This window comes from Candidatus Venteria ishoeyi (genome assembly GCF_030378065.1).
Lineage (GTDB): Bacteria > Pseudomonadota > Gammaproteobacteria > Beggiatoales > Beggiatoaceae > Venteria > Venteria ishoeyi.
This window is the reverse complement of sequence record NZ_JAUCGJ010000025.1, coordinates 1-57,671: the sequence shown is the minus strand read 5'-3', so window position 1 is coordinate 57,671 and position 57,671 is coordinate 1. Positions and strand designations below refer to the sequence as shown.

The 57,671-nt window shown below is 44.1% G+C and carries 47 protein-coding genes (1 of these 47 running past the window's edge); 28 read left to right on the top strand and 19 right to left on the bottom strand.

Going from position 1 to position 57,671, the window contains the following annotated elements; genetic code table 11:
* The 3 genes from QUF61_RS10195 to QUF61_RS10185 form a co-directional block, all read right to left on the bottom strand.
* Positions 1-3,028, bottom strand: the 5' portion of a protein-coding gene (locus QUF61_RS10195) for a glycosyltransferase (protein ID WP_289681544.1). Its footprint begins 212 nt before the window's first position; 3,028 of the gene's 3,240 nt are visible here — the first part of the coding sequence; it begins with the start codon at positions 3,026-3,028; its stop codon lies off the left edge, out of view.
* Positions 3,029-3,236: 208 nt separating this feature from the next.
* Complete coding sequence (gene lptF, locus QUF61_RS10190; protein ID WP_289681543.1) at positions 3,237-4,298, bottom strand: LPS export ABC transporter permease LptF; 1,062 nt, start codon at positions 4,296-4,298, stop codon at positions 3,237-3,239.
* A gap of 68 nt (positions 4,299-4,366) precedes the next feature.
* Positions 4,367-5,203 carry an N-acetylmuramoyl-L-alanine amidase gene (locus QUF61_RS10185; protein ID WP_289681542.1) on the bottom strand — a complete coding sequence of 279 codons (837 nt, stop codon included), beginning with the start codon at positions 5,201-5,203 and terminating at the stop codon, positions 4,367-4,369.
* A gap of 190 nt (positions 5,204-5,393) precedes the next feature.
* Between QUF61_RS10185 and QUF61_RS10180 the strand changes: the two genes are divergently transcribed.
* From QUF61_RS10180 to dcd, 4 genes are all read left to right on the top strand, one after another.
* Entirely contained in the window at positions 5,394-5,858 is a 465-nt protein-coding gene (locus QUF61_RS10180) for a hypothetical protein (RefSeq protein ID WP_146066872.1), read from the top strand.
* A 167-nt stretch (positions 5,859-6,025) separates the two neighbouring features.
* Entirely contained in the window at positions 6,026-6,718 is a 693-nt protein-coding gene (locus tag QUF61_RS10175; protein ID WP_103921982.1) for a transglycosylase SLT domain-containing protein, read from the top strand.
* Positions 6,719-6,799: 81 nt separating this feature from the next.
* Positions 6,800-8,116: a vWA domain-containing protein gene (locus tag QUF61_RS10170; RefSeq protein WP_289681540.1), complete on the top strand. Its 1,317-nt coding sequence runs from the start codon at positions 6,800-6,802 to the stop codon at positions 8,114-8,116.
* A gap of 343 nt (positions 8,117-8,459) precedes the next feature.
* Positions 8,460-9,026 carry a dCTP deaminase gene (gene dcd / locus QUF61_RS10165; protein ID WP_103921980.1) on the top strand — a complete coding sequence of 189 codons (567 nt, stop codon included), beginning with the start codon at positions 8,460-8,462 and terminating at the stop codon, positions 9,024-9,026.
* A gap of 140 nt (positions 9,027-9,166) precedes the next feature.
* On the opposite strand, the gene QUF61_RS10160 is transcribed toward dcd, so the two are convergent.
* From QUF61_RS10160 to tssB, 10 genes are all read right to left on the bottom strand, one after another.
* Positions 9,167-10,912, bottom strand: coding sequence for a peptidoglycan D,D-transpeptidase FtsI family protein (locus QUF61_RS10160; protein ID WP_289681539.1), 1,746 nt, complete (start codon positions 10,910-10,912; stop codon positions 9,167-9,169).
* A complete protein-coding gene (locus QUF61_RS10155; RefSeq protein ID WP_289681538.1) occupies positions 10,905-11,480 on the bottom strand; it encodes a class I SAM-dependent methyltransferase in 576 nt (191 codons plus the stop codon). The genes QUF61_RS10160 and QUF61_RS10155 overlap by 8 nt, the downstream gene beginning before the upstream one ends.
* Positions 11,481-11,577: 97 nt before the next feature.
* The gene (locus tag QUF61_RS10150) at positions 11,578-13,302 is read right to left on the bottom strand and encodes an SAM-dependent methyltransferase (RefSeq protein WP_289681537.1); all 1,725 of its coding nucleotides are present in this window, start codon (positions 13,300-13,302) and stop codon (positions 11,578-11,580) included.
* A 163-nt stretch (positions 13,303-13,465) separates the two neighbouring features.
* Entirely contained in the window at positions 13,466-13,924 is a 459-nt protein-coding gene (trmL, locus tag QUF61_RS10145; RefSeq protein WP_103921974.1) for a tRNA (uridine(34)/cytosine(34)/5-carboxymethylaminomethyluridine(34)-2'-O)-methyltransferase TrmL, read from the bottom strand.
* Positions 13,925-13,933: 9 nt separating this feature from the next.
* Positions 13,934-14,503 carry a plasmid pRiA4b ORF-3 family protein gene (locus QUF61_RS10140; protein ID WP_289681536.1) on the bottom strand — a complete coding sequence of 190 codons (570 nt, stop codon included), beginning with the start codon at positions 14,501-14,503 and terminating at the stop codon, positions 13,934-13,936.
* A gap of 114 nt (positions 14,504-14,617) precedes the next feature.
* On the bottom strand, positions 14,618-15,997 hold the full coding sequence (murD, locus tag QUF61_RS10135) for a UDP-N-acetylmuramoyl-L-alanine--D-glutamate ligase (RefSeq protein ID WP_289681535.1): 1,380 nt from the start codon (positions 15,995-15,997) through the stop codon (positions 14,618-14,620).
* On the bottom strand, positions 15,994-17,136 hold the full coding sequence (locus QUF61_RS10130; protein WP_289681534.1) for a sensor histidine kinase: 1,143 nt from the start codon (positions 17,134-17,136) through the stop codon (positions 15,994-15,996). The genes murD and QUF61_RS10130 overlap by 4 nt, the downstream gene beginning before the upstream one ends.
* Positions 17,137-17,222: 86 nt before the next feature.
* Complete coding sequence (locus QUF61_RS10125; RefSeq protein WP_103921970.1) at positions 17,223-17,774, bottom strand: Hcp family type VI secretion system effector; 552 nt, start codon at positions 17,772-17,774, stop codon at positions 17,223-17,225.
* 97 nt (positions 17,775-17,871) lie between these two features.
* On the bottom strand, positions 17,872-19,338 hold the full coding sequence (gene tssC / locus QUF61_RS10120) for a type VI secretion system contractile sheath large subunit (RefSeq protein WP_289681533.1): 1,467 nt from the start codon (positions 19,336-19,338) through the stop codon (positions 17,872-17,874).
* Between the two features lie 19 nt (positions 19,339-19,357).
* Positions 19,358-19,882, bottom strand: coding sequence for a type VI secretion system contractile sheath small subunit (tssB, locus tag QUF61_RS10115; RefSeq protein WP_103921968.1), 525 nt, complete (start codon positions 19,880-19,882; stop codon positions 19,358-19,360).
* 571 nt (positions 19,883-20,453) lie between these two features.
* On the opposite strand from tssB, the gene QUF61_RS10110 reads away from it, so the two are divergent.
* The 8 genes from QUF61_RS10110 (at position 20,454) to QUF61_RS10075 (ending at position 28,605) form a co-directional block, all read left to right on the top strand.
* Complete coding sequence (locus QUF61_RS10110; RefSeq protein WP_289681531.1) at positions 20,454-21,782, top strand: response regulator; 1,329 nt, start codon at positions 20,454-20,456, stop codon at positions 21,780-21,782.
* Positions 21,783-21,881: 99 nt separating this feature from the next.
* Positions 21,882-22,226 (top strand): DUF3467 domain-containing protein, encoded by a 345-nt coding sequence (locus QUF61_RS10105; RefSeq protein WP_103921966.1) that lies wholly within the window; start codon positions 21,882-21,884, stop codon positions 22,224-22,226.
* A gap of 329 nt (positions 22,227-22,555) precedes the next feature.
* Positions 22,556-24,379, top strand: coding sequence for an efflux RND transporter periplasmic adaptor subunit (locus QUF61_RS10100; protein ID WP_289681530.1), 1,824 nt, complete (start codon positions 22,556-22,558; stop codon positions 24,377-24,379).
* A gap of 118 nt (positions 24,380-24,497) precedes the next feature.
* Positions 24,498-24,695, top strand: a complete 198-nt coding sequence (locus QUF61_RS10095; protein WP_103921964.1) for a type II toxin-antitoxin system VapB family antitoxin — start codon at positions 24,498-24,500, stop codon at positions 24,693-24,695.
* Complete coding sequence (gene vapC / locus QUF61_RS10090; protein ID WP_289681529.1) at positions 24,692-25,093, top strand: type II toxin-antitoxin system VapC family toxin; 402 nt, start codon at positions 24,692-24,694, stop codon at positions 25,091-25,093. The genes QUF61_RS10095 and vapC overlap by 4 nt, the downstream gene beginning before the upstream one ends.
* On the top strand, positions 25,093-25,923 hold the full coding sequence (locus QUF61_RS10085; protein ID WP_289681528.1) for a DNA adenine methylase: 831 nt from the start codon (positions 25,093-25,095) through the stop codon (positions 25,921-25,923). Before vapC ends, QUF61_RS10085 begins: the two co-directional genes overlap by 1 nt.
* A 299-nt stretch (positions 25,924-26,222) precedes the next feature.
* Complete coding sequence (ychF, locus tag QUF61_RS10080) at positions 26,223-27,314, top strand: redox-regulated ATPase YchF (RefSeq protein WP_103921961.1); 1,092 nt, start codon at positions 26,223-26,225, stop codon at positions 27,312-27,314.
* Positions 27,315-27,330: 16 nt separating this feature from the next.
* Entirely contained in the window at positions 27,331-28,605 is a 1,275-nt protein-coding gene (locus QUF61_RS10075) for a PilN domain-containing protein (RefSeq protein ID WP_289681527.1), read from the top strand.
* 149 nt (positions 28,606-28,754) lie between these two features.
* Here QUF61_RS10075 and QUF61_RS10070 read toward each other — a convergent pair whose 3' ends face one another.
* Complete coding sequence (locus QUF61_RS10070; RefSeq protein WP_289681525.1) at positions 28,755-29,642, bottom strand: hypothetical protein; 888 nt, start codon at positions 29,640-29,642, stop codon at positions 28,755-28,757.
* A 223-nt stretch (positions 29,643-29,865) separates the two neighbouring features.
* On the opposite strand from QUF61_RS10070, the gene QUF61_RS10065 reads away from it, so the two are divergent.
* Positions 29,866-32,001: a TonB-dependent receptor plug domain-containing protein gene (locus tag QUF61_RS10065; protein WP_289681524.1), complete on the top strand. Its 2,136-nt coding sequence runs from the start codon at positions 29,866-29,868 to the stop codon at positions 31,999-32,001.
* Here QUF61_RS10065 and msrB read toward each other — a convergent pair.
* Positions 31,973-32,383 carry a peptide-methionine (R)-S-oxide reductase MsrB gene (gene msrB, locus QUF61_RS10060; protein ID WP_289681523.1) on the bottom strand — a complete coding sequence of 137 codons (411 nt, stop codon included), beginning with the start codon at positions 32,381-32,383 and terminating at the stop codon, positions 31,973-31,975. The two genes, QUF61_RS10065 and msrB, sit on opposite strands and share 29 nt — an antisense overlap.
* A 45-nt stretch (positions 32,384-32,428) precedes the next feature.
* Positions 32,429-34,204 carry an AAA family ATPase gene (locus QUF61_RS10055; protein WP_289681522.1) on the bottom strand — a complete coding sequence of 592 codons (1,776 nt, stop codon included), beginning with the start codon at positions 34,202-34,204 and terminating at the stop codon, positions 32,429-32,431.
* Between the two features lie 322 nt (positions 34,205-34,526).
* Between QUF61_RS10055 and metF the strand changes: the two genes are divergently transcribed.
* The 3 genes from metF to QUF61_RS10040 are packed head-to-tail and all read left to right on the top strand — an operon-like array spanning position 34,527 to position 37,202.
* Complete coding sequence (gene metF / locus QUF61_RS10050; RefSeq protein WP_289681521.1) at positions 34,527-35,375, top strand: methylenetetrahydrofolate reductase [NAD(P)H]; 849 nt, start codon at positions 34,527-34,529, stop codon at positions 35,373-35,375.
* An 8-nt stretch (positions 35,376-35,383) separates the two neighbouring features.
* Positions 35,384-36,793, top strand: coding sequence for a sigma-54-dependent transcriptional regulator (locus QUF61_RS10045; protein ID WP_103921954.1), 1,410 nt, complete (start codon positions 35,384-35,386; stop codon positions 36,791-36,793).
* A 16-nt stretch (positions 36,794-36,809) separates the two neighbouring features.
* Positions 36,810-37,202 (top strand): DUF1622 domain-containing protein, encoded by a 393-nt coding sequence (locus QUF61_RS10040; protein WP_289681520.1) that lies wholly within the window; start codon positions 36,810-36,812, stop codon positions 37,200-37,202.
* A 294-nt stretch (positions 37,203-37,496) separates the two neighbouring features.
* On the opposite strand, the gene QUF61_RS10035 is transcribed toward QUF61_RS10040, so the two are convergent.
* Complete coding sequence (locus tag QUF61_RS10035) at positions 37,497-37,703, bottom strand: cold-shock protein (protein ID WP_103921953.1); 207 nt, start codon at positions 37,701-37,703, stop codon at positions 37,497-37,499.
* A gap of 342 nt (positions 37,704-38,045) precedes the next feature.
* Complete coding sequence (locus tag QUF61_RS10030) at positions 38,046-39,884, bottom strand: polysaccharide biosynthesis protein (RefSeq protein WP_289681519.1); 1,839 nt, start codon at positions 39,882-39,884, stop codon at positions 38,046-38,048.
* A 245-nt stretch (positions 39,885-40,129) separates the two neighbouring features.
* Between QUF61_RS10030 and QUF61_RS10025 the strand changes: the two genes are divergently transcribed.
* The 11 genes from QUF61_RS10025 (at position 40,130) to QUF61_RS09975 (ending at position 56,872) form a co-directional block, all read left to right on the top strand.
* Positions 40,130-40,642, top strand: coding sequence for a DUF3011 domain-containing protein (locus QUF61_RS10025; RefSeq protein WP_103921952.1), 513 nt, complete (start codon positions 40,130-40,132; stop codon positions 40,640-40,642).
* Between the two features lie 12 nt (positions 40,643-40,654).
* Complete coding sequence (locus QUF61_RS10020) at positions 40,655-41,596, top strand: TAXI family TRAP transporter solute-binding subunit (protein ID WP_103921951.1); 942 nt, start codon at positions 40,655-40,657, stop codon at positions 41,594-41,596.
* A 164-nt stretch (positions 41,597-41,760) separates the two neighbouring features.
* The gene (locus QUF61_RS10015; RefSeq protein ID WP_103921950.1) at positions 41,761-43,197 is read left to right on the top strand and encodes a glutamate-cysteine ligase family protein; all 1,437 of its coding nucleotides are present in this window, start codon (positions 41,761-41,763) and stop codon (positions 43,195-43,197) included.
* On the top strand, positions 43,191-44,237 hold the full coding sequence (locus tag QUF61_RS10010) for a M14 family metallopeptidase (RefSeq protein WP_103921949.1): 1,047 nt from the start codon (positions 43,191-43,193) through the stop codon (positions 44,235-44,237). Before QUF61_RS10015 ends, QUF61_RS10010 begins: the two co-directional genes overlap by 7 nt.
* 330 nt (positions 44,238-44,567) lie before the next feature.
* Entirely contained in the window at positions 44,568-45,548 is a 981-nt protein-coding gene (gene galE / locus QUF61_RS10005; RefSeq protein ID WP_103921948.1) for a UDP-glucose 4-epimerase GalE, read from the top strand.
* 327 nt (positions 45,549-45,875) lie between these two features.
* The gene (locus tag QUF61_RS10000) at positions 45,876-46,487 is read left to right on the top strand and encodes a YfiR family protein (RefSeq protein WP_103921947.1); all 612 of its coding nucleotides are present in this window, start codon (positions 45,876-45,878) and stop codon (positions 46,485-46,487) included.
* Entirely contained in the window at positions 46,487-51,052 is a 4,566-nt protein-coding gene (locus QUF61_RS09995; RefSeq protein WP_289681518.1) for a sensor histidine kinase, YfiR-like protein-associated, read from the top strand. Before QUF61_RS10000 ends, QUF61_RS09995 begins: the two co-directional genes overlap by 1 nt.
* A gap of 138 nt (positions 51,053-51,190) precedes the next feature.
* On the top strand, positions 51,191-51,835 hold the full coding sequence (locus tag QUF61_RS09990; protein WP_289681517.1) for an MlaC/ttg2D family ABC transporter substrate-binding protein: 645 nt from the start codon (positions 51,191-51,193) through the stop codon (positions 51,833-51,835).
* A 485-nt stretch (positions 51,836-52,320) separates the two neighbouring features.
* The gene (locus QUF61_RS09985) at positions 52,321-53,211 is read left to right on the top strand and encodes a hypothetical protein (protein WP_289681516.1); all 891 of its coding nucleotides are present in this window, start codon (positions 52,321-52,323) and stop codon (positions 53,209-53,211) included.
* Between the two features lie 148 nt (positions 53,212-53,359).
* Entirely contained in the window at positions 53,360-54,193 is an 834-nt protein-coding gene (locus tag QUF61_RS09980; protein ID WP_289681515.1) for a hypothetical protein, read from the top strand.
* 522 nt (positions 54,194-54,715) lie between these two features.
* The gene (locus tag QUF61_RS09975; RefSeq protein WP_289681513.1) at positions 54,716-56,872 is read left to right on the top strand and encodes a TonB-dependent receptor plug domain-containing protein; all 2,157 of its coding nucleotides are present in this window, start codon (positions 54,716-54,718) and stop codon (positions 56,870-56,872) included.
* Here QUF61_RS09975 and QUF61_RS09970 read toward each other — a convergent pair.
* Positions 56,869-57,075, bottom strand: a complete 207-nt coding sequence (locus tag QUF61_RS09970) for a hypothetical protein (protein ID WP_289681511.1) — start codon at positions 57,073-57,075, stop codon at positions 56,869-56,871. The two genes, QUF61_RS09975 and QUF61_RS09970, sit on opposite strands and share 4 nt — an antisense overlap.
* Positions 57,076-57,305: 230 nt before the next feature.
* On the opposite strand from QUF61_RS09970, the gene QUF61_RS09965 reads away from it, so the two are divergent.
* Positions 57,306-57,497: a hypothetical protein gene (locus QUF61_RS09965; protein WP_289681509.1), complete on the top strand. Its 192-nt coding sequence runs from the start codon at positions 57,306-57,308 to the stop codon at positions 57,495-57,497.
* Positions 57,498-57,671 lie beyond the last annotated feature (174 nt).

Below are 57,671 nucleotides of genomic sequence, written 5' to 3'. Positions count from 1 at the left end.
GATAAAATAAGACTTGTGGTAATACCAGGTTGCGGTATCCAGCATCCATGACCTTAAAGTTAAAATCAACATCATTAAACGCGACTGCCAGGTTTTCATCAAAACCGTTAACCTCATCCCACAGGCTGCGTTTCACCATCAGACAGGCTGCGGTGACGCCGGTACAGTTAGCGACAAACCATAATCGCCCCATGTAACCGGGGTCTTGCAGGGTGCGAAATAGATGACTATGCCCTGCAACGCCGCCGACACCGGCAATAATGCCACCGTGTTGTACGGTATCATCTTCATACAACAGCTTACAGCCCACGCAGCCGACATCTTTGCGCTGCGCGTAACCGACCATTTCTTCCAGCCAGTTTGACGGTGAAATGATTTCGGTATCGTTGTTGAGCAATAAAATCATTTCTCCCTTGGCTTTTGCCACGCCTTGATTAACCAGATAGGAGAAGTTAAAGGTACCCGGTTCATGCAGTATGCGCAATTGTTGGCCCAGGCGCTTCTGGTGTTTGCGATACAGCTTAAAGGTGGCTTTTTCGGTACTGCCATTATCGACAATAATCACTTCCCAATGGGCATAACGATTATTACGGGTGATGGATTCCAGACAGGGCTGTAATAATTCACTTTTATCTTTATTGGGAATGATGATGCTGACCATAGGCTGTTGCGCTTCTGGCACGGGGTAGCGCACCATAATCAGGTTGGTGTGCGGCACAAATTCTGCCTGACCATTTTCATCTTCTCTATCCAGCGCTTCTTGTACCATGCGCAGACCCGCTTTAATGGCATAATTTTTCTGATTGATATTGCCTGCTGTGGAGGCATCATGTTTGCGCCAGTGATACAAAATTTTGGCAATATGTTGAATTTTTTCAGGATTCAGGTTTTCAGTAAAACGTAAGGCTAAATCCCAGTCCTGACTGCCTTCCACGCCCAGACGAAAGCCGCCGATGTCTCTGACCCGCTGTGTTTGATACACGCCAAGATGACCGATGACCATTTGCGCTTTCAGTATTTCCGGTGCCCAGTCCGGCTTAAAATACGGCTCATCATAACAGCCCTTATCCTCATCCCATTTGTCTTCATCGGAGTAGATGAGTTCTGCTTGCGGGTGGGTGTTTAAGGTCTTGGCAGCTTCCAGCAGCGCATCTGTCGTGAGCAAATCATCATGATCTAACAGTGCAACAAAATCCCCATTGGCAACTTCCAAAGCGGCATTGGTGGTGGCAGAAATATGTTCATTTTCCGCTTTACAAACCACTTTGATTTGCTCGGGATAATCGTTCTGATAAGTTTGTAATATTTCGCAGATTTCAGGATTGGTTGAAGCATCATCCGCGATACACAGTTCCCAATAAGGATAGCGCTGGTTGATTACCGAGTCGATACAAGCGCGTAAATGCACAGGTGTTGGGTTATAACAGGGCATTAAGATACTGAAGCGTGGATGAATTTCCAGCTTGTCCCAAATCGCCTGCAAGTCTGTAGCCTGCGGTTCGGCATAATGATAATTGGGTACGCTGATGCCACCTTGGCGCTGGTGATTACTGGTCAGCCACAGCCCTAATAATTGATTGTTATTGTCAGTGTTCTCTACGCTGAGTTCACAGTCATACAGGCCTTTTTCCAAAGGGCCATCTAAATTAAAGACTGCGTAATAAAAATCTTTAGCCTGGATGCCTTGTAAGCTTGCGCTAACGGTTTTATTGCTGGTTTCTCTGGGTTTTAAGCGCAGATGCAAGGTGCAATGATTGTCGCGTTGGTAAGTGGCGAACTTAAATAGCAGGGCATTAGCTGGCGTGGTATCTATCCAGTGCAGTTCCCAGGACAGGGTTTTATGCTCAACCAGCGGCAGCGGGAATTCAATTTCTGCATAAGCGGGCGTGGTTTCTATAATTTTACTGTCATGTCCGGCGAGGCCCCGGGTTAAGGGTATCCAGCCATATTCAGCCAGATTCAAAGACTGCGCAGGCGAAAATGCGGTATGCAGGGCGCTACGGGTTAATAACTCATTGCTGCGGTTTTGCCAGATTTTACTGCTTTGTGCGCTGACAGCAGCATCAAGCTGTACATGTTCCTCCAGGTTTTCCTGGCAATGCTGTCTTGCTTGTTCACAGGTTTCCAATGCTTGTTGTGTCGCATTAAGGTGTTCCTGAAATTGACACTGAATTTTATTATTATTTTCGTGTAGCTTATCAATCGTCTCGTCCTTCCAGGCGATAAAAGCTGCTGAAGCGTAAGCCAGTGCTTCTGGGGAAAAGCGTTTTAAGTGTTTCTGAAAGAACTTTAAACGATAACCTTGCTCTAGAGGCTGCTTCTTTTTATTAATATAGGACTCACCCCAGATTCGGTAATAGGCAATTAAATGCGGTGTATAATACACACTGGCTTTTGCAGTCAGCCGCACCAAAAAATCCCAGTCTTCCAATAATTCAAATTCTGCATCAAAACCACCACATACCAATGCCTGATCGCGGCGGCAAATATAAGCGCAAATGGGAATATAATTACTTAATAACAGGCGGTCACCGTCATAATTTTCTGCAAAACGCCCCAATTCTTGATAGGTTTTGTCTTCTGTCATTTCTGCCGACAGCATTTTTATGGCCGCAACCTGGCCATAAATAAAATCCTTATCCCAGCTGATAAATTGCGCCAGATGCGCCAGGGCATCGGCTTCCAGCGTGTCGTCATCATCCAGAAATGCAATCCAGTCGCCTCTGGCGGCATTAATACCCGCATTGGCTGCCTGAGAACGACCTTGTGACTGGGGGAATTGAATCAGTTGTGTACCCTGGATAATTTTAGATTGAAATGGTTCAACAACTGCATCCACATTTTGCCCGCCATCATTAATGACAACGGCTTCCACTGTAGGGTGCGTCTGTTCTGCAACACTATTAAGGGCATCTTGTAATAAATGCAGACGGTTTTTGGTGCGAATAATGACTGAAATTAACGGGGTTTCAGTTGCAGCTTGTTTTTGTGTCTTGTGTGCTTTGTTGTCGTTGTTATGTGTTGTCATATATGGTTTCGGTTTACGGTTTACGGTTTACGGTTTACGGTTTACGGTTTACGGTTTACGGTTTACGGTTTACGGTTTACGGTTTACGGTTTTGCCATCACAGCAAGTTTTGCCAAAACTGAGTTACCTCGTTCCCAATCTCCAGATTGGGAATGCCCGCCTTGCAAGCGCTGCTTGAAGTTCTGGAAATAACCATGTCTGAGTCAGCTTAATGAATGCGCTTCTTATGGCGTAGCCAGAGCGCACTGATAACCAGTAGCATTGCGGCATGTACCCACCAGATGCCTATCCATGTCGGCAGTATTTCCTGTTCCACCCATTTTCTGGAGACTTCCTGCAAGTTGTTATAAATAAAATAAATCAAAATCGCACTGAAAATTTTTGCATAACGTCCCTGGCGGGGCGCAGTATGCGACATTAACACCGCCAGTATCGCCAGTAATAGCAAGGTTAAAGGTGCGGATAAACGGCTTTGCAGTTCTGCCATGGCTTTAGGATGATCGGTGCTGAGCAAGACGTGGGTGGCAGCGGCGCGGAAATCATAATTTTGCTCTACTGGCGGTGGATTAATCAATACCGCGTGCTGATCAAAATGGGTTAAACGGGCTTGTGCGGTGCCTGGTAATAGATCATAACGATAACCGTTAAACATGACAATGTAATGCGCCTGACTCTCTTCTTCCAATAGTGGATAGGCTTTTTCTGAAGTTAGCAGAATATTTTTATTGCCACGATCTAAAGATACAAATACATTGTGCATAGCCTGGTGTTGTTTATTATAAGATTCGATATAAAACACGCCGCGCCCGTCATCAAAACTTTGAAAACGCCCGGCAGCCAGTCCGGCAATATCGGATAATTGGCGAATTTCATAGCGGATGTGCCCCTCCTGCTGGCGCGACCAGGGGGCGACAAACAAACTGATAGCACTCACAGGAATTGCGAGTAATAAAGCCAGTACCACCACGCGCCGTAAAATCCAGGGAATGCCCACCCCACAGGCAAACATCGCTGCCATTTCGCTGTCGTTATACAAACGCCCCAGGGTCAGTAAAACTGCCAGAAAGGTGGTTAAGGGAATTAATAATATCAATGCCCATAAGACTTTTAACGCTAACAGTTGCGCAATATATTCTACAGGCAGGTTGCCTTTACCTGCTTCGTTCAGAAACATGATAAAACGATGACTGAGGTAAATCAGTATCAATACCAATAATAAGGCGGCAATGCTATTGAGGATTTCGCGGTAAAAATAGCGGGTAATGATCAAAACCAGTTTCCAAGTGATAGTTGCCCTGCAAAAAGTCTTGTTGTGCGCTATCTGCTTTAAGTTAAAACTTAACGCTGAATCTGGCGAACATAACGGGCATGTACCCAGCCTTCCAGATCCATCATGCCATTGACTTCATCTAACACATCCACCTGCAACCAGTTACCTTCCTGCTCCAGTAAATCCAGTCGCGTACCCTGTGGCAGGGGGCTGCCTTCCAGCATGGGGAATGTAGAACCGGGGCCGCTGCGAATATTCAGATTAACGGTGGTTTCGTACAGTATTTCCTCATTCGTCATATCCGGGCGACCATACAAATGCGAGCGGAAGGTTTCCATAGGGAAGGCCGGACCTGGATCGGTTTTGCGCCTTGGCGCAATATCTTCATGACCGACAATATCTTCCAGGTTATATTCACGGATCAGGGTTTCTGATAATTCCAGCGCGGTTTCCAGTTGAATGCGGGTATATAACTGCCAGCCTTGCAGGGTTGAACGGTTTTTATGTATGGCTTCAATCACATCTTCGCTGGCATATTGATCACCAAACCAAGCCACCCAGTCACCTTCAGCCGTTCGGGTTAAGGGGCCGGCATTATCCAGTTCAATACCAATTGAATGTTGATTTAAACCTTTTATGCCTTTCCAGTTACTGACACCTGCGTGCCAGGAGGCAATATTAAAGGGGGCTAACTGTGTAATACTGCCATCGCGTCCCAGGACGATATGCGCGGAAGCGCGTGCTCTGCGTTGCAGCAGCCATTTTACAGATTGCTCAGCACCAGAGCCTGCGGTGTAATGCATCACCAGAAAACGTGGTATCATTTCGCCACTTTTATTCGGCGTTTCCTGATAAGGATAAGGCGTATCATCATCATGATAAAGACGGTGGTTCACAATTTTCATAATCAATTCATCCTAATCAATAATTTGGTGTGAAGTGGAAGCAGTTTTTAGCCATATCTTAACTAATACTGGCTTGCATCGAACTCAGCTTATGCAGTGTTGCAATTATCCAAGGCAGCGTCAAGCGCTTGTTGCTATTTCATCAATGCTATTTTAACCTAATCTGGATTCAGACTTTTTGGATAAACCGATGAAAACCGTTAGAGAGCAGATTATCAGCCGTATTATTTCACAATTGGAAACGATTACCCTGAGCAATGGGTATTTGAATGAGATTGGCGGGGGCCATGTTTACCGTTGTATTCCCATTATTGAACAAAATATCACACCGGCTATTGCGGTTTGGGAACTGGCTGAAAAACGTGAGCGTAATACCTATGGCGGCACCATTCGCACATTGTTGATCAAGATTGAAGCAATGGTGGACACCAATGGCGATCAACACCCGGCAGAAAGTGCAAATGCCTTGCTGGGTGATATTGAAAAATCCTTAATGCTGTCTAATACTGAAATTGATGGTTTGATCGATGATATTCAAGATGTTGCCGCTGAGTTGATTCCCCTGCCATTAGAACAGCAATTAGCCGCTGCCAGTATTGAGTTTGAAATTCAGTACACCACGGAATGGGGTAATCCTTATCAGTTGCATCATTAATAAAAATCTTCCAGATTTTTATTAAACATGAAGCTCTGATATGCCATGTTACAAGATTGCTGACTTATTGCTGCTGTTGTTTAATCACGGGATAATGCTATTATCTTAAACTTTGACGTTATGCAAAAGTATTCACAATACACTTTAAAGGGCGAAGGAGAATAAACATGGGTTTTTGGGATTTTCTGTTTGGTCATCGTCAGGATCAACATGCCCAGTCGGGTGGCAGTATTACGGCTGGCCCTGGTGGCTCTGCTTCACGCCCCGGCACTTCGCGTCCCGGTGGACAACAACGCTTTGCAACCCGCTTAAACAAAAATAATGCCACCATGCTGCGCCAACTGGAAAAAGCCAATGGTTATCGCCGTTATATTGAAGAAGCAGCGCGTAAAGCTTCAGTGCCACCCTCAGTGATCTGTGGCATTGGCTCTCGTGAATCGCATTGGGGATTAGCCTTAAAGCCACCCAACCCCGGTGGACGTGGTGATTTTGCCAAACGCAAGCCGCGTGGCGTGCGTACCGGCCTGATTCCCAATGACGGTGGCGGTTATGGGCGCGGTTTAATGCAAATTGATTATGATTGGAATGAATTTGCCCGTACGGGTAACTGGCAAGACCCGCGCGCAAACCTGTTATATGCCGCAGAAGTGCTTAATCGTGCCAAATTATTTTTTCAACGTAAAGGCGTACCCAGCCAGCAAATGATGCAAGCCACGATTGCCGCTTATAATGCCGGGCCAACGGCAACTTACAGTTGTATTTCAGCAGGTAAAGACCTGGATTGCAAAACCACAGGACGTGATTATTCCCGTGATGTGTATAACCGCGCGGGTTGGTTTCAATTACATGGTTGGCGTTAGTGCCAGCTTGAAAATAAGCAGGGTTCGATCACCAGAGCAAATAGCGTTACATAACATCAGTTAAAATAAGAGGAGCTTGTGATGAAAACCGTATTACAAACTATTATTGCCTGTTGTGTGTTTTTTGTGAGTCTGTCGCTGAGCGCGCATCAGGTTAAATTGATTGCCGAACCAGGCAGTGAGGCTGTGTTGGCTGGTGCGCCACGCACGGTATACCTTAAAATCAGCTTAAATGGTTTGCCAATGGAAAGTACGCGGGTGCGCGCGCCAGTCAACGTGGCGCTGGTATTAGATCGCTCTGGCTCCATGTCCGGCAGTAAGATACAACAAGCCAGAGAAGCCGCCACCCGGGTACTGGATTATTTGCAGGCTAAAGATATTTTTGCTGTTGTCACCTATGCCAGTTCGGAATCCGTGCTGGTACCTGCCACTAAATTGACCGATAAGGATCGTATTGCCACAGACATCGCCAAAATTCGTCCTGGCGGTTCGACGGCCTTGTATGCCGGTGTCAGCAAAGGCGCGGCAGAAGTGCGTAAGTTTCTTGAAGCCAAACGCGTGAATCGGGTGATTTTATTGTCGGATGGGCTGGCGAATGTCGGGCCGCAAACCCCGGCAGCTTTAGGGCAACTGGGTATGGAACTGGGGCAGGATGGCATTGCGGTGACGACCCTGGGTTTGGGGCTGGATTATAATGAAGACTTGATGGTACAACTGGCCCGTAAAAGTGATGGCAATCATGCCTTTGTTGAAAACACTAACGATTTGACCCGTATTTTTGAACAGGAATTTGGTGATGTACTGTCCGTGGTTGCGCAACAGGTGGAAGTGCTTATCCGCTGTCAGCCAGGGGTAAAACCCCTGCGTTTATTGGGTCGGGAAGGCAGCGTCCAAGGCCAGCAAGCAGACGTGCGCCTGAGTCAGCTTTATGATGGTCAGGAAAAATATATTCTGTTGGAATTGCAGGTACCGACAGGCGAGGCGCAGCAAAGTCTGAAACTGGCAAATGTTGAAGTCAATTACCTGGATATGCAGGCACAACGTAAACGCCAGTTACAATCTGAAGTGCTTATTCAATACAGTGATTCAGAATCTCATGTTAAAGCCAGCGCAAACCGTGAAGTCATGATTGCCGTTACCGAGCAGGTGGCGCTGGAATCGAGTAAAGAAGCTGTGCGTCTGCGCGATGCTGGTGATGTTCAGGGCGCGCGCGGTCTGCTGCAAAAAAATGCGGAATATCTTAAACAGCAGGGCAAGGTTTACGCAGCGCCTAAATTAGAACGGCAGAGTACCCAGAATGAAGAAATGTCGGAAAGTCTGGGTGAAAGAAGCTGGAAACGCAGTCGTAAGCAGATGCGCAAAGATCAATACAGCATTGAAAAGCAACAAAAGTATTGAGTTTAGATGGACACGCTATACTCTCCCCTAACATTTAATAGTGCATTGGGTTGCGCTATCCTTAAAAAAACTGTAATTGTTCACTTCCCTTGAGCGGTTAAAGGGATAACACCCCTTGAAGGGGTGTTATCCCTACGGGGGACTGAATACTTACAAAAACCTTAGGAGTGAGGATGAAATAAATGCAGAAACTGGGCGCAGGATTTTTATTCATTTTCAAGGCGTGAAAACAGGCGCATAGCAAGCTATGTAACTATTTTCACAACGCAGAAAATGGAGAAAAAGACCAGCCAAGTTGCTGAAGTTATAAAATTCTCACTCCTTACCTTGAGTTCAATTAATTATGAGTATCAAATCTGACCGCTGGATACGCCAGAGGGCCTTGCAACAGGACATGATTACCCCCTTTGAAGCAGGACAGGTTAAAACCAACCAGCATGGACAAATGATTTCTTACGGTACTTCCAGCTATGGTTACGACGTGCGTTGTGCCAATGAGTTCCGGGTGTTTACCAATATCAACTCCACCATTGTTGATCCCAAGGATTTTGATGAAGCCAGTTTTGTCAGTGTGACATCTGATGTCTGCCTCATTCCTCCCAACTCTTTTGCCCTGGCGCGCACCATTGAATATTTTAAGATTCCCCGCGATATTTTGACCATTTGTTTGGGCAAAAGCACTTATGCGCGTTGTGGCATTATCGTCAACGTCACCCCGCTGGAACCTGAATGGGAAGGGCATGTGACACTGGAGTTCTCCAACACCACGCCATTGCCAGCTAAAATTTATGCCGGAGAAGGTGTTGCACAGATGCTGTTTTTAGGTGCGGATGAGGTATGTGAAACGTCTTATAAAGACCGGCATGGTAAATACCAGGGGCAAACCGGTGTTACCCTGCCGAAAGCTTAAGGGAATTCGAGCAGAGGCAACACCTCGCGCTGTCACGGGTTCCGAACAAAATAAGCTTACAGAATAGCAGGTGACTCATGCTGGAAAACTCAAAATAGGTTATGAGTTTTTGAGTAAATCCTAATTATTTGATTATTTGATTATTTAATTTTATCTGCTGGCACATTCAACCAGTACAATGCCGTTTTTGCAATTTTGGCAAAAACTGGCGCAGCAATTTGTCCGCCATAATAGTGTTTGCCCCCCGGTTCATCCAGCATAATGGCAATGACGATTTTTGGTTGTGAAGCCGGGGCTATGCCGACAAATAAAGCCCGGTAACGATCTTCAACATAACCGCTGTGATTGGTTTTGCGCGCAGTTCCGGTTTTTCCCGCAACCCGGTAATGCTCAAGTATGGCGCGTTTGCCTGTGCCCTGCGGGGATACCACGGCTTCCAGCATCGTCATCAGTTCCTGCGCGGTTTCCGATTGCATGATTAGCCGCGATTGTGGCGCGGAAGATTTGCTGTTTTGTGCGAGAAAGTTGATCACAGGCAGGCGGCCTTGATTAGCAATGGCAGCGTAAGCGCGCGCCAGTTGCAGCAGGCTGACGCTTAAGCCATAACCAAACCCCAGGCTGGCTTGATCCACCCGGTTCCAGTCGGCAAAATAAGGCAAATGCCCCGGCGTTTCACCGGGAAAAATACTGCCGGTGCTGCTGCCAAAGCCCGCATAATAAAATAGGTTCCACAGGGTTTCTCCAGGCAGGGATAAGGCGACTTTGGCAGCACCAACATTGCTGGATTTGCGTAAAATTGTACGCAAGTCAATTTTGCCGTAAGCGCCACCATCGTGGATGTTAAAGCGCCCTATTTTAAACTTGCCGTTACCTGTCTGAATACGACTGTCTGCGGTGTGCAAGCCACTTTCCAGCGCAGCGGCAATGGTGAAAGGCTTGATGGTAGAGCCCGGTTCAAAGCGGTCTGTCACAGCGCGGTTACGGTATTTTTGGCTATCCAGATCATTGCGGTTGTTGGGGTTATAGGCGGGTTGATTGCTCATTGCCAGCACTTCCCCGGTTTGCACATCCAGAATTACCACCGAGCCACCCTTGGCCTGATTTTCCACAACAGCATCACGTAATTCGCGGTAAGCCAGATAAGCCAAACGCCGATCCAGGCTCAAATTCAAATCCTGCCCTGCGTGCGCGGCTTCCAGTTCTTGGAGACGGGCAATCACCTGGCCCTTACGATCCTGCATCACCCTGCGCTTGCCCGTTGTCCCCCGCAGGTTTTGTTCAAAGGCCAGTTCCAACCCTTCCTGACCCTGATCGTCAATATTGGTAAAACCCAATACATGCGCGGTGACTTCAGCCGCTGGATAATAACGTCGGTATTCACGCTGCAAATACACGCCGGGAATATTTAGTGCATCAATTTGTGCTGCCAGTTGTGGATTTAAATGCCGTTGCAGGTAGACAAATTCGCGCTGCATCCGGGTGTCCAGTAGTTGCTCCAAATCCTTGCTGTCTTTACCCAGTAACTCCATTAATTGTGGCCATTGTTGCTGGGCCTCAATGACTTGTTGCGGGTCCACCCAGACGGAATCCACCGGCGTGCTGATGGCTAATGCCTGACCGTGGCGATCATGCATCTGTCCACGGTGTGCAGGCAGGGTAATGGTGCGTAGTAAACGCGCATCCCCTTGACGCTGTAAAAAGCTTTTATTGGTGACTTGCAAAAAGACGATGCGCCAGACCAGTGCCAATAACAGCAGAATAAAAAAAACAAACAGCCATTGATGGCGCTTTGCCAGGGTTGTGGCAGACGCTGAGATGGAAGTTTTGCGGGGTTTAGCGCCCGTAGAATTGCGCCGGGTTTGCGTTGAAGGCGACGGCTTAGGCATTATCAAGTGGGTGAATGGCTATCCAGCTTTCTTCATTATTAAGGATTTGGCTGAATCCCTGTTCTGCCAGTTGCGTCTGGGTCCATAGTGAACGGTGATTTTCATAAGGATTGGCTTCGACTTCCTGATGAATGAAATTTTTGGGGGTGCTGATTAAAACGCCGCGTGAGGCAAGGCGTTTGAGTTGCTCCAAAAACAATAAACCTTCTTGCGTGGTAAAGTGCTCCAGAATATCAATCGCCATCACCAGTTCGTATTGTTTATCGGCTAAACCGGGTAAAATATCCAGCGCATTGCCCCAATGTATCTGGTTGTATACATAGTCATGAACGGGCGTGCGGTAGGTGGCAAAGGCTTTAATGCCATCAATACGCACGTCCCAATCCTCGCGCGGACGCTGTTGCACCTGCGCACCGTCAATGTCAAACAGGTGCAGGTGCTCAAGATTGGTACGGGCAAGAAAACCATATTGCCCCATGCCAATGCCTACATCTAATAAAGATTTTGGTTGGAATTGTTCCAGAAAACCAACAATGCTGGAAAGCTGGGAACTTTGACTAAATGGCATGGTTTTTTTCCTTAAAAAGCTAATATTTAGTCATTATAGCCTGGATTTTTCATAAAATAGTAACCTCAATTTGTAACATTTTGATAAGATGTTGATATCACATAAAATCACTATCACCTGCCATTAACCACCATTTATTTTTCACATCGGAAACAGTTGGTTTCTCACTACAAATACTATGTGGTATGGTGATTTGTGGATCAGTTTCAATAAAGGGATAAGCCATAAATAAATATCTTATATTTTCAGTTATTAAAGTAAAAAGGGCAGAGTGATTATGTTTCCAGGAAAAATATTTTGCCATGCGTAATACTAATGGGATCTCCTTGAGTGGGCAAACAAAATCAATTAAGTGATAGTGTGGCTTTTCTCCAATAATCTCTTTTTTAAGAATAAAAACAGCCAATGGTTTATTGCTGATACGGTGGCAAATTTTTAATACTTCATAAGAAATTTCAGGGTGTTGTAAATAACGGTATTGTATTCTTTGCCAATTACGAATGCCGATAATAAAACCCTCACTATTTTTACGCATTTTTTGCCATAATGTATCAACAACAGCTTGATCATCATTTGTTAAAGGGCGGATTTTATAGAAAAGATGTGGTTTCATAGCCTTTGCTGACCATAAAAGACGGGTCATTCGCCCAACCTCTTTGTAAAGCCCCAGTTTCTCTGCCAGCACAAATACACGCGCATTAGGAAAACCAAATCCCAGTAAATAGGGTGCTCCAAAGCCAATAAAGTTGTGTTGAAAAATACGTGCTAACTGATGAAAAATGCCATTTTTTGTGAAGTTGCTACGTGCTTTGTGGGCAACCATAGTGTCGCCAACCTGAATGGCTTGTTGTTCTTGACCAAAATAACAAATATTTCGAACAAAACCACCATAATGTCCAATTAATTGCCCATTTTGCCAATAGCCAATGGAATGCGCAGTATTCTGCTGATATTTCCATTGCCATAATGATGAAGAAATGTGCTGTTCAAAACAGCATTGAAACAAGGATTGGAATTCAGGAAAATGTATGGGCTTTATATATTGAATATGTTTTTGTGCTCCCGCTTTTTTGGTAAAAACCATCAAGCGATAACCGTAGGATTGATTGCGATAGCTTTCGATATAATGCTGGGTAACTTTTTCCAGAGCCTGCAGCTGTGCTTCATTATTATCAATCAATGATAAAATGCTGTCTCTATATTTTTCCAGTTTTGTCTGCAAATACTCCATTGTGTACTGTGCGCTGAGGCTTAAATCTTCCTCAAAATGGACTTTGAAATTCATGCATTGGGCAAAATAACGAAGATGCGCCGGGTTATGTAGAGGAATAGCCCCGGCTTGTTGCGGTTGGAGAGAAACTTCATCAATCAGGATAAATCTCCCCCCAATTTTGAGCAATGCGTTAACTTTAGGTAATAATTCAACAATATCAATGTATTGTGATGACTCTTGACTAATAATGGCATCAAATAGAGTATCACTGGTAAAGTCTTCAAAACGAAGGTGATAAATATCTACTTGTTCACCGATATGATTTAAGGCAATATCATATTGTGCTTTATCCGGTGTCATCCCTTGCACTTGATAGCCTTTTTTGCGCAGAATTTTTTGTAATGTCCCCAATCCCAAGCCAATTTCTAATATATTTGCAGGGGAATCTGGTAAATGTGCCAATACTTTTTCGGTAGAATGTTGCTGAGCCGTATAAACATCTTCATCGGCAGATTGAAAAATCCCAAAATGCAGATATTTAACAGGGACATTATCCAGTTGCAATAATGTCGCATAGATATTTAATGGGAATGAAAGTGTTTGATACATAAAAGAATGCTATGTTCTGAAAAATGAACGCAGTATATCATTTTTGGTAAAAATCCAGGCAGAAAAAATTTACCTCAATCCCACTTTTTTTCACTACGACAGTTACCCACGCAACAAGTCTATTGATTGTAAAAAATATAATAACACCAATTGAAGCATGGTTTTAAATTGAGAACTGCTGCTGTCGCCAGGCTTCAAATAAAATAATGGCTGCTGCGTTTGACAGGTTCAAACTGCGACTATTAGCCTGCATGGGAATAGTAATGACCTGTTCCGGGGGTAAGGTATCCAGTACCGCCTGGGGTAGGCCTCGGGTTTCCGGGCCAAAGAGAAAAACATCACCAGCTTGATAAGTGGCCTGACTATAAGTACGTTGCCCGCGCGTGGAACAGGCAAAAACCCGTTGTGGTTGCAGCGTATCCATAAAGGCTTGCAATGATGCATGTTCCTGTACCCGCGCCCATTCGCGGTAATCCAGCCCAGCGCGCTTGAGGCGTTTATTGTCCAATTCAAAACCCAGTGGATGAATCAGGTGCAGGGTGAAACCGGTGTTGGCGCAAAGACGGATTAAGTTACCGGTATTCGGCGGAATTTCAGGTTCGTAGAGTACGCAATGAAACATGTTTATATTTTATCGTTGTTCATGTAATTGTTGATTTAGTGCTTGTTGATCCCAGACTTTGGGATCAAAATCGTCGGCAAGCCATTCTGTCAGTTCTTCATATTCAGGATGATCGGGCTGTTCCAGTACATTTAACAGGTGCTCGTATCCGGGAATGCCGCCAATATCTTCCGGTGGCGCGGCACGGCGACCACTGCTACAGCAGGGATATTGTATTTTAGGGTCGCTTGCCAGGATTTTTTCCAGCATGATGACATGTTCCCAATCATCTCCAAAATCATAAACATAATCGAGTTTATCTTTTTCCTGGCGTAGAAAGTCCTGTAGCTGAAATTGACTTTCATCTTCCATATCATCCATCATGCCATTTTGTATCATTTCAGCCGTGCTGAAAAAACGATTAAAACCACGACCGGGGGTTGCAAAATGATGCAGGTGATAACCTTCCCAGTCCATGACGATCTGGATGATTTGGTGCAGCTTGTCCAGGTGGGTTGCTGCGGGTAATAGTACGCGCCGCCAGATGGGTGGCTTGCTATATCGCAGACTGATTTTTATTTGGTAAATTGTCTTAGGCATAAGAATTATCTAACGTGGGTCCTATATAAGTTTTTTTAGCACAAAATAAGGTACAGCAATTAAGAGTCAAATATACGTTTACTTTCTCCAGCAAGGCTGAAAATACGATGCCCTTTATTGTATCACCTCAAATCCTGCATAGTGTGCAAATGCTTTGCCGCGCGCCTTAAAGTCTTGAAATGTCCCATAACTGGGGGAGCCTGGGGATAATAAGATTAAACCGCCTGGGGGGGTATGTTGCTTGGCTTGTTTTATGGCATCGGCTAAATCGGTGGCGGCATAAACCTCAGGCTCATCGTTTTTGGGGTTGCTGTTTTGCTGCTGCGCCGCATGAATGGCGGCAGCAATACGTGGTCCATTTTCTGGCAGGGTAATGATGCGCTGTACCGGACGTGCAACAAAAAAATGTGCGGCATCATGCCACTCCAGACCACGATCATAGCCCCCTAATAATAAGGTAATGGCATAATCTGGAAAGGCTTGTACCGCAGCCTGGGCAGACTGTGGGGTTGTTGAAATACTGTCGTCTACATAAAGACGACCAGCTTTTTGACCCAATGTCCGCAAACGGTGCGCCAGAGGCTGAAAGTCTGCCAGACTTGTTTTCAGTGTATCACGATTAAATTCAAAGCCTAGCTGTTGCAAGGTGGAAAGTGCTGCTCCCAGGTTTATTAAATTATGTTCTCCCGGTAAATGCCAGTCAGTTGTGCTTAACAAGCCCTGCTTTTTATTATTTAATATGCCATTTTTGACATAAAAACCACTATTGTGATTGAAATAAGCAATCTTTTTAAGCTGCGGTTGCAGTGTTGGCATAAAATCTTGGGTTTGGGGATCAGTAAAATTCAGTAATGCCGGGGTTTGTGGTGACTGTATCAATAAATGCAGTTTATCCCGGAAATAACGTTCGATATTACCATGCCAGTCCAGGTGCTCAGGAAATAAATTGAGTAAAACATTTAATATTGGCTTTATTGCAAGATCATGGGTTTGATAACTGGATAACTCAAGCACCCAATAGCCTGACTGCGGTATTTCTGGCAAGTCAAATAAAGGGGTGCCAATGTTACCGCCCAAAGCAACCGGCACACCCTTGGCGCGGAGTAAATGCGCAATTAAACTACTGGTGGTACTTTTGCCTTTGGTGCCAGTTACACAAATGACCTGTGCTTGCGGATGTTCATCAAACCACAGTTGGGTTGCGGAAGTGAACGCAACACCTTGCGCCTTTGCCGCCAGAATTTCCGGTTTATAGGCGGGAATACCCGGAGATTTAATTACCACATCCATCACTTTTAACTGCTCGGTGATGGCTTTACCGATATAAACTTCCGTCTTGTCAGGTACGTCCAGGGTATCGACTAAGTCTGTGTCATTAAGGATGGCTAAGGGCTGTGACGGCAATTGTTGGCGGATCGCGCGCAAAATGGATTGCCCTTCACGACCATACCCATAGATTGCCACTTTTTTGTGGGCAAGTGACTGGATTTTCATGTGTTTAGAAAAGGTTTTACCTGTTGTAACAGTGCTGCATCAGATACGGGTAATGATAAGACCGTGACTGTGTTGTGTAAAAATGCCGGTAAGTCCATTACTTTGGATAACAATAAAATCACAGGCATTGCCTCTAATCGTGGACTGTTCTTTAATTGTTTCAGTTGCTGGAAAATTTCCTGCGCTTTAGTGATATTTTCTGGAATATGAAAAATTAAGACCTGTGGTTGTAGCTGTCGCGTCAAGCTAATTACCAGACTTGCGTTAAATACCAGTTTAATCATACAGGCGCAGGTATTGAGCGTACTGGCGTAACTTTGCGCCATTATTGGATCGGTAGAGTAAAATAAAACCAAATCATTTGTTTTGACTTCGTCAAGTGAGGTGCGGGGTAATTTCAGGCTGAAACGTACTCCCTGTTGTGGCAGGTTAAAAGCTTCCAGTTTACCACCATGCAAATCGGCAATTTTTTTAGCCAGATTCAGGCCCATATCACTGTGACGATGCTCAGTATCATAAATATCATTGCTTGAGAGAACTAAATAAGGGGTAAAATCTTGTGCTGATAATGCCATATCAAGAGGCTGCCCACTATCTTCAATCGACCATTGCACCCAGTTATCACTGGCTTGAATATTGATTGCTATCCGACCATCTGGCGGCGTATAAGCAACCGCATTAAATAACAGGTAATTCAACATCTGTTGCAACTTGCGCGTATCCCCCTGTACAAATAAGTCGGGGTTGACGTTTTCTGCCTGTAATTGAATATGCTTTTTCTGTACCGACTCTTTGAGTAAATGACGACCATGGCGTTGTAATTCATTGACGGAGAGTGCGTATAAAGTCAATGGTAGCTGTCCAACTTCAGCTTTTGCCAAATCACTGACTTCTATGCAGAGATCCAGTAAATCCTGTCCATATTGGCGAATTTTGGTCAATGCATGTAATTGTTCAGTATTCAGATAACCATAAGCACCCGTATTTAAAACATCCACCTGGGTCAGTAGGGAGGCCATAGGTGCGCGCAAATCATGGGCTAAACCACTTAAAAAAATATCACGATGCTTTTTTAAGTATTGGTTTTCCTGTTGCGCTTCATCTAAAGCCTGTTGGCAATCTTGTAGGGTTTGAGTCATGAGTAACCTGAATCTGATGTAAGCACCTCATCTGCTTTGCATCTGAATTTGGCCCTAGCTTGTCAAGCTGGGGCCGAATTCAGGTTTTACTCGTGTGTTGGCGTTGAGGTGATGAGGTTGGTTGTCCAGTACCAGTCAATCGCTTCCGTTGCGTTTTTCAGCTTACCGGAGAACAGATCAATTTCTCTGAAGCCGTATTGGATATAGTTATATATCAGCGTCAGTTCCTCTTTTGCAATTTCTTCCGCTTCACCAGATATACTCATGGATTTGAGATAACAATTTTTAGTGGTAATTTTTAAATAGCGGTTTTGCTTTTCAGTCAGTACTTCCGGGCCACCTTCTAATGGGCGATACAGATAAAATTCAGCATCCAGACATTGCCCAATCCAGCAGGCTTTCATTAAATTGTCAGTGGAATTATCGTAGAATTTACTGAAAGTCAGTGCTTCATGATTACAACGCGCAGAAGGGCCTAATTCACTACTTTTGGTCGCGGCGCTGACAGGCTGCTCAAAACTGTGGCTCCAGCTATCAAGCTCAATTTGACCATTATGGTTGGTGTCCTGGCTATTGCCTTGAAAAAAATCACTGGATTTACCCGTAGGATAAATTTTCAGATAAATATTACTGGCCATTATTTTTTCCTCTTAATGTGCTTAAGATTATTGATATGGAGTGTTGCCAGACTAATAAAGCAGTCTGGCACACAAAGTCATCCTTCAACAATCGCCATTAGCCGGGTAATTCGGCAACCAAACGAATTGATGCTGACAAACCTTCTAACTGGAAGTGTGGACGCAAAAAAACCACGGAGGTGTAATAACCTGGTTTTCCAGGAATTTCCATCACATCAATACGCCCGTCACGTAGCGGGTATTGTGCTTTCAGGCGTTGCCCCGCATCGTCACGCCCCAGAACATAAGTTCCCAACCAGCCATTGAGATAACTGGAAATTTCTTCCTGAGTCATAAATGAACCAATTTTATCACGCATCATCACCTTGATATAATGCGCAAAACGGGAAGCTGCCAGCATATAAGGTAAGGTTGCAGAAAGACGCGCATTGGAATTAGCTGTATCGGAATCGTACACCTTGGGCTGGTTAACTGTTTGCCCACCAAAAAATGCGGCATAATCGGTGCCTTTGCAATGGCACAAGGTAATAAAGCCCTGTTCATTTAGCTCCATTTCCCGCCGATCAGTAATGGCAATTTCGGTAGGGCATTTCAGAGCAATGTCACCTTCATCGGTGGGGAAGGTATGTGCAGGCAAGCCCTCAACCTTGCCACCCCCTTCAACGCCACGAATTGCACCGCACCAGTGAAATTGGGCGAAGGCATCGGTAATGCGGGTCATTAATGCCCAGGAAGCATTACCCCACAAATAGCGGCTGTGATCCCGACCATTAACATCTTCCTGATACAAAAATTCTTCAACAGGCAAGGTTTCCGGGCCGTAAGGCAGGCGCATGAGAGTACGTGGCAGTGCCATGGAAACATAACGTGAGTCTTCGCTGTCACGGAATGAACGCCATTTAATCAGCTCGGTACTTTCAAATTGTTTTGCCAGATCGCGGGGATTTGCCAGTTCCGTGAATTCATCCATATCAAATAGTTTCGGACTGGCAGCGGTAATGATAGGTGCGTGGGCGGCAGCAGCCACTTCAGCCGCTTTTTCCAGAAAGGCCACATCCTGAGGATGACGCCCAAAATCAAAGTCAAATAACAAGGTACTGTAAGGTGCGCCGCCAAAGGTGCCATATTCTTCTTCGTAGATTTTCTTGAATAATTGGCTTTGATCAAATTCAACCGCTTTTTCCAGATCTTTTTGTAATTCCTGGCGATTGGCGTTTAATAAACGTAATTTCAGCATGGTGCCGGTTTCAGTTTTTGAAACCAGGTAATTTAAACCGCGCCAGGAGCTTTCCAGTTGCTGGAATTCTTCCTGATGCATGATTTCATTTAATTGATTGGTTAATAACGCATCAATCTGGGCAATACGCTGATTAATCATGGCAACATTATCATTGCTGACCGTGATTGTGCCTTCCAGCACTTGTTTGGCCAACTCACCAATCAAGTCTTTGGCATGGGATTCTTGAGTTTCATCCTTTACCATCTTGCCTTCATGAACAATTTTATCTAGGACTGAATCATAACTGCTGTCAGTACCACCTTCTACTTCGATTTCCTCAGTCATTTCCTCGCTCCTTTATTTCTTATTCATCATCGGACTGTGGTTCATCATCGGCACCGACTTGATCACGAATTTCTTGTAATTCATCGGTATTATTCACAATATCCTGTAACATTTCATCCAGGTTATCGTTGCCATCCAATTTTGCCAGTAAATCAGTCAAACGTACCCGTGCTTCATAGAGTTTACGCAAGGGTTCGACCTGGTGTAATAACTGCGCCGGGTGGAAGTCATCCAAATGATGAAATTTTAATTCAACATTCATCCAACTGTCATCGTCTTCAAGTAGACGGTTTTTGACGCGCAGTGCCAGACGAGGTTCAATGGAGTCCATAACCTCATTGAGGTTATCCCTGTCAATTTCTACAAATTTTCGCTCTTTGAGTGGCGGCAATGCCTCTTCAGGTTTGCCAGATAAGTCAGATAAAATACCTACAACAAAAGGCAATTCTTTTTTTTCTTCCGCGCCTCCTGTTTCAACATCATAGGTAATCTGTACTCTGGGGGGACGAATTCTGTCCAGTTTATGTTGAATACTCTCAGCCATGGCGATCTCCTCAATTAATGACTTATTGGCGTTACGCAAAAGCTTGATTTTTTTGTGCCTTATTTGTGTCTTAATGGGGGTGCGTAACATCATTTACTTAGGAGTGAGGATAAAATAAATACAGAAACTGGGTGCAGGATTTTTATTCATTTTCAAGGCATGAAAACAGGCGCATAGCAAGCTATGTAACTGTTTTCGGAACGCAGAAAATGGAGAAAAAAACCAGCCAGGTTGCTGAAGTTATAAAATTCTCGCTCCTTGATAAAAGCTCACAAGTCAAGTGTAACCCTTTCCCAAAAAAAATCTATATGTCTTTAGGATAAATCTGCAATAAATATTCAAATAAAGTGAATAATCTTATTGATTTGATGTTATACAGTTGCTATTTTTTGCACCAAACAAGGTTTGGCAGGGTGCAAGTACAAACCTGCGAAAAAGAAGCTTTTGCGTAACACCAGTTATGGATATTTTATTTTGTCATACGCTATCAGCCTAAAAAATGGTATATTTACCCGTTCAAATCCTTTTTTCCTGAATATCTGGATATCTTGTCATAACAGAGCCTTTAATTGTGATTCCTTCCCCGATCAAAGAAACCAGTGCCCGTATCATGATCGTGGATCGTTCGGAAGTCGCGCGTTCGATCCTGTCGCATATTCTGCAAAAAGAAATGCAGAATATTTATATTGTCACTTGCGGCAGCGCCGAAGAAGCATTGGAATACCTAAATCGGGAAAAGTTTGATTTAATCACGACCGCGCTGTTGCTGCCGGGGTTGGATGGTCTGGACTTATGTCATGAAATTCGTAAAAGTGATAAACAACATTTAACCCCGGTTATTGTCGTTTCCAGTGATGCCGATACCCGTTTATTACGTGAAGGTTTTTCTGCTGGTGTTACCGATTATTTTAATAAGTCGCTAGGCTATCGTCGACTGGTTGAGTTTATTAAAGATATTATTCAACGCCATGCCGGTCTGGTCGGTAAAGTGCTGTATGTCGAAGACAGCCCCAGTACTGCAACCAATACCAAAATGCTGATGCAAAACCATGGCTTGCAGATTACCCATTTAAGCAGCGCAGAAGAAGCCTTGGCATTGCTTGAAGGTGCTGATCCGCAAGATGATAATAATTTTGACGTAGTCTTTACCGATTTTTTTCTGTCCGGGCAAATGACGGGGGGGGATTTGCTTTACGCCATTCGCACGCAACTGCACAAGTCCCGTCAAGAATTACCCGTGTTAGTTGTCACCGTACAGGATAATGAAGATTGTCAGGCTGATATTTTTCATGCCGGTGCCAATGACTTTATTACAAAACCGGTGATTGAAGAAGTATTGATGGCGCGGATTAAATCCTTATTACTGATTAAACATCAATACAATGTCTTGCAACGTTATTCCAAAGATATGTTCCAACTGGCAACCACTGATGCCTTAACCGGTACCAAAAATAAAGAATATTTATTCAGCGATGGCCCGGATTTTATTCAAAAACATACCAATATTTGTCTGATGATGGTTGATGTTGATCATCTGGAACAGATTAATGAGGAACATGGGCATTTGATAGGGGATCATATTTTACACATTGTTGGAAATTTCCTGACCACACGCTTTCAAGACAAGCTTGCGGTTGTTGCGCGTTTTGGTGGGGGTAAGAAATTTACCTTGATTATTGCTAATATTGCCCAACAGAAAACCATCACCCTGGCTGAATCTTTGCGCCAGGAATTACAATCATTACGCCCGGAAGGTATCGCCATCACTGCAACGATTGGTCTGACCTGGCAGAACAATGGTGATCGCCATACTTTAAATACCTTGATTGCTAATGCCGATGCCGCATTGCATCAAGCACATGAGCACGGTTATAATCTGACAAAAAGTTACTTTAATTAAGTGGCAGGTGTTACGCAAAAATGACAACTGCGTAGTATCAATCTAAGTAATAATCTGGTAACAATAATATTGCTGTTATATTAATGGAGAAAACTCTAAATGAGTAATACCAAAAAAGAAACTCAAACCGCTGCACCACAACAACAAAGCCTGCGTGTACGTTATGAAGAAACCCAGGCACGCCATGCCAGCCAGGTTTTACTTAACGTATCCGAGGATGAAATGGTATTGAATTTTTCATCAGGTATGATGCCAGATCCCAATACCGGAGAGGCACATTTACCGATCCATACCCGCATTGCCATGTCCCGTCTTAATGCACAAAAGCTGGCAGCCTTATTAAATCAGGCTTTGGCACAAAAAAATCCACCCGCAGCCACACCCGCAACCGCGACTGCCAAATTGCCAGAAATTGATGACAGCGAAAAAAGTAGTAAAAAATAAATAAGTCTGAATAGCTAAGGCGTGAGGATAAAATAAATACAGAAACTGGGCGCAGGATTTTTATTCATTTTCAAGGCGTGAAAACAGGCGCATAGCAAGCTATGTAACTGCCTAAGTCCAAACAGGCGGAACGCAGAAAATGGAGCAAAAGACCAGCCAAGTTGCTGAAGTTATAAAATTCTCGCTCCTAAGTTCTATTTGAAATTTTCAGCCATGCGTTAAACGATTAAGAAACGTGTAAGTTTATTGCCGTTAGCGCGTGGCTGTTCAAACTTTATTGCTTGATTTCGCCTGTCACCTTCTCCCCCCCTTTTTTTTGAGTCCTGTTTATGGCACAAGCTGTTCAACTCCCGGCTTTAGATCTGTTGACCCTGCACCAGTATCTACATCAACTCTTCGCCGATAAAAAAAATTCAGAAGCATATATTTTGCAGGTTCTGCAATTATTATTAGGGCTGAGTAATGCTGCTGGCGTGTTATATGGACAGCGCAACGGCAAACAACTGGAACGTGGCCCGGCGATTCTTTCAAAACAGGCTTTAAGCTGGCATCCACACATGGAAAACCAGCTTTTACAACAAATTGAAGTGGCCTGCCAACAACAACAGGTGCAGATACATGTGCTGGATGCACAGGTGAGTGCTTATATTATTGCAACGCCTGTATACACGCAGGACAAAAAGCCGGAAGAAGGCGTGGCTTTAGTGGTTGTACCCGGTGAACAACGCATTGAATGGTTTGTTACCTTATTACAATTATGCACAGCCTATTTAAACCTGCCCGAACAATTGCCTGCCAGCCCAGCCGAAGTCTCACCCGATACCTCTAAGCCAACTGACTATAGTCGCCGCCTGATTGAGTTACTGACCCACACACTGGCAGCCCCGGATATGAGTGTTGCTGCTAAATTGCTCAGCAACACCCTGCAACAGGATTTTCAGGCACAGCGGGTATTATTAGGTTTAGTCAAAGGTCGCCACTGCCGTCTGCACACGATTTCCGAGCTGTCTGATATTAAACGCCAGGCAGATTTTGTACATGCCTGTGAATCATTAATGGATGCCGTGATTGCGCAAAAAAAAGCGCTGAACAGCCAAAATCCCGAACACCGTAAAACCCAGCCCACCCTGCAACGCCTGCTGGTATTGGGCGCGGCGGATACGGTATTGGCTTTGCCTTTAGCGGCACTACCAGATAATAATGCCAGCGGTGCTTTACTAATCTTATGGAAAACCAATACCAACTTGCCGCAAGAAAATCTGGAAGCACTGGCAACGCCACTGGGCACCACCCTGGCAACGCTTAAAAAAGCCCAGCCTAATTGGTTACAGCGCCTGTTACACCCCTTGCGCAAAAACCCTGGGCAACGCTTATTACTTATCACCATTGTATTGAGTTTGCTTGCCTTGATGTGGTTGCCGGTTAGCCACAAATTATCAGGTAATGTTCTGCTGGAGCCGATGAAGCATCGTTTTATCAACGTCCCCTTTGATGGCGTGTTAAAACAGGCGCTGCATGAACCGGGTGATGTGATAGAAACCGAGACATTACTGGCACAACTGGATGGACGGGAAATTAACTGGGAACTTTCCGGCTTAAAGGCTGAGCGCAGTCGCGCACAAAAACAAAAAGATGTCAGCACCGCTGCCCGTGATGCCGCCAAAGCCCAAATTGCACAACTGGAAATTGAGCGCATAGATGCAAAAATGGCCTTATTGAATTACCGTCTAAATAATCTGGAAATTATCAGCCCCATTAATGGCTTATTAATCAGCGGCGACTTAAAACGCATAGAAGGCGGCACCCTGAGTAAAGGCCAAACCCTGTTTGAAATTGCGCCACTGGATGAAATGCGGGTGCAAATGTCCTTAAATGCGGAGGATATTGCCTGGGCACAAGTGAATATGCCACTGGAAGTCCGCCTGGATGCCTACCCCGATCAGATGTGGGATACGCAGGTGAAAAAAATTCGTCCTCGCGCTGAAATCCGTGACGCGCAGGCGGTGTTTATTATTGAAACTGATTTGCTCAACAGTGCAGGACGATTACGCCCCGGTATGCAGGGCTTGGGTCAGATTGACGCGGGTCAAAAAGCACTGGGTTGGGTGTTGTTCCATAAGGCCTGGGAGCAGATTATAAAATGGTTGCGCTGATTATTTATCCCACAGCATAATCTCAAACTGGTTTTGTCTGATGCTTAGCCAAAAAATGATAAACTGCACATATTGACACATTTTAATGTGTGGGCTATTGTGTAAAAGGAGGTGTGATATGGCAACGAATTTAGCAATTGATGAAAAGCTGTTGGAAGAAGCCTTACTCATCAGCGGCCTGAAAACTAAAAAAGATACGGTGAATTTCGCTTTAAAGGAATTTATTAATCGTAGAAAACAGCAGGAAATCATCGAATTATTTGGAAAGCTCGATCCCGATGATGACTACGATTATAAAAAAGGGCGGCGGAATTGAAAATTATCGTAGACACCCCTATCTGGTCATATGCACTGAGATCAAAAAAAAAGGGATTCGAGATATATACCCAGGAACTTGAAGCATTAATTCACGATCAAAAAGCGATTATTATTGGCCCAATCAGGCAGGAAATATTATCGGGCTACAGTGATATCAATAAATTTGAGCAACTGAATAGAAAGTTACACTATTTTGAAAACACCCCTATTGTTGATAGTGATTACATCAATGCAGCCAAGTTTTCAAATATTTGCCGCTCAAATGGTATCCAGGGATCACATATTGATTATTTAATTTGCGCGGTAGCGCATAGGGTAAAGTCAAAAATATTCACGACAGATAAAGACTTTACGAATTATGAAAAACATATACCCATTGAATTATATGAGCAGTAATGAATAAACCAGGCGCTGTCACCCCTTTTGTGAAATGGGTCGGCGGCAAAAGACAACTCATCAGCGAAGTCGAGAAATATTTCCCACAGCACTATGCCACGTATTACGAGCCTTTTATCGGTGGTGGCGCGGTATTGTTCCATTTTCTGCCGAAAAACGCGGTGATTAATGATACCAACGCCGAGTTGGTGAATTTATACCGCGTGGTTCGTGATGATGTTGAAGCCTTGATTGAAGACTTAAAATACCATCATAACGATGCAGATTATTTTTATGCCTTGCGCGCTATTGATCGTAGTGATGCCTATGCAGATTTATCCGCAGTTGAAAAAGCTTCACGTCTGCATTACCTGAATAAAACCTGTTTTAATGGCTTGTTTCGGGTTAATCGCGCAGGGCAGTTTAATACCCCTTTTGGACGTTATAAAAATCCTAATATAATCAATCAATCGGTTTTAACCGCCGTCAGTCATTATCTGAATCAGGCGCAGGTGAAAATTCTTAATACCGATTATCAAAATGCACTCAAAGGCATAGCTAAAAATGATTTTGTGTATTTTGATCCGCCCTATGATCCGATCTCAAGCAGTTCGAACTTCACCGCTTATACCCAGGATGGTTTTGATCGCAACGCGCAGCAACGCTTAAAACAAACCTGCGATATGCTACATCAACAAGGTATCCGATTTTTATTATCCAACTCGGCAACTGATTTTATTAAAGACCTGTACCGGGATTATGATGTCCATATCGTACAGGCAAAAAGACATATCAATTCAAAAGGTCATAAAAGAGGCCTGATAGATGAAGTTTTTGTAAAGAATTATTAGATAAGTTTGAGTTCGGTGTAAGCTTCATTCACCGCCAAAAGCGGTGAAAACCGCTTCCATCTCACGCTGTTTGATAAAAAATTATTAGATAAGTTTGAGTTCGGTGTAAGCTTCATTCACCGCCAAAAGCGGTGAAAGCCGCTTCCATCTCACGCTGTTTGATAAAAAATTATTAGATATAATCTGAGTTCGGTGTAAGCTTCATTCACCGTCAAAAGCGGTGAAAGCCGCTTCCATCTCACGCTTTTTATTAATCTGAAGCTTTTGCGTAACACCTACTACTCTGTAAAGGATATTTTATGGGATTTAAATGTGGCATTGTTGGCCTGCCAAACGTGGGTAAATCCACCTTATTTAATGCGCTGACGGAAGCGGGTATTCAAGCGGAGAACTATCCGTTTTGCACTATCGATCCCAATGTGGGCGTGGTTGCCATGCCCGATCCCCGCCTGGATAAATTGTCGGATATTGTCAAACCACAACGCACCCTGCCCACCCATATGGAATTTGTTGACATTGCCGGTCTGGTCGCCGGAGCCTCCAAAGGTGAAGGTCTGGGTAACAAGTTTCTGGCAAATATTCGCGAAACCCAGGCGATAGCACATGTCGTGCGTTGTTTTGAAAATGATGACGTGGTGCATGTGGCGGGAAAAATCAATCCACTGGCAGATATTGAAATCATTCATACCGAGCTGGCACTGGCAGATTTGGATACGGTGGAGCGGGCGGCACAACGCGCTGCCAAAGCCTCTAAAGGTGGTAACAAAGAAGCGCTGGCGCAAAAAAACTTATTTGAAAAAGTACAGGCACATCTTGATGCCGGTCATCCTGTGCGCACGCTGGAACTGAGTGACGATGAAACGCTGGCTTTGTATGAGCTACACCTGTTAACGGTGAAACCCACGCTGTATATTGCCAATGTTGCGGAAGATGGTTTTGAAAATAACCCATATCTGGATCAGGTACGGGAACTGGCACAACAGGAAGATGCGGTGGTGGTTGCTGTCTGCGCAGAAATTGAAGCCGAACTTGCAGCACTGGACGCGGCAGAAAAAGCCGAATATCTCAGCGATATGGGCTTGACTGAACCGGGCCTGGATCGGGTGATTCATGCGGGTTATCAATTACTGGGCTTGCAAACCTATTTTACCGCCGGGGAAAAAGAAGTACGCGCCTGGACGGTACGCAAGGGGGCCAGCGCGCCACAGGCCGCTGCGGTGATTCACACCGATTTTGAAAAAGGTTTTATCCGTGCGGAAGTCATTTCTTATGCTGATTTTGTACACTATCAGGGCGAATCGGGTACGAAAGAAGCCGGAAAATGGCGTCTGGAAGGCAAGGATTATATCGTGCAGGATGGCGATGTGATGCATTTCCGGTTTAATGTCTGATTAGGTTGAATATGTAATGATGCGCTTTTCCCCAAAAACAGGGCGTAAGCCCAGTCACGCTGCACCTGATTTTTGTCTGGTGTTGTATCAGGACAGCTTGATTGAGCTGGGTACTGAGCAACATTACCAGTTGGAACAACCGGATTCAGCCGAATGTATTGCGCAGGCAGCGCGGCGTTTACTGCCTGCGGCGGATAAAAAACGAAAAATTGCCCTGTATCTGCCTACCCGGGAATTTGTTGCAACCCATGCACACTTGCCAGGTGTTGGCGCTGAACAGTTGCCGGATGCCTTGCAACTGCAACTGCCCATGTTATTACCGGGCGTACAACAGCCATTATTATTATCTCTGCCAGCAATGGTGCAGGAAGATGGCGAGTATCTGGCACTGTGGCTGGCGGCACAACGCGCGGAAAGTTTATATCAAGCATTTGCCAAGCATAAACTTAATCTGCTCTATCTCTTACCCCGCCCTTTGGCGGCAATTCCTCATGATAGCGCTCAAAAGCAGGATACACAGTGGATTCATGATGAAGATGCGCAACTGATTACCCGTCTGCTCTGGCAAAACGATGGCCTGAATAAATGGCTGCCAATCTGGCGTCAGGATTATGTGCAAGCCCCTTTGCGTGAGCAGTTTGAGCATGAGTTTGAGCCACTGCCTGAAACCACGCACTGGAACATGCTGCAACATCAGGAAGACTGGATCAAACGCACGCCACCGGATGCCAGTGTTTATGCCTATGCCATTATTCCGCCAGCGGCTAAACAGCAACAGCAACAAAACCGGCAACGCAGACAACGCTGGGCCGTGTTGACCATGTTGGCGCTGTTACTGACAGGTGCGCTTGCTGGTGGTGGCTGGCTGGCCTGGGAGCAACATAAAACCAAGGCTTATCTGGCACAATTACAACAGCAAACCCGTGAAACACGGCGTCTGCGAAATGCCGTTTTCACCATTGAAGAGGATCTCGGCCCTATTTTAAATTTCCCAGAACAAAATGTAATCATACTGTTGCAAAAGCTCAACGGGCTGATTCCAACTGACAGTTGGCTAAATCGCTTCAAGATCGAAGGTGGTGTGATTGAACTGGAAGGTTACAGTCCACACCCGACGGATTTATTGGAGGCTTTTACTAATGATCCCTTGTTTGAAGACGTGGCCTTTAACCGCCCGACCAGTACCCGCAGCAATACCGGCAATGCCGAGCAGTTCGGTATTGAAATTCATTTGAAAGATATTGATGTCAAAGCCTATCTGGAGCAATATTTTCCACACGAAGATGAATGAGGTTGAGACTTTTCTTCTATTACTATGGAGTGAGGATGAAATAAATGCAGAAACTGGGCACAGAATTTTTATTCATTTTCAAGGCGTGAAAACAGGCACATAGGGGCACATAGGGGCACATAGTAAGCTATGTAACGGTTTTCATAATGTTATTTGCGTTCCACGGGTAATAAAAATTCTCCTGGCTTGATAATTCCTTTCAGCGCATTCCAATCGCTGTTTAAAAAATACGCATAAACCTGCCCCAATGCCACAATAGGAGCCTGCTGCCAGGTTTCCCCGCTTCGTTTTAACTTAAAAGAAAACTCGGCACGTTCAGGCATTTCGCTCTGCATAGTGTGATAGCGCACAACTAACGCGGCTTTAGCCTTATAACCAGCAAATTTCACTTTAATGTCATCAAAAACTTTTTCGTAATACTGTTTAATGCTGATTAGCGGTGTGTCTGCATCAAAGCCAGGAACATGTTTTAACTGTGGAAAATAGCGCTGGGCATCCCCTAAGGTTTTTAATTCCAGTTGCTTTTTAAATTTAATTGAACCACCAGCGCCATATTTTGCATAATTCTGGTGCATATCCAGTTCCAGCTTGAAACGTGCCTTGTCTGCGTACTTTGTGGCAGGATAAGAAAAAGCCCGTTCAGAATGCTTTAGATTCAGGCAGGCATCGGGGTCGCTGCAATTATATTTAAGCTTCAGCTTGGAACGCGGTTCTCCATTTTTGTGAGACAATTCAATTTTCAAATTTAAATGTGTTGCGCTGAGTAAACCATCTGGCGTATCGTAACGTGTGCCGTAGCGCACCGTATATTTACCAGAGCCTGATTTATATCGAAACTGAAAATAGGGGTTATCTTCCAGGGTTTGCAGGGTTTGCAACAGGGTGGGCAGGGTCTTATCAAAGGTAGCCCATGGCTTATTTTTTAAGACAATCTGATATTCTTTACTATGGGTAAGCATGGTTTCTTTGGCATTTCCTATTGTGGAAAAAAATATCAGGCAGGTACAGATAAAAAACAGGTAGCGTAAATTTTGCATATTGTTTGGCTCTTAATTACAATCTGAATTTAAAATTTTTTAAAAAAAATTTTAAATTCATTAATGTGAGTTTGATATAAGTTTGTTTATCCAAAAATGCTGAAATTCCGTATTAACTATCAATAAGTTAGTGTGGGGCGGAAGTGACTTCCAGGGTTTTTAATGCTAAATAAAGCTTATATCGAACTTAGGTAATGACATAATATATCACCAGGAACAGGGCATGAAAGCAAAAATATGCAATAGCAGTGCTTATTTTTTTATAGGGATGCTGAGTTTAATGCTTCCGGTTTTAACCGCACTGGCTGCACCGTCCGCAGTTGTTCGAGATCCAGAAATTGATAAGCTTAAATCCATACTGAATATGTCTTTAGAAGATCTATTGGATTTAACTGTGGAAACCGGGACAAAATCTCCGCGCAGGCTACACAAAACCCCAGGTATCATCCGCGTGTTCACCCAGGATGATTTTCGGCGATATGGCTTCAAAACGCTAAAAGATGTTTTACGCCACATTCCCGGTTATGAACTGAATGAATCACGCGCAGGCCATACTAATTTATTCATCCGCGGGGTACAGGATCGTACCACCAGTAAAATTTTATTATTAATCGATGGCGTGCCGATGCGAGATTTATACTGGGGTAACTTCTCTGTCGATGAAATGATAACACTAAATAATATTGAACAGGTGGAACTGCTCAATGGCCCCGGTTCAGTCTTATATGGTGCCAATGCCTTTGCCGGTATTATCAATATCCGCACCAAATCAAAAGGCCGTTCGGTGCAGGCCCGTTACGGGATGCAAGGGAGTTTTAAAGACGGTCAACGGGTAAACGACAAACCTTTTCACCATCTAAGCGGTGAGTGGTCAGAGGCGGGATGGTATGGTTTTGGTGAGTTTTTCAAAAGCCAGGGCTTTAATCCTGAACGCAATGTTGATGGTGAATGGGCCAACCGCCCACAAGACAAAGAGAAAAAACACCTGTTTGCCAAATATCAAAAAAACGGGCTGATGCTGGCTGCTGATTTGACCGATTACACCTATCCCTACCTCTTATCCAGTGCCGGTAATGAGCGTTTTTTTAAGCGCAAGCCGTTTTATCTGACGGCACGTTATGAGCATGAAACAAAAAATAAAACCTTGTACAGCATACAGGCTTTTTATAATCACAGTGAGCTGTTGCGCCTGGATACCCGTTATAAAAATAACGAACTGAATCGGCGGCGTTATGGTTATCGTAACGGGAGTTTACTGGGCCTGGATGCCGATACCCGTTGGCGCTGGCAGTCTCATCAAATCACCTTGGGCGTTTCCTGGTTACGCGATAAAAGCCATCGTCAGGAAAATGTGAGTTATTATTTCAGTGGTGGAGAACTGACAAAAACCAAAACCAAGGCAATTTTGCAAGGGCAGGCCACCCATGATGATGTTGCGGTGTTTGTGCAGGATATCTGGGATGTTAATCAATATCTCACCGTGACTGCGGGGCTGCGTTACAGCTGGCTGTCGGATTTTGACAATCAATTGACTTATCGCCTGGGCTTAAATGCGGAATATGAACAATTCTATGGCAAGTTATTGTATGGTAGCGCATTCCGTGTGCCCACCTATAGGGAATCCTTTAAGCTTTACGATAATCCTGAGATCGGCATCAATCAGCTAAAACCCGAGCAGTTATTAACCCTGGAAGCGCAACTGGGTTATCGCTTTGATAAGGCAGATGTCAATCTCACCGTTTATCACAACCGTTATACGGATTTTATGATGGATTTGATCACCTTATCCGTTAATGACGCGCTGCTGAATCCTGATGATCCAAAAAATGGTGATGAATATACCTTTAACCTGGATGAAATTAAAACCACGGGTTTGGAACTTGCCGTGGCTTGGTATCCCACTGAACGTGTAAGCTTGCGCGTAAGTGCCTCGGCATTGCTGCAAGCGGAAGAAACCGCAGGGACTTTCCCTGATAACGTGGTGTTACGCAATCCTTATCCACAAACAACGCAGGACTTGAATTTCCTGAGTAAATACAGCCTGAGTCTGGCAACCGCCTGGCAGTTTCATCCCAAGTACCGTTTAATGGGTGATCTGCGCTACAACTCACGGCGCAGTGTTTCGGGTGTTTACCAAAGCGGGGTGGATGAAAGCCTGCAACAGCTTGATAATCCGCGTAGCTTCGTGCTGGTAAACCTGGGTCTGGAAGCACAGCTTAAACCACAAATTACTACTGAGTTGCGTATCAGCAACCTGTTTAATGAACGTGCTTTTAACCCCAATATTCAAGATCCCACTGAATATGACATTGAATGGCCGGGGCGCAGCATCAGTCTGGGGTTGAGGATGGCTTTTTAAGGTTTAAGGAAGCCGAATTAATACAATAACGCAGCCCAGTGGGTTCCGGGCCATCCGGGAAAACATGCCCAAGGTGTGCATCGCAATGCTGGCAGGTCACTTCTGTGCGCTGCATGTTGTGGCTGTTATCACTGTGCTGTGTGATATTTTCCGGGGTTAAAGGGCGCATGAAACTGGGCCAGCCGCTGCCGGAGTCATATTTATCGGTACTGGAAAATAACGGCGCGCCGCAGCAGGCGCAATGGTAAGTGCCGCTTGCCTTTTCCTGATAATAGCGTCCGCTGAAAGCGGGTTCCGTGCCTTTCTCCCGGCAAATGCGGTAAGTGTCCGCACCCAGTTGTTCACGCCACTGCGCATCGGTTTTTTGAATTTTCTTGAACATTATATTTTCCTCAGGCATCTGGCTTTTATCATCGCCCCTCCCGGTTTATAGCCACAACAACCGCTCAAACCCCAGCGCAACCACTGCCGTTGTTTGTAATTTCAACACCGTGCCGTGCCTTTTTTCTATTACCAGGCGGTATTTTTTTAACTGTTTTTTGGCTTGTTCAAAAGCGGTTTTCACCAACGGCAGGGCTTTTAATTGTTCTGTCGTCAATTCCCGCACCTGTTCATTAGACAAAGCCAAATCTGTCAACTTAATAAACTTAAATTCTAATAAATGGTCTAAGATTTCATATTGCCGCGCATCAGGGCGAGCAATTAAGGTCAAATCGGCATAACAGCGTTTTAGTTCCGGTTCAGAATCGACCACATACAGACGGTCATCAAACAACAACATCATAAACGCCGTTTTAACGGCAATTTCCGCTTGCCAGCGGTAATCCCGGTTGCTGAACACGTCAAAACGTGGCTCAATGAAATCACATAAGGGTTGTAAATCACCCTTGAGAAAAAAAATTTCTACCGCTTCCTGATAATCTTCATCATGGACTTTGGGGAGTAATAACTGGCGTAGTTTTTCCACATATAAACTGTGAATCACCAGATTGGGAATGCGTAATTTAAGCTTACCCAGCGCGACCTTGCCATCCATAGTCAACACGCCAAGATAATATAATAATGATGCCAGCTCTTTTTCCCTTTGTTCATGCAACAACATATCTTCTATGCCAAAACGGTCGTGTAATTTCGGCACAGCCAGTGGGCGTGATTCATCCACGGCATTTTCCACCACTTCCGCGCCATGTGGTAATTTGGCAATGTAATTGAGGCGGTTTCTATCCATTGCCAGATTGTGATCCAGCAAATCTTCGGGGTATTCGCAAGTGCGCAACAAATTATCCAGGAAATACAAGGTTAGCGTGGGATTATAAACTTCGCTTTTGTCCTGAGTGCTAAAACAATAACCATTATAAAAATCCTTCATAATTTTGAAGGCTTCTTCATAGCGTTCTTCTGATAATTTGCAGTGTTCAATCACTTGAGATAAAATTTCGCGCACTTCGGTTTCATGAAAACCGCATAAATCATTAAATTCTTGGCGGCGATAAATATTGACCACAATATTGTAACCACTGCTCATATCCGCCAGCACCACAGGCGATACACCCGTAATAAACACCCTGTCCAGGCCATTGCCCGTTGCTGCTGCTTTGATATTTTTGAATACAGTTTTCAGTAATCCTTCACCATGTACCAGGGCTTTATAGCGTTCCGGGTTGTGCATCGTTTGATTGACCTGGCTCATCATCACTTCATTGGCGAAGTTGTCGTATTCATCAATGAAAAGATAGAGTTTGTGCGGGGTTTTTTGTATGGCTTTTAATAAAGAGGCAAAAGAAATCATGGCATCATCGTGAATAGTTACCTTATCAAGATAATCGGCATAATCAGCAACACAGCCAAGAATCCGCTGGTTGATATAGTCATATAATACTTTTTTTTGTTGCTTAGTGCCCTCTTCCGGCAATACAGTAGAAAAATCCCATTTCATCACAAAATATTGGTTGTGTAACGGTGTAGGATTTTCACCGATAAACAAATCACCAAACAGGGTTTCAAACTGTTCCGCTTTTGCCAAATCATAATAATTTGCCAGCATATCCAATAACAGGCTTTTACCAAAGCGGCGCGGGCGCAGAAATAACAACTGCATTCCCGCCTGTTCTATTAAAGGAATGCGGTCAGTGCGGTCAAGATAGTAATAGCTTTCGCTGATTAATTTTTCAAAATCACTGATACCGTAGGGGAATTTAAGCATACTGTTGGTTTCCAGGGGATTTAATGATGCATTATTTTAACAAGTCTAAAAAAAATGACCTGTTTTATTCATTTTTGCCATGCCTGTGGAGCATGGGAATGAGAAAAATTGACAGAATGCAACAAAAGTGTGGCGTATAGATGTTCAGATAAATCGTTTCCAGAAAATGTGCATTTCCGGTCTATTTTCCGTACTCAATCTAGAAATTTAATATCTGAAAATCTATAAGCCGCTTTTTCCGGCATGAAAAGATTAACAGACTAGACGCACAACTGTTAAAATCTGTCAAACCATAATGAAAACCATTGAGAAATCGCTAACAATGAAACCAGACAAGCTTACCCTCAGTTGTGAATTTTTCCCGCCGCGCACCGAGAAAGGCCGGGATAATTTGCGTCAGGCTTATGAACAATTAAAAACTCTGAATCCGGCCTTTTTTTCCGTGACTTTTGGCGCGGGCGGCTCTACCCAGGAAAACACCCTGGATACCGTGGTTGAAATACAGCAGCGCGGTGAATACGATGCTGCGCCGCACCTGTCCTGCATTACCTCGGACAAGGCCATGCTGCGCAACTTGTTGCAGCAATATCAACAACACGGCATACAGCGCATTGTCGCCTTGCGCGGTGACCGCCCTTCCGGCTTTGGCAGTGGCGCTGCTGGTGATCTGGAATATGCCAGTGAGCTGGTACAATTTATCCGCGAGGAAACCGGCGATCATTTTCATATTGAAGTCGCGGCTTATCCTGAGTTTCATCCGCAGGCCACCAGCGCGCAGGCGGATTTGGAATTTTTCCGGCAAAAAGTAGCGGCAGGTGCGGACAGCGCGATTACTCAATATTTTTACAATCCTGATGCTTATGCGCGGTTCTTGGATAACTGCGCTAAAATGGGTATTGATATTCCTATCGTGCCGGGCATTATGCCGATTAGCAATTATCAGCAACTGGCGCGTTTTTCCGATGGCTGCGGTGCAGAAATTCCGCGTTGGCTGCGCTGGCGCTTGCAGGATTTTGGTGATGATCTGGCATCTTTGCAGGCCTATGGCGTTGAGGTGGTCGCCCGATTATGTCAGGATTTACTGGATTTGGGCGCGCCGGGACTGCATTTTTACACCTTAAATAAAGCCGATAGCGTGCTCAATATCGCTAAACAACTGAACCTGCGTTAGGGGCAACCATGCAAAAACCCGCTTTATTACTGATTGATGATGATCTGCTGATCAGCGAATCTCTGGCTTTTATGTTACGCGCCGATTTTGAAGTGCGCATCACTCCAACCCGCGAAGAAGCTCGAAAGCTTTTGCAAAATCTGCCGGTGATGCCTAACTTGGCACTGGTGGACTTAGGACTGCCGCCCGACCCGCACAGCCCGGAAGAAGGCTTTGCAATGGTTTCTGAATTGCTGGCGTTTAACCCTAAAATTAAAATTCTGGTGTTATCAGGGCAGGATTCCCAGAAAAATGTACAACATGCTTTAAGCCTGGGCGCGGTGGATTTTATCCCTAAACCTTGTGATATGGATTTGTTGAAAACCCGGCTTAATCATCAGTGGATGATTTTCAGTGCAGAGCAGCATAAAATCCAGGATAAACAAGAAGAAAAAACCGGTGATTGCGGTTTAATTGGCGAGAGCGACACCATGCAGGTGTTATTTTCCCAGGTGCGCCAGTTTGCTGATTCTCCGTTTCCAGTGCTGGTCATGGGCGAATCAGGTTCTGGCAAGGAACTGGTCGCGCAATGTCTGCACACCCAGAGCGCGCACAATAAAGAATCCTGCATGACCATTAACTGCGCGGCATTCACCCCGGAACTGCTGGATGCGCAATTATTCGGTCATGCCAAAGGTGCTTACACCGGCGCAGGCACGGCGCGTACAGGGTTTTTTGAGGAAGCTGACAAGGGCAGCCTGATTCTGGATGAAATCGGTGAAATGCCGATGGAATTACAATCTAAGTTGTTACGGGTGCTGGAGAACGGCGAATATTACCGCTTGGGTGAAACCCGCGTGCGCAAATCCACCGCCCGCATTATTGCTTCGACTAACCGTGATTTACGCGAAGAAGTGCGCAACGGGCGCTTTCGCAGTGATCTCTATCACCGCCTCAGCGTACTGACCATGCAGGTGCCACCCTTATCAGAGCGCGGTGTAGACAAGAATTTATTATTGGCTTATTTTCAGCAATATTACGCGGACATGGGGGTTAAGTTTCAACTCGATGAAGATGCGCAAGCCTGCTGGCAGTACTATAGTTTTCCGGGTAATGTGCGGGAGTTGCGTAATATCGTGATTCGCCTGGGTGCAAAATATCCCAATCAAATGCTGAATACCACGCAGGTACAGGCCGAATTTGATACTGAGCAAGTGCTGCAATCACAACCGGAACAGGATGTTGACGCACAGATTCTGGAGCAAATTAATGAAGGGGATTTCTCCCTGGATAACACCTTGCAGGAATGGGAGCGGCGTTATATTGATGCGGCGCTGGGCTGCACTGAAGGTAATTTAAGTCAGGCAGCGCGGATGCTGGGCATTAACCGCACTACTTTATACAGTAAAATGCAGCGCTTTAATCGTCTGGATGACTAATAATTTATATCAGGCTATGTCAATCAAAGAAATAGGACTCATTCCCGCACCTCATGCCAGTATACTGGAAGAGACTGTTATCAATGCTGTTGAATGGCTGAAACTGGGTGTCGAAACCTTAGGCGCGTTAGTGATTGCGATGGGTGTTGTCGTTGCCTGTTATGCCTTTATCAAAGCTTTGTGGCGACGTGATAATAGTGATTTTCAGGATGTGCGCTTTACCCTGGCACGTTATCTGGCCTTAGCGCTGGAGTTTCAAATTGGTGCGGATATCCTGGCCACAGCCATCGCGCCCAGTTGGAATCAAATTGGACAATTGGGAGCAATTGCCGTGATTCGTACCTTTCTGAATTTTTTCTTAATGCGTGAGATGGCGGAAGTGCAGCGTAAGCAAGAGCAATCACGGTAGTGCTAACATTGGCGGCAAGCCAGTGCGGTGATATGTTTGTGCCATCGAGTACAAACGAACACCGCGAAGGACTATCAGCCTGACCGCCTTTGTTATCTGCCAGTGCTTAGGAGTGAGAATTTTATAACTTCAGCAACCGGGCTGGTCTTTTGCTCCATTTTCTGCGTTCCGAAAACCGTTACATAGCTTGCTATGCGCCGGTTTTCACGCCTTGAAAATGAATAAAAATCCTGCGCCCAGTTCCTGCACTTATTTCATTCTCACTCCTTAGGCTGGCTGATTTAATGCCTAAAGTCAGACAGCGACTACTTTATTGGCGCATGGTCCTTTTTGACCTTGCCCAACTTCAAATTCTACTTTCTGACCATCATTGAGTGTTGCATAACCACCGCCAGCCTGGATTTCAGAATGATGGACAAATAAATCCTTGCCACCATCATCAGGGGTTATGAAACCAAAACCTTTATCGGCATTAAACCACTTTACTGTACCTGTACTCATTTCTAACTTTTCCTCACTAAACGTAAATTGAATGACTTGCACTGTTTTGCGTTGTTAAGGAATGGCATTATAAAATATTCATTCCTGAAAACGCTTTAATATTTACATACGTAAAACCTGTGATCTGATAGAGACCCCGGTTTTTGGCATATAACGATTAAATTCAACCGCTAAATATCAGCCTCACCACTTTTTGGTGTCGGCTAAAGCGATTGTTATATGCTAATTGTATAACAATCAAGCACAATAGTCTGAATAATTGCTTAATAAGTGCTGATTTAACGATATCAGCATGTCGCATTCAGGCTGAAAAATCACTATTTATGCAGCACTGCCAGCGTTTTAGTCCTGTTCTTGAAACTCCGGCACCAGGGTCTTTAAGCCTGCCCTGAAAGCAGGTATGTCATAGCATTGGCAGGCACTTTCAAAGGCTTTAAATATCTGTTGGAGCTGCTCCCAATCAGCGGCGCGGTGCGCTGCCAGACGGATTTTATGGTGGCTGGTGCGACTCATTTGTTCTTCTTCATCGTGGAACAGTTCTTCGTGTAGTTTCTCGCCGGGGCGCAGGCCGGTGTAGACGATTTTAATATCTTTGTCCGGTTGTTTGCCAGAAAGTCGAATCAGTTGCTCGGCAAGATAGGCAATTTTTACTGGCATTCCCATATCCAGCACAAAAATTTCACCACCGTGTCCCATGGCGCTGGCTTGTAAAATCAGTTGACAGGCTTCGGGAATAGTCATGAAATAGCGGCTGATTTCCGGGTCGGTGACGGTGACCGGGCCGCCCTGGGCAATCTGTTCCCGAAACAGCGGCACCACACTGCCTGCACTGCCCAGTACATTACCAAAACGCACGGTGATAAAACGGGTGTCACTGCGCTTGTTCAGTGCCTGACAATACAGTTCGGAGACACGTTTGCTGGCTCCCATGATGTTGGTGGGATTAACCGCTTTATCCGTGGAAATCATGACAAAGGTTTCGCAACCACTGCACGCGGCAATGTCAGCAAGAATCTGGGTGCCTAAGATATTATTGCGTATGGCTTCGCGAATTTGGCCTTGTAACATAGGCACATGTTTATAGGCGGCAGCGTGGAAAATGATTTCCGGCTGCCAGTTTTGCATGGCGTGTTCCACTGCCACCGGATCGCAGACATCACCCAGACACAAATGCAGTGGAATTGTGGTGTCCAGCGCCAGTAAGCTGCGCTCCACCTGATACAGGTTAAATTCGCTTTGCTCAAACACCACCAGGGCTTTGGGCTGTACCCGCAGTATCTGGCGACAGAGTTCTGAGCCGATAGAGCCGCCACCCCCGGTGACCATTACCACTTTGTCAGCAACCCCGGATTGGATAATGTCCCAGTCCAGTCTGATTTTTTCCCGGCCCAGTAAATCTTCAATGGAAACTTCCTGCAAGGTGGCAAGACTGGCTTTGTGATTGGCCATGTCGCCGATTTTGGGCAGGGTGCGGAAAGTCACCTGGGTTTTTTCGCAGTATTCGACAATGCGCCGCATTTGCATGTCACTGGCGGAAGGCATGGCAATGACAATCAAGTCAATTGCGAGTTTGCGGGTAACGCCAGGCAGGCGCTCAATGCCGGTTAAAACCGGGACGCCATGCAAACGCAGACCGTGCAGGCGGGCTTGATCGTCAAGAAAAGCCACGGGCAGGTATTCCCGATCCCGGCGCATATCGCGCACCAGCATTTCTCCTGAGCGTCCGGCACCGATAATTAAAACCCGCTGGTGGGGTTTGCGTTCCAGTAAAAACTGGATGGATTGCTCGCGCCATAAGCGGTAAAGCAAACGCGGCATACCCAATAAAAAACCCAGCAGTAGCGGATAAATCAGCAGCAGTTTGACTGGTATGTGTTCAGTACCATACATAAAGTACAAAACCAGCACAATCAACAATGTACCCAGTGTGACGGAGCGTATGATATTCCATAAATCCGGCATACTGGCAAAACGCCACAAGCCCTGGTACAAGCCACCCAGCCATAATATCAAGCCCTGCACTAAAAATACGACAGGCAGGGTGTTATGTAATAGACTTAAGTCTTCAATACTGAATTGAAAATTGTGGTAGACAAATAGTGACAGCAGCCAGGCGCACAGCACCATAAAAAGGTCGTGTATCACAATCGCTACGCGGCGAATATCAAAGGTAGGCAGCATCAGGATTTAAGCAACTATTCTGGGTAATGTGAGGTTAATGAGCAATAAGGTAATATCATCTGTAATATCATCTGTGATATTTCTGAACATCTATCTTGTTATTGTAACAAGATTCGCTTGATTCTATTGTGTTAATAAATATCTCTGTTTAGGTTTGCGTTTGCATTCATGCTCATGTTCACGTTTTTGGTGTACAATCTTGCTTTATCTTTTGGTAAATCAGGGCTGGAAGGAGCAAAGGATTGATGAAACTTTTTTATACAAGCCAGATAGCAGGCCGGATACCGGGAATCCTGCTTCTCTTATTTGCTGGCCTGAGTTTTCAGGTACAGGCAGCGATTACAGGTCATGTGCAACGCTGTGAATCAACCCAAAATGATCGCGTTTATTGTATTGCCTATGTCAAAGGTAGTGTCACATTGCAGCGTCAGCTTGGTACCCAGGATTGTATTTATCAGGATAGCTGGGGCTATGATAAGGGGGGAATCTGGGTGGATCGCGGTTGCCGTGCTGAGTTTTTTGTACGTGAAACCCAGACTATTGATGAGGTGCTCACTGAGCCGGAAGATGATGTCAGCGAGTTGATGACCATGACCATTCTTGCCGATGATCTGAAATCCAAACAACCCAATTATTCCAAAGAGGTTGGCAAAAATTTGCATGTGGGCGTGGACTACAATGAAGTGCAGGCAAACCCCAGGCCACAAGCGTGGAATGAACCCAATCGGATTCCCAGTATTTTACGTTTCAACTTTTAGGACATAACCCAAATGAAAACATGGCTGTATGCTTTATTATTGAGCTTAAGTGTTAACGTGCTGGCGCAGAGTCAGAACGAGTTGACGATTGTGACCGGGCGGGAGTCGGGTAGTTATTATAAAATTGCCAAGGATTTGCAAAAATTGCTGGCACCACATCATATTGATCTGAATGTGGTGCCATCCATTGGTTCAGTTGAAAACATCGTAAAAGTGTATGAATTTCCCAGTATTCAACTGGGCATTGCACAACTGGACAGTATGAGTTTTCAGTCTTTGCAGGCCTTGGTACGGCGCATGGGTGTGAGTGGTGAATTGCAGCATATACTGAAAAATATGCAGGTGGTGCTGCCTCTGTATCAAGAGGAAGTACATGTTTTAGCGCAAAAAAATATTAAAAGTTTGCAAGACCTGGCAGGTAAAACTATTGCAATTGGTTCGCGCGCCAGTGGCACTCATGGTACGGCTTTAAATATATTGCATATGTTTGGCGTACAACCGAAAAAGATGATTCCCCTGGATGCCCACCGTGCTATACAGGCAATGTCTCAGGGTAAGCTGGACGCGCTGTTTTATGTCTCAGCAGCGCCTGCGCAATTGCTGCAAAAAAATGTGAATACTGATTCCGGTTTACATTTGCTGGCGATTGATTTAACTAAAGTCAGCGATAGTGCCTTAAAAAGTGTATACAAAACCAAGCAATTGCCAGCCAATACCTATGCCTGGCAAAAGCAGGCGGTGACAATGCTCAGCGTGGGCAGTGTTTTGTTCACTGCCGATACCGGGGAGTGTTCCTTGGTTGGGCAGTTTGCTGGTTTGCTATATAACAACCTGAAAATACTACAGGAAAAAGGTCATCCAAAATGGAAAGAAGTCACTTTTGAACGTGATAAGCTGATTACCAGTGAAGGTTTGTCCCCTTGTGTATTAAACCAGCTTAAGGCGGAGCAATAAGCAAACCTGAAAACCATCTTTTTTATGAGTAAATTGAAATGGATTTCCCGTAGAGGCGTTGAGGCGCAGAGGGTTTGGTTTTAGTTTTTTATCTCTGCGCCCCTGCGAGATTTATAAAATAAGCCTGATACTTATTCTATTTCAGAGGAACAGGGGGCGCTATTTTGGGTCAGGAAATTACCAGTAGCCATTTTAATGCTGCGGATTTTACCGAGTTTTCCCGGCGCTTACAGTTGGAAACTGCGCTTTTGGAAAGCTGGTTTATAGGAAATCGCTTTTCTGATAGCGCACAGAAAGGTGGACTGGAACTGGAAGCCTGGTTAATCGATGCGCATTTCCGTCCCGCGCCGGTCAATCAGGCTTTTCTGCAACAACTCAATAACCCGCTGGTGGTACCGGAGCTTGCCAGCTTTAATGTGGAATTTAACAACCGTCCACAAATACTTGCCGGTGATGGCTTGCGTACTATGTATCAGGCGTTGGCGCAGTGTTGGCAACAAGCGGATGCGGTTGCTGCGAACTTAGACGCGCAGTTGATGATGATTGGCACCTTGCCAACATTGGAGCTGAGTATGCTGACGCTGGCGCAGATGAGTTCAATGGTGCGTTATCGTGCTTTGAATGAGCAGATTTTGCGCCTGCGCGGTGGTGCTGCGTTGGAATTGGATATTCACGGTCAGGAGCATCTGCGGACACAGCATCATGATGTCATGTTGGAGTCAGCGACCACCTCCTTGCAAATTCATCTGAAAGTGGCGATGGCAGATGCTGCTGCTGCATTTAATTTATCAAAAATTATTTCTGCGCCAATGGTCGCGGCTTGCGCGAATTCCCCCTTTTTACTGGGCCATAATCTGTGGGCGGAAACCCGTATTCCCACTTTTGAGCAGGCGGTTTCGGTGGGAGCCTCTGAGTACAGTAAACGGGTCACTTTTGGTATCCGTTATGCCAAGCATTCAATTTTTGAATGTTTTCAGGCCAATTTAAAGCGTTATCCGATATTATTACCCATGTTGGATGATGCGCCGCCTGAACAATTGGCACATTTGTGTTTGCATAATGGTTCAATCTGGCGCTGGACACGACCACTGATTGGTTTTGATGACGATGGCATGCCGCATATTCGCATTGAGCACCGCACCATTCCCGCTGGCCCGTCCATGCTCGACAGTATCGCAAATACGGCCTTCTTTTTTGGTTTGATGTATGGCCTGAGTGAGGGTTTTATGACAAGTGCGCGGGGTTTGGAGTCTGATATTCCTTTTGTCACGGCTCATGCAAACTTTTATAGCGCAGCGCGGGATGGTTTGGATGCGCAATTGGAGTGGCCGCAAGGACAAAAAGTAGGCGTGCGCCAATTACTGCTGGAGGTTTTATTACCACGCGCCAGGGCCGGTCTGGCGTTAATGGACATTGACTCACGGGATATTCGTTTTTTTCTGGATATTATTCAGGCACGGGTGCAATCCGGGCAAAATGGTGCAAATTGGCAACGCCAATGGGTGTTGCGTCATGGCCCTGATCCTGCTGCGCTGGTTGCGGCTTATTTGCAACGCCAACAACAAGGTTCACCTGTGCATGAGTGGGATTTGATATGTTGATTGAACTGGACTATTTACCAAAAGCTTTGCTGGAAATGCCTGCCTCGCAACTGCATAAAATTATTCCACAACCGACTTTGATTCATTTGCAGGGGCGGCATCAGGCCCCTTTATTTGTTTCAGTATTAATGCATGGCAATGAAACCACCGGGTTTCTGGCAATGCAGCAGTTATTAAAACGTTATAGACCGGGGGGTGGTACGCATGAATTACCGCGCTCCTTATCCTTGTTTATCGCTAATGTAAGCGCAGCAAAACAAGGTAAACGCCACCTGGAGGCGCAACCTGATTATAATCGCATCTGGTCAGCGGAAGAACACCCGGATACGCCGGAATATCAGATGACACAAAAAATTATTAAAATCATGTCTGAGCGTCAGGTTTTTGCCAGCGTGGATATTCATAATAATACGGGTTTGAATCCCCATTATGCGTGTATTAATGTCTTGCATCATGATTTTTTTCATTTGGCGACCTTATTCAGTCGCACGGTGGTGTATTTTATTCGTCCAGCCAGTGTACAATCAATGGCTTTTTCCTGTTTGTGTCCTGCGGTGACTTTGGAATGTGGGCAGGCTGGTGAGCCTCATGGCACTGAACATGCTATAGAATATATCGATGCCTGCCTGCATTTATCACATTTTCCCGAACATCCGGTTGCAGAACAGGACATGGAGTTGTTTCATACGGTGGCTACGGTGCGTGTTCCTGAGCATATTGATTTTGCATTTGGTGAGCAAACCACACCCTTGCAATTCTCGCAGGATATGGATCATATGAATTTTCGGGAATTGTCAGCGGGTACAGTATTTGGTCAGTTGGCACCTTTTGCGGCATTATCACAAATACCTTTGCAAGTTATTAATGAAGCGGGGCAGGATGCAACGGCGCAGTATTTTATGCTTAAGCACAATGCAATACAGTTACGTTGCCCGGTGATGCCTGCCATGTTGACGACAGATACTGATATTATTCGTCAGGATTGCTTGTGTTATTTAATGGAGCGTAAAGCCTATCACCAACCCCTGGCAGGCCATTAATTAAGGAAGGGGCATTTTATAACGCCAGTTCCTGTATTTATTTCATCCTCACTCCTTATTTCATCCTCTGAATTTAATCGAATTCACAGTTTTATATTGTATGAATAAAACAGATTGAAGTATGATGTTGGACTTTGGATAAATTGACTCGTGATGACGATAAGTTTAAGTTATTGACACAACTTTGTTGGAGAAGAGGCTTAAAATATATCCAAAGTCCAATATATAGACCTAATTGGCTTTAATTTTGGATTTATTACAAAGCATATCAATATAATAGGCTGAAAATAAAGTTCTTAAAGAAGAACTGTCTGTCAAGGGGGTTATTCAATGCAGGAAATTCTGGTGGTTGGAGGAGCCGGTTATATTGGCTCGCATATGGTGAAGATGTTACTGGCTGCCGGGTATGCTGTAGTGACTTTGGATAACCTGTGTGGCGGCTATCGTGATGCGGTGCTTGGTGGTGAGTTTGTACAGGCTGACCTGGCTGATCGTGCTGCTTTGGAAATGCTTTTTCAGCAACATGATTTTGCGGGTGTTATGCATTTTGCCTCTTTCATTCAAGTCGGGGAGTCAGTATCCCATCCGGGAAAATATTATCAGAATAATCTGGCGAATACTTTGAATCTGCTGGATGTTATGCTGGCGCATGAAGTAAAGTCTTTTATTTTTTCTTCAACGGCTGCCATTTTCGGTGAGCCACAGTATGTGCCTGTGGATGAAAAACATCCCAAACAAGCAATTAATCCCTATGGCCTGAGTAAGTGGATGGTTGAGCAGGTGTTGGCGGATTATGAAAAGGCTTATCAACTGAAATCCATTTGTCTGCGTTATTTTAATGCCGCAGGTGCCGATCCTGATGGTGAGTTAGGAGAACGCCATGTGCCGGAAACGCATTTAATACCTTTGGTGTTGCAGGCAGCTTCCGGGCGGCGTTCGCATATCAATGTGTATGGTAATGATTATGATACGCCTGATGGTACGTGCATTCGTGATTATATTCATGTCACCGACTTGTGTCAGGCACATTTGCTGGCATTGCAACAATTGCTGTCAGGACAGCCGGGAGGGGCGTATAATCTTGGTAATGGCAGTGGTTTTTCAGTGCAGGAAGTAATTGATGCGGCGCGTATTGTCACCGGTAACAATATCCCGGTTGTGATAGAACAACGGCGCTCAGGTGATCCTGCACGTCTGGTTGCAAATGCTAAGGCCAGCCAGCAGCGCTTTGGCTGGAATCCTCAGTATCACCAACTGGAAACAATGCTGACTCATGCCTGGCAGTGGGAGCAAAGCTTTTTTGCTGAATAGATGCTTTAGTTGTCCTTGAAGCGAGAATAAAATAAGTTTCTGAAGTTATAAAATTCTCACTCATAAGGAACGAGGATGAAATAAGAACCAAAACCAGGTGCAGGATTTTTGTTCATTTTCAAGGCATGAAAACAGGCGCATAGCAAGTTATGTAACTGTTTTCATAACGCAGAAAATGGAGAAAAAGGCCAGCTTGGTTTCGGGAATTATAAAATCCTTGTTCCTAAGACACTTAGGGCAGATAGAATAAAGCACAGTTAGTATATTAAGCTGTTGCATATATTTCTTTTTAAATTATATAGATAGAATTATTTCGATTATTAAATAATGAATGTATTTATTTCCTTTTTATTAGCAACCTTCTGTTGCAGATTGCAGCGTCAAACGGCTTTGATATTTTTTATCGGTTTCTGTTGTTATGTTCCGGCAAGTAATGCAACAGCCGCTGATGAATATGCCATTAAAGCCGCTTTCCTTTATAAATTAGCCTTATTTATTCATTGGCCGAATGAGATTTTTCCAGCAACAGGTGAGAAATTTAAGATTTGTCTACTGGGTAAAGATCCTTTTGGAGAAATTATTGATAATACGACTAAGACTGTGAATATTAAAGGCTCACCTTTATTGATAGAACGTTTTACTGAAGATGTACTGAATAAAACCCCGCCTGAAAAACTCAAGCAATGTCATATTCTGTTTATTAAATTGAAATACTTAAAAACCACTGAGGGCATACTTTCCTCCATAGGGGAGCACTCAATATTAACCGTCAGTGAAGATGATGGTTTTATGTCCGTGGGCGGCATGATTCAATTTTATACTCAGGATACCCGTATTCGTTTACGCATTAATCGTAATGAATTGGAAAGTGCAAAATTGAAACCGGAAGCAACCTTATTGAGTCTAGCAACTATCTGTACCCGTGAGCAGTGTGAGTAATGAGTAGAATTCGCCGTTTGTTTGCTGATTTATCCGTCAAACGTAAACTGGTACTGATTATTATGTTCAGTAATGCCATTGCATTGGTGGCTTCTTTTTCCTTTCTTACCTTTAATGAAATTCACAGCTTGCGTCAGGCAATGGTCAGGGATTTATCCGTGCTGGCCAAGGTCATCATGCTCAATTCAACGGCATCGCTCAGTTTTAATGCCAAAGAGTCCGCAGTTAAAACCTTATCCGCTTTATCGGCAGAACCCAATATTATTGGTGCGGTTATTTACGATAAAAACGGGGAATTATTTGCCACTTATCAGAAAAATCAAAATATTGATTTTACCGTTCCCCAAATCTCACCCGTTGGACATTACTTCTCTTCAGAACATCTTGATTTATTTAAGGATATTGATTTATATGGGGAGCGGGTGGGTAGTATTTTTATTCGTTCGGATTTAGATCCCATTTATACGCTACTGAAAAATTTTGCATTAACCATTACTTTAATTTTATTTGTGACCGTTTTACTTAGCTTGCTGGTGTCTTCTAATTTGCAAGCCTTGTTCTCGCGGCCTATTTTGCATCTGGTGGAAACGGCAAAAGCAGTCACGGAAAAAAATGATTATAGCATTCGCGCCAGTCGTTACGGTAAGGATGAAATTGGTTCATTGGTGAATGCGTTTAATACCATGTTAGCCCAGATTCAGGATCGGGATCGTATGTTGGCGCAACATCGGGGGCATCTGGAAGAACAGGTTGAAAAACGCACACATGAGTTGTCGGCTGCAAACAACATGCTGGAATCCAGTATTGAGGATTTACAGCAAGCCAAAGAAGTTGCTGAAGCGGCTAATCGTACTAAAAGTGAGTTTCTTGCCAATATGAGTCACGAAATTCGTACCCCGATGAATGCGGTGATCGGTATGACGGGTTTGCTGCTGGAGACTGATTTAGACAGTGAGCAACGTGACTTTGTTGAGACGGTGCATAATAGCAGTGATACCTTATTAATTTTAATTAACGATATTCTGGATTTTTCTAAAATTGATGCCGGTAAACTGGAGTTGGAGGAGAACCCTTTTCATCTTCGGGAATGCATGGAATCTGCGCTGGATATTGTAACACCCAAGGTGACAGAAAAATCACTGGAACTGGCAATGCTGATTGAGCCAGATGTACCGTCCATGTTAATTGGCGATATTACCCGTTTGCGTCAAATTCTGGTTAATCTGCTCAGCAATGCCGTTAAATTTACCAGTTATGGAGAAATTCTGTTAATTGCTTCATTGAAGCAGCAACACGGCGATAAACTGGAAGTTCAGTTTGTTATTAAAGATACCGGTATTGGTATTCCGCAAGAAGGTATTGAACGCCTGTTTCGTGCTTTTACTCAGGTGGATGCTTCAATTACCCGGCGTTATGGCGGCACCGGTCTGGGTTTAGCTATTAGTCATCATCTGAGCGCATTAATGGGCGGCAAAATGTGGGTGGAAAGTGAATTTGGGCAGGGTTCCAGTTTCTATTTCACAATTGTGGCACAAGCTGATAGCAGCCTGGAAGATAAGCTCGAATCCAGCGGTCATGATGCACTGAAAGGTAAGCGTATCTTGGTTGTAGATGACAATGCCGCTAACCGCCGGATATTGTTTTTGCAATTACAATCCTGGGGTATTTATCCAGAAACTGTGGTGTCTGCGCAGGAGGCTATGGACAGGCTCGGTAGCTTGCCTGGTTTTGATCTGGCCATTTTAGATATGCAAATGCCCGAAGTTGATGGTTTAACCTTGGCAAAAAATATCCATGCCTCAGCTAAAATTCAAAACTTACCATTAATCTTGTTGACCTCTCTGGGACAGAAGGCAGATAAAACAACTGCTCACCTGTTTAATGCTTATTTAACCAAACCGGTGAAAGCCTCGCATCTTTTTGAGGTGTTGACAACCGTTCTTCAAAAATGCCTTATATCTACTGAAACCACTGTCAGTTCAGGGGCTAAGCACTTGCCTAAAGTTACTGACAAGCAGGATGGTAATACTAAACCTGCACCGGATACCGGGGTAGATAAGTTGGATACAGACGAACAGCCTCACGCTCTGCGCCTGTTGTTAGTTGAAGATAATCTGACTAATCAGAAAGTTGCAAAACTTTTATTAAAACGTCTGGGGTATCAGGCAGATGTTGCAGATAATGGCGTGCGTGCTTTAGAAGCACTGGAGCAACAGGCTTATGATGCAATTTTGATGGATATACAAATGCCGGAAATGGATGGCCTGGAGGCCTCGCGGCAAATCAATCAACGTATGCCTGATGCCAGACAGCGACCTTATATTATTGCAATGACCGCGCACGCCATTCAGGGTTATAAAGAAAAATGCCTACAGGCGGGCATGGATGATTATGTTACCAAACCAATACGGCGTGACGCCCTGGCGGCAGCCTTGCAGCGTGTTGTTCAGTTGAAACGTCCCGAGTTGTCCGAGGCCTTTGTGCCAGCTAAACCTGCGTTGCATTCAAAGCCTAGTCGCGTAAGTACGGCTGAAAATAAGGAAAATACGCCAATCACAACAGATCCTGCTGTGCTGACAGCAGCCGTATTACAAAGTACTGAAGAGTTAACCGGGGGGGATCGTGAGATTCTTGAGGAGCTGATAACAACCTTTTTACAATCTTCTCAGCAGTTGCTCGAAGAAATTCAACAAGCAGAACAACAGCAGGATGCCGTGTTACTGAATCGGGCGGCACACAGTCTGAAATCATCCAGTGCAAGCCTGGGAGGTAGTGCGCTGAGCGCGCTTTGTCTGTATCTTGAAAAACAAGGTAAAGCCGGTAATGTGCAAGGCAATCATCAGCAAATTAAACAATTACAGCAAGAGTATGCTGTGCTTGAACAAGTATTAAATTCATTAAGTCAACAAAATAGTCCCCAGAGTACAGCGCCAGAAGTTCAGGCAAAACCAGAAAAAGCGCAGGATGAAAGCGTGATTATTCAGCTTGAGCAGACCATTCAGGATAATATCCGTATGCAGCTTGGGGTTGATGAAGCTGACATTATTCAGGATTTAATTAAAACTTACCTGGAAACGGGAACTCAGTTATTACAAGAAATTCGCTTGGGTGTTGAAACCAAGCAATCGGAGTCATTACGTCGGGCGGCACATACGCTGAAATCAAGTAGCGCCAATTTGGGTGCGGAAAACCTTGCAGTTTATTGTCAACAAATGGAAAAAGCCGGACAGCAAGCCGAACTGGAAACGATGCAGCAGTTGTTGCCAGTGCTGGAAAAGCATTATCAACAAACCGCACAAGCCTTGTTAAATATTCAGAAAAAAATATCAGCAGAAAGCTCAGCTCATGGTGCAAATGATATCGCCGTTCCTGTTGAAACACCGCTTGAAACCCTTGAGACACCCTCGGTTACTAAAATCGATATACCTGCAATTGGAGCACCCGCAATTGGAGTACCCGCAATTGGAACAATGGCTGAGCAGCATGAATCACGCATTTTAATTGTTGATGATCAGGCTTATGATGCCATGCTGGTTAAGAATTATTTAGATGAAGCCGGTTTTGCATCGATTGTCGCCACTAACGGTAAAGAGGCCTTGCAATGTCTGGAAGATTACAAGCCTCAGATAGTTTTATCCGATGTTTTGATGCCGGAAATGGATGGTTTTGAATTGTGTCGTCAGATTAAAGCCTTGCCAGATTATCAATTAATGCCCGTGGTGCTGGTGACTTCGTTGGAAGGGCGGGATGATCGCATTAATGGTATTGATGCAGGTGCAGATGAGTTTCTTTCCAAACCGATTAATCGTGAAGAACTACTGGCAAGGGTGCGTTCACTATTACGCTATCAGCAGGTACGTAAAATACTGCATCAAAATCAGCAAGAACGCTTTAAGCTGATGTTTAAGCGTTATATGTCACCCGCCGTAGTGGATGAGGTGATGAATCACCCGGAAAAAGCGGAACATGCACTAAACGACAGACAAAACCGTCAAAATGCAGTGGTTTTATTTGCAGATTTACGCAGTTTCACTGCCATGTCAGAATCACTTAAACCCAATCAAGTGGTGCAGTTGCTTAATGAGTTTTTTTCCATACTCACTGAAGTTGCCTATCATTATGACGGTACAATTTTTAACATGGCCGGGGATTGTCTGTTGATTGGTTTTGGTGTGCCTTTTCCCATGACTGATGCAACAGATCGCGCACTGCAAGCGGCGCTGGATATGCAACAAGCTTTTTATAAGGCCTCCGAGGGCTGGAAGGCGATTTATTCAGGAGATATCGGTTTAGGCATTGGAATTAATAAAGGTGAAATGATCGTTGGCAATGTGGGTTCCCCGAATTACATGAATTATACGGTGATTGGTGATACGGTTAATGTTGCAGCAAGGCTTACCGGCCTGGCAGGCAAAGGGGAAATTATTTTATCCAAAGCAGTGCATGAAAGTATGCGCAGTTTGTCTGAAGCCCTGCCTATTGATATCATGGAGCCTGTTGCCCTAAAAGGTAAAACGAATCCGCAGCAGTTGTATAAAGTGCGTTATCATGCTGTTAGTCATTGAATGGCTTTGCTACCAAGGTTGTGATTTGTTTTTATAAAACGCCTATTATCCACAGGTTACACAATTTCCTGGGCTACTCTAAAATGAGACGATGTCATGCCCATTATTTATTATTCTGAAACTAATAAGGTTATTTCGATGATTAAAGTAATAAAGACTTTTTTCTCTACTGTATTGTTTGGTACGCTGTTTTTTATGTACTCAAGTCAGGCCGCTGAACAGAAAAAATCAGCTGACCCGCAATCTTTGGTTAACGAAACGGTTGAGCATTTGCTGATTACCTTGCGTAATAAGCGTAGCCAGATTGAAAAACATCCCGATCAGATTTATAACCTGGTAGAAGCGATTGTCTTACCACATTTTGATTTTGACCGCATGTCAAAATTAGTGCTGGCTAAACATTGGAAAGCAGCCACTGAAGGCCAGAAACAGCGTTTTATTGAGCAGTTTCGTGCTTTGATTGTACGTACCTATGCCTTGTCATTGTTAGATTACACAGATGAAAAAGTTCGTTATCTGCCGATACGTGGAGAGTTGAAAAAACGTAAAGTGACAGTACGTACCGAAGTCATTAAACCCGGTGGCGGCAAAGCCTTACCGATTGAATACAATATGTATTTACCCGCTGATGCCTGGAAAGTTTATGACGTTAAAGTCGATGGTGTCAGTCTGGTATTAAACTACCGCAAAACCTATCATTCTAAAATCAAACAATTGGGCCTGGATGTTTTAATTGAAGAAATGTCACAAAAAAGTAACGAATCAATGCAGCCGCAGTCTTAAAAAATAATGGCAATACTGGTTATTGAGATAACAACCGGGCGGCACTTTGCCTTTAAACCATTTACGCCCTTGCCGCCCTCGTTCCTAAATGCCGCATAAGGCCAACAACCTTATAAAAATGATTGGCATAATGTTGTATGCCATCTATCCAGTTATTTTGCTTAATTTCCAGGCGTTGCAAGATAGGCTGAATATGCGTGGGAATCGCGCTATGCTTGTTGTTACGGATTCAAGGAATGATGGAATAAAACAGTAAGAAAGGGTAGCGTCCTGGGCTGTCGAAAAACGGGCTTTTCATGAAATTCACACATCCCACTTTTTGGCTTTTGGATAAAGCTCGTAAACCAGCTAAATACTGGGGTTCATGTAATCGCAACATCCAAAAAGTAGAAATGTATTTTTGTTTCAAAAGGGTAGATTTCGACAGCCTAATAGCATCCCCTTTTTAATGTCGCACGTTGGTGTCAACATGATTGGAGACACGCATGTCAAAGATTTTAAGTATCTTACTTCTTATTATATTTACTACAGGCTTGCAGGCGCACAGTGGCAGAATCAGTGAATCTGGATGTCATAATTCTGAAAGTGTGAGCGGCGGATATACTCATTGCCACCCATCAGCCAAGCATATTCCACAAAGTCAGGCGACCATTGCTGCGCTCAGGTCAAATACCCGTATTCAGTTTCAGGCGGAAACGCGGGATCATAAAATATTTGATATTGAACTATACCGGGAATTCCATAACCGCCAAGCGGTCTCCATGATTAAGATTGATGCCGGGAACAACATACTGTTTCTGTGTGGTTCAAGCTTTACTCTGCAACAAAACAACCAAACCTTTGAACTGTCATTGCGTAACCAGAATACCTGCCGTGATACGTGCAGCCTGTTTTCCGGTTCAGCCGTATTCGTTGTGGATAGTCTTGACGACCTTTTATTTGATACCACCCAAAGTTTTACCTTAACGCATATGGGGTATAACCAGACCCCAATGACGCTGCCAGCTATCACCGGCAGTTCGGCCTGGATGTCGGATGTCTGCAAGGCAACGCTGAAAACACCCTCAATCGATCCTGATTTGAATATGCATGTGCCTTATGCAGTGTATTGGGGGGATAGTGGTGCACCGGGTGCAATTTGGTTGAAGCTGGATTTTGTGGATGATATTGCAACGATGGGAACGAAGCTTAGTATTATTAAGTACCTTGATAAAGAAGCTGATTTAGCGATTACTCAATATCTTGAGCAATATTTTGATGCAAACAAACCTGAAGCAAAGCCTGGGGATAATCAGGGTTATTATCTTATCCCAAAGAAAGAAATAGAACGTGGTATTTTTTTCAGGCTGAAAGAATTTGGGGCTTATACCGAATAAGTGAAATTGAATTAACCCGTAAGGTAGATAAGCGATAGCGCCAGTGTGCCATTTTGGCACTACATGCGGCGCATGACGCTGGAGCTTATGCGCCCTACCGTGCTTTTTCTTAGCCCATTAGCCTTCAAAAGGAAAATTGGAAGTTCAGATGAAAAAATTCATTTTACAAAATCTTTGGTGGGTAACTTTTTTGTTGGCAATCACATTACTCGGTATGCATAGTTTTAAATTTACTGCGATTAGTGTCGATTCCACCTCTATCTTACTTTTAATAATTATCCTTATAAGTCCTTTTATTGCCTCTATCCGGAAGATTAAATATGGGGACTTTGAAGCAGAGATTGATCCCAAGGAAGTCCAAAAGATTAAGTCTGATATTGAAAAAATTTCAGAATCTAAAGATGACGAAGAAGAGTCTAGACCTGAAATTTATGCTGCAACAGACTCTATTCGTGAGCTGGCAGAGTCAGATCCAGTTATTGCACTAGCAAAAATACGAATTGAACTGGAAAAGGTACTCAAAAAATTAGTGAGAGTTTCTGGAATTGAAATTAAAAGACCCACTATAGGAATGCTTGTTCGCTCACTTTCAAGCCATGAAATAGTATCTCCAAACATGGGGAAATCTCTTTCCGAAGTCATTAGCATTTGCAATCGTGCAATACATGGCGAGGCAATTTCAGAAGACAGTGCCAATACAATTGTGTCACTCGGAATAGATCTGCTTGAAGATATTTATTGGAGTGTTCAAGAGCAAATTACTTCGGGCACAATTGTTAGTGAAGAAGTTATATCTAATGCTGAGTCAGATAGCTATTATGACAATAAACATTACCGTTTAATCACTGTAATTCCACTCGTGGAAAACCCGAAAAAGATAATTCGAGAGCTAACTCAGGAACAACTGGACGAGCTTTTAGAAGGGTATCATGAGTATGCAGAATTTATAGTTGAACTTGTGGAAATACCAAAAAATGGCTAACAATAAAATTTTTCCTCATTATCTTGCCAGTCGGGGTATGCACATAAGCCAAAAAAACAGGCCGGTCGGGTTTTGAAAACCCGACCGGAACGTTTCAACCAAGCCAAATGTTAGGGTCTGGGTTATAAACCCAGACTCGAAACGTAGATATTACCAAGCTGTAGCTTAGTAATAAGATAAAAATAAAATGACACAATTACTTGAACGTGCATTTGATGAAGCATCCTAATTACCGGATTTGCAACAGAATATGATTGCCAAAAGGAATGATGGAGAAAAATAGCAAGATCAATAATTTTTCTGAAATTAACTCATTACTTATCAATGACTTAAAAATTCAGTTTTTTAAAAAACTGAGTTCTCAGACAACCTTCTCAAGCAGCCTTCTAAAACACTTCCTTTTTCTTTTCCCTTGGGAGTCGTTATATGTATTAATTTTATATAAAAATGATCATAAATGTTACATAATATTAAACACTCAACTAAATATTTTCATAAAAATTAATGCGGGTCTCGATTCTCATGTTAAAACCCAAAGAATTGGCTTTATTGTTAGTATCAGCATTTTTAATTCCCATGCCCTTACGGGCTGATACTAAAGTGATGGGGGTAGAAGACTTAGTGTTGCTATCACTTGAAGAACTGCTAAATGTTCAAATATCCACCCCATCAAAAAGTAATAGCAATTTTCAAAATGCACCGGGGGTGGTGTCTTTAATTACCCGCAGAGACATTGATAATATGGGGGCGCGCAGTCTGGCGGATGTCCTTAACAATGTGCCAGGGTTTACGGTTGGGCGCAGCATGTGGCTGGGTCATCATTTGACACTGCATACACGGGGCACTTTTACCCTGTCTGCCGATAATATACTTTTTCTCTTAAATGGTCAGCGTTTAAATGATGCCCTGACGGGCAGCGCCTTTACCTTTATTTCTGATTACCCCCTTGATAATGTCAAACAGATAGAAGTCATTCGCGGGCCTGGCAGTGCCTTATATGGTGCCAATGCTTTTATGGGCGTGATTAATATCATTACCATGACGGGCAAAGATTATAAGAAAAGTACCCGGATTTCTGCACGTAAAGGCGATAACAATGCCACTTATGTGCAAGCAGAGTATGGCAAAAAAATCAGTGACGATCTGAATATCGCCTTACATGGCAGCTTTTCTGATTTTGATAATACCGATCTGAGCCAAAAACCCTACAGTATTATTAACCGGCAAACCGGTACTTCCCGCACCATTAATAATCCGGTGAATGCTGAAGCCAGTCGCTCATACAACTTGGGTGGGCGTATTCAATACCAGGAATTTGATTTTGATATGGGCTATCAGGCTTCGCAATATTGGAATACCTGGTCTTCCGGTAGCGTGCCATCAATGACGAGCAAGGATTTTCGGAATCAGTTTAATGCGTCCCTGTTTCATACCGGGCTTAAATATAACAAGTCGCTGTCTAACAGCTTATCTGTTAAAGCATCAGGTTCTTACGTTTCGCACTGGTCGGAAACAAAATTAAAATATTGGACCTGGCCTATTGTATTTGGTGAGGTACTTGAATCTGAGCATCTTGCCAAGGGAGACTTTGCTTACCTGGAATATAAAACAGATACCTTAAACCTGGAAGCTTCGCTGGAATGGAAGCCATTGGCTGATCATGTCATCATTGCTGGATTAAGTTTTGAAAAAGACAGTTTAGATGAATCTGTTGATAAAACAGGAATGCATGATGCTGATGGTGATGGTTTTCAGGATACTATACTCGATAGTTATGTACCTGCCGGTAAAAATGTGATTCCAGCAAGCTCAAGGAAGGTCTACGCCATTTTTGGGCAGCATACCTGGGATATATCGGATAGGGTGCGTATGACCACCGGCATTCGCATGGATGACTATAGTGACTTTGGAAAAACGACAAATCCAAGAATTGCACTAATTTTCAAACCCTCAGAAAAACTGAGTATCAAGGCCTTAGTCGGCAGAGCATTTCGCGCGCCGGCAATGACCGATCTGCACGCAATCAGGGACAGCACGGTGGATTTCCTGCCTAATCCAGAGCTTGACCCGGAAACGGTACTCACATACGAATTACAATTCCAATATAAACCGACAAAAAGCCTTTTACTGTCCTCATCTTTCTTTAAGTTTAATATTGATGACATTATCCGGCGCGTTTCCACCCAAAACCCAGACAAGCCAGGGCAGTTCACAGTTACCAACAGTGGCGAGCGAACATCAGAAGGCGTGGAGCTTGAATTAAATTATCGGCCCACCAATGAATCGTTTTCTTTGTTTGCAAACTACAGTTATGTGGATGCAACAGAAGTTCTGGCTGGTATCAGAACCCAAACGGAAGGTATTGCGCGGCAGAGTTTTAATTTTGGCGTTAATGTTGATTTGTTTAATAAACTAACAGTCAATGTGAATGGTAATGTCCGTACTGACTGGACAGCGCAAACCTCCACCCCGATGTTTGGTGCATTTAAACCACCCACTTACACTATCTTAAATACACGTCTGGCGCTTAGAAATGTGGTACCGGATGTTGTATTTACCTTTGACGTGTTTAACCTGCTGGATTCCAAGCAGTATTTCCCCATCCTGCAAAGTTTTGCCCCGACAGGTTTGGCGTTTAATGGTCGCCAGTTTTTACTGGGTGTTAAGTACGAATACTAGTTTCTATTTTTAGCATCTTTTACCAAAACATCAGCAAATGGTGTTCTGACACGGTGGTTGCCTGCGGGTACATCTTCATCGGCAATGGTGCAGGGTTTAAATTTGGGCGTGAGTGCTGATGAGGTTTTGGCTGCGGGTTTTGCGCTAAAAGGCATAGGCTCTGCGGGTCTGGTTTTAGCAACGGGTTTGCTTGTATGTTCCATTATGCGACTTTGCAGAGTCAGAAAATTTGAAGGAGAAAAATTTGAAGGTATCCATATTTTAAACTCATTAAAAACATGGATGTCTGTAAATTCTTTTTTTTTCATTTTTTTGCTTTCCGAAGCAGGAAAAATTCGATAAAATGCTTAATGTTAGCATTGGTTTGAGAAAAAGTTAAGAATTTTCTTCTTTACTTTTTTATTTTTGTTGTAATTTTTTTGGAGAAATAAATATGCGTAAAATATTTATTAGTTTAATTAGCTTTTTCTTAGCAACAAATGTAAATGCACTTAGCATAGATAATAATAATGTAGAAAGTGGGTATATAAAATTATTTAGTAGTATAAAAATTTTCCAGACATCCAAAATTTTCATGAAAGAAAAATTTGAAGGTATCCATATTTTAAACTCATTAAAAACATGAATGTCTGTAAATTCAGCTGTAAATTCCTATATTTAAACGTTATATTGCTGTTTAATAAAGTTAATTATTTAATTTTTTTGAATTTACGTCACGGATTCAGGTTGATTTAATCATTTGGGACAATTTTTTAAGTTTAAACTGGTCTTATGTTTTGGTTTTTTTATACATTAATTT

Excerpts from the sequence above, each read along its gene's own strand:
- QUF61_RS10185 (WP_289681542.1), bottom strand. The coding sequence starts at position 5,203 with ATGAAAATTGTGAACCACCGTCTTTATCATGATGATGATACGCCTTAT.
- QUF61_RS10180 (WP_146066872.1), top strand. The coding sequence starts at position 5,394 with ATGAAAACCGTTAGAGAGCAGATTATCAGCCGTATTATTTCACAATTG.
- QUF61_RS10175 (WP_103921982.1), top strand. The coding sequence starts at position 6,026 with ATGGGTTTTTGGGATTTTCTGTTTGGTCATCGTCAGGATCAACATGCC.
- QUF61_RS10170 (WP_289681540.1), top strand. The coding sequence starts at position 6,800 with ATGAAAACCGTATTACAAACTATTATTGCCTGTTGTGTGTTTTTTGTG.
- dcd (WP_103921980.1), top strand. The coding sequence starts at position 8,460 with ATGAGTATCAAATCTGACCGCTGGATACGCCAGAGGGCCTTGCAACAG.
- QUF61_RS10160 (WP_289681539.1), bottom strand. The coding sequence starts at position 10,912 with ATGCCTAAGCCGTCGCCTTCAACGCAAACCCGGCGCAATTCTACGGGC.
- QUF61_RS10155 (WP_289681538.1), bottom strand. The coding sequence starts at position 11,480 with ATGCCATTTAGTCAAAGTTCCCAGCTTTCCAGCATTGTTGGTTTTCTG.
- QUF61_RS10150 (WP_289681537.1), bottom strand. The coding sequence starts at position 13,302 with ATGTATCAAACACTTTCATTCCCATTAAATATCTATGCGACATTATTG.
- trmL (WP_103921974.1), bottom strand. The coding sequence starts at position 13,924 with ATGTTTCATTGCGTACTCTACGAACCTGAAATTCCGCCGAATACCGGT.
- QUF61_RS10140 (WP_289681536.1), bottom strand. The coding sequence starts at position 14,503 with ATGCCTAAGACAATTTACCAAATAAAAATCAGTCTGCGATATAGCAAG.
- murD (WP_289681535.1), bottom strand. The coding sequence starts at position 15,997 with ATGAAAATCCAGTCACTTGCCCACAAAAAAGTGGCAATCTATGGGTAT.
- QUF61_RS10130 (WP_289681534.1), bottom strand. The coding sequence starts at position 17,136 with ATGACTCAAACCCTACAAGATTGCCAACAGGCTTTAGATGAAGCGCAA.
- QUF61_RS10125 (WP_103921970.1), bottom strand. The coding sequence starts at position 17,774 with ATGGCCAGTAATATTTATCTGAAAATTTATCCTACGGGTAAATCCAGT.
- tssC (WP_289681533.1), bottom strand. The coding sequence starts at position 19,338 with ATGACTGAGGAAATCGAAGTAGAAGGTGGTACTGACAGCAGTTATGAT.
- tssB (WP_103921968.1), bottom strand. The coding sequence starts at position 19,882 with ATGGCTGAGAGTATTCAACATAAACTGGACAGAATTCGTCCCCCCAGA.
- QUF61_RS10105 (WP_103921966.1), top strand. The coding sequence starts at position 21,882 with ATGAGTAATACCAAAAAAGAAACTCAAACCGCTGCACCACAACAACAA.
- QUF61_RS10100 (WP_289681530.1), top strand. The coding sequence starts at position 22,556 with ATGGCACAAGCTGTTCAACTCCCGGCTTTAGATCTGTTGACCCTGCAC.
- QUF61_RS10095 (WP_103921964.1), top strand. The coding sequence starts at position 24,498 with ATGGCAACGAATTTAGCAATTGATGAAAAGCTGTTGGAAGAAGCCTTA.
- QUF61_RS10085 (WP_289681528.1), top strand. The coding sequence starts at position 25,093 with ATGAATAAACCAGGCGCTGTCACCCCTTTTGTGAAATGGGTCGGCGGC.
- ychF (WP_103921961.1), top strand. The coding sequence starts at position 26,223 with ATGGGATTTAAATGTGGCATTGTTGGCCTGCCAAACGTGGGTAAATCC.
- QUF61_RS10075 (WP_289681527.1), top strand. The coding sequence starts at position 27,331 with ATGATGCGCTTTTCCCCAAAAACAGGGCGTAAGCCCAGTCACGCTGCA.
- QUF61_RS10070 (WP_289681525.1), bottom strand. The coding sequence starts at position 29,642 with ATGCAAAATTTACGCTACCTGTTTTTTATCTGTACCTGCCTGATATTT.
- QUF61_RS10065 (WP_289681524.1), top strand. The coding sequence starts at position 29,866 with ATGAAAGCAAAAATATGCAATAGCAGTGCTTATTTTTTTATAGGGATG.
- msrB (WP_289681523.1), bottom strand. The coding sequence starts at position 32,383 with ATGTTCAAGAAAATTCAAAAAACCGATGCGCAGTGGCGTGAACAACTG.
- QUF61_RS10055 (WP_289681522.1), bottom strand. The coding sequence starts at position 34,204 with ATGCTTAAATTCCCCTACGGTATCAGTGATTTTGAAAAATTAATCAGC.
- metF (WP_289681521.1), top strand. The coding sequence starts at position 34,527 with ATGAAACCAGACAAGCTTACCCTCAGTTGTGAATTTTTCCCGCCGCGC.
- QUF61_RS10045 (WP_103921954.1), top strand. The coding sequence starts at position 35,384 with ATGCAAAAACCCGCTTTATTACTGATTGATGATGATCTGCTGATCAGC.
- QUF61_RS10040 (WP_289681520.1), top strand. The coding sequence starts at position 36,810 with ATGTCAATCAAAGAAATAGGACTCATTCCCGCACCTCATGCCAGTATA.
- QUF61_RS10035 (WP_103921953.1), bottom strand. The coding sequence starts at position 37,703 with ATGAGTACAGGTACAGTAAAGTGGTTTAATGCCGATAAAGGTTTTGGT.
- QUF61_RS10030 (WP_289681519.1), bottom strand. The coding sequence starts at position 39,884 with ATGCTGCCTACCTTTGATATTCGCCGCGTAGCGATTGTGATACACGAC.
- QUF61_RS10025 (WP_103921952.1), top strand. The coding sequence starts at position 40,130 with ATGAAACTTTTTTATACAAGCCAGATAGCAGGCCGGATACCGGGAATC.
- QUF61_RS10020 (WP_103921951.1), top strand. The coding sequence starts at position 40,655 with ATGAAAACATGGCTGTATGCTTTATTATTGAGCTTAAGTGTTAACGTG.
- QUF61_RS10010 (WP_103921949.1), top strand. The coding sequence starts at position 43,191 with ATGTTGATTGAACTGGACTATTTACCAAAAGCTTTGCTGGAAATGCCT.
- galE (WP_103921948.1), top strand. The coding sequence starts at position 44,568 with ATGCAGGAAATTCTGGTGGTTGGAGGAGCCGGTTATATTGGCTCGCAT.
- QUF61_RS10000 (WP_103921947.1), top strand. The coding sequence starts at position 45,876 with ATGAATGTATTTATTTCCTTTTTATTAGCAACCTTCTGTTGCAGATTG.
- QUF61_RS09995 (WP_289681518.1), top strand. The coding sequence starts at position 46,487 with ATGAGTAGAATTCGCCGTTTGTTTGCTGATTTATCCGTCAAACGTAAA.
- QUF61_RS09990 (WP_289681517.1), top strand. The coding sequence starts at position 51,191 with ATGATTAAAGTAATAAAGACTTTTTTCTCTACTGTATTGTTTGGTACG.
- QUF61_RS09985 (WP_289681516.1), top strand. The coding sequence starts at position 52,321 with ATGTCAAAGATTTTAAGTATCTTACTTCTTATTATATTTACTACAGGC.
- QUF61_RS09980 (WP_289681515.1), top strand. The coding sequence starts at position 53,360 with ATGAAAAAATTCATTTTACAAAATCTTTGGTGGGTAACTTTTTTGTTG.
- QUF61_RS09975 (WP_289681513.1), top strand. The coding sequence starts at position 54,716 with ATGTTAAAACCCAAAGAATTGGCTTTATTGTTAGTATCAGCATTTTTA.
- QUF61_RS09970 (WP_289681511.1), bottom strand. The coding sequence starts at position 57,075 with ATGGAACATACAAGCAAACCCGTTGCTAAAACCAGACCCGCAGAGCCT.
- QUF61_RS09965 (WP_289681509.1), top strand. The coding sequence starts at position 57,306 with ATGCGTAAAATATTTATTAGTTTAATTAGCTTTTTCTTAGCAACAAAT.